51 protein-coding genes and 5 tRNA genes (2 of these 56 running past the window's edge) are annotated in these 57671 nt (G+C 40.9%); 16 read left to right on the plus strand and 40 right to left on the minus strand.

Annotated features, from left to right (window positions below; all coding sequences use genetic code 11):
• From tilS to lpxB, 5 genes are all read right to left on the minus strand, one after another.
• Positions 1-275, minus strand: partial view of a tRNA lysidine(34) synthetase TilS gene (tilS, locus tag PMAN_RS09450; protein ID WP_010557168.1) — the beginning only. Its footprint begins 1030 nt before the window's first position; the window shows 275 of its 1305 coding nt (coding positions 1-275); the start codon lies at positions 273-275; its stop codon lies off the left edge, out of view.
• 93 nt (positions 276-368) lie between these two features.
• The gene (gene accA, locus PMAN_RS09455; protein ID WP_006793614.1) at positions 369-1325 is read right to left on the minus strand and encodes an acetyl-CoA carboxylase carboxyl transferase subunit alpha; all 957 of its coding nucleotides are present in this window, start codon (positions 1323-1325) and stop codon (positions 369-371) included.
• Positions 1326-1341: 16 nt separating this feature from the next.
• Entirely contained in the window at positions 1342-4833 is a 3492-nt protein-coding gene (gene dnaE, locus PMAN_RS09460; RefSeq protein WP_010557169.1) for a DNA polymerase III subunit alpha, read from the minus strand.
• On the minus strand, positions 4833-5438 hold the full coding sequence (gene rnhB / locus PMAN_RS09465; RefSeq protein ID WP_010557170.1) for a ribonuclease HII: 606 nt from the start codon (positions 5436-5438) through the stop codon (positions 4833-4835). Before rnhB ends, dnaE begins: the two co-directional genes overlap by 1 nt.
• Positions 5428-6585: a lipid-A-disaccharide synthase gene (gene lpxB, locus PMAN_RS09470; RefSeq protein ID WP_033035349.1), complete on the minus strand. Its 1158-nt coding sequence runs from the start codon at positions 6583-6585 to the stop codon at positions 5428-5430. The genes rnhB and lpxB overlap by 11 nt, the downstream gene beginning before the upstream one ends.
• Before the next feature lie 299 nt (positions 6586-6884).
• On the opposite strand from lpxB, the gene PMAN_RS09475 reads away from it, so the two are divergent.
• The 5 genes from PMAN_RS09475 to cydC are packed head-to-tail and all read left to right on the plus strand — an operon-like array spanning position 6885 to position 13290.
• Positions 6885-8459 (plus strand): cytochrome ubiquinol oxidase subunit I, encoded by a 1575-nt coding sequence (locus PMAN_RS09475; RefSeq protein ID WP_006793618.1) that lies wholly within the window; start codon positions 6885-6887, stop codon positions 8457-8459.
• Positions 8460-8461: 2 nt separating this feature from the next.
• Complete coding sequence (gene cydB / locus PMAN_RS09480; protein ID WP_010557172.1) at positions 8462-9601, plus strand: cytochrome d ubiquinol oxidase subunit II; 1140 nt, start codon at positions 8462-8464, stop codon at positions 9599-9601.
• Between the two features lie 12 nt (positions 9602-9613).
• Positions 9614-9778 carry a cytochrome bd-I oxidase subunit CydX gene (gene cydX / locus PMAN_RS09485; RefSeq protein WP_006793620.1) on the plus strand — a complete coding sequence of 55 codons (165 nt, stop codon included), beginning with the start codon at positions 9614-9616 and terminating at the stop codon, positions 9776-9778.
• Positions 9768-11555, plus strand: a complete 1788-nt coding sequence (cydD, locus tag PMAN_RS09490) for a thiol reductant ABC exporter subunit CydD (RefSeq protein WP_010557173.1) — start codon at positions 9768-9770, stop codon at positions 11553-11555. The genes cydX and cydD overlap by 11 nt, the downstream gene beginning before the upstream one ends.
• A complete protein-coding gene (cydC, locus tag PMAN_RS09495) occupies positions 11548-13290 on the plus strand; it encodes a thiol reductant ABC exporter subunit CydC (protein WP_010557174.1) in 1743 nt (580 codons plus the stop codon). Before cydD ends, cydC begins: the two co-directional genes overlap by 8 nt.
• Here the strand turns inward: cydC and PMAN_RS09500 are convergent.
• The 14 genes from PMAN_RS09500 to rpsB all read right to left on the minus strand — a co-directional run bounded on the left by PMAN_RS09500 (position 13273) and on the right by rpsB (position 26652).
• On the minus strand, positions 13273-13665 hold the full coding sequence (locus tag PMAN_RS09500) for a septal ring lytic transglycosylase RlpA family protein (protein WP_006793623.1): 393 nt from the start codon (positions 13663-13665) through the stop codon (positions 13273-13275). The genes cydC and PMAN_RS09500 overlap by 18 nt on opposite strands.
• 138 nt (positions 13666-13803) lie before the next feature.
• Positions 13804-14574 carry an acyl-ACP--UDP-N-acetylglucosamine O-acyltransferase gene (lpxA, locus tag PMAN_RS09505; protein ID WP_008126674.1) on the minus strand — a complete coding sequence of 257 codons (771 nt, stop codon included), beginning with the start codon at positions 14572-14574 and terminating at the stop codon, positions 13804-13806.
• A 2-nt stretch (positions 14575-14576) separates the two neighbouring features.
• Positions 14577-15029 (minus strand): 3-hydroxyacyl-ACP dehydratase FabZ, encoded by a 453-nt coding sequence (fabZ, locus tag PMAN_RS09510; protein ID WP_006793625.1) that lies wholly within the window; start codon positions 15027-15029, stop codon positions 14577-14579.
• 27 nt (positions 15030-15056) lie between these two features.
• Positions 15057-16079, minus strand: a complete 1023-nt coding sequence (gene lpxD / locus PMAN_RS09515; RefSeq protein ID WP_010557175.1) for a UDP-3-O-(3-hydroxymyristoyl)glucosamine N-acyltransferase — start codon at positions 16077-16079, stop codon at positions 15057-15059.
• A 7-nt stretch (positions 16080-16086) separates the two neighbouring features.
• On the minus strand, positions 16087-16605 hold the full coding sequence (locus PMAN_RS09520) for an OmpH/Skp family outer membrane protein (protein WP_006793627.1): 519 nt from the start codon (positions 16603-16605) through the stop codon (positions 16087-16089).
• An 11-nt stretch (positions 16606-16616) separates the two neighbouring features.
• On the minus strand, positions 16617-19088 hold the full coding sequence (gene bamA / locus PMAN_RS09525) for an outer membrane protein assembly factor BamA (protein WP_010557176.1): 2472 nt from the start codon (positions 19086-19088) through the stop codon (positions 16617-16619).
• 96 nt (positions 19089-19184) lie between these two features.
• Positions 19185-20537: a sigma E protease regulator RseP gene (gene rseP / locus PMAN_RS09530; protein ID WP_010557177.1), complete on the minus strand. Its 1353-nt coding sequence runs from the start codon at positions 20535-20537 to the stop codon at positions 19185-19187.
• A 1-nt stretch (position 20538) separates the two neighbouring features.
• Positions 20539-21744, minus strand: coding sequence for a 1-deoxy-D-xylulose-5-phosphate reductoisomerase (ispC, locus tag PMAN_RS09535; protein WP_033035365.1), 1206 nt, complete (start codon positions 21742-21744; stop codon positions 20539-20541).
• Positions 21741-22607 carry a phosphatidate cytidylyltransferase gene (locus tag PMAN_RS09540; RefSeq protein ID WP_006793631.1) on the minus strand — a complete coding sequence of 289 codons (867 nt, stop codon included), beginning with the start codon at positions 22605-22607 and terminating at the stop codon, positions 21741-21743. Before PMAN_RS09540 ends, ispC begins: the two co-directional genes overlap by 4 nt.
• Before the next feature lie 20 nt (positions 22608-22627).
• Entirely contained in the window at positions 22628-23407 is a 780-nt protein-coding gene (locus PMAN_RS09545; protein ID WP_008126663.1) for an isoprenyl transferase, read from the minus strand.
• Between the two features lie 81 nt (positions 23408-23488).
• A complete protein-coding gene (gene frr, locus PMAN_RS09550) occupies positions 23489-24010 on the minus strand; it encodes a ribosome recycling factor (protein ID WP_282447153.1) in 522 nt (173 codons plus the stop codon).
• A 49-nt stretch (positions 24011-24059) separates the two neighbouring features.
• A complete protein-coding gene (gene pyrH / locus PMAN_RS09555; RefSeq protein WP_006793634.1) occupies positions 24060-24809 on the minus strand; it encodes a UMP kinase in 750 nt (249 codons plus the stop codon).
• A gap of 158 nt (positions 24810-24967) precedes the next feature.
• Positions 24968-25819, minus strand: coding sequence for a translation elongation factor Ts (tsf, locus tag PMAN_RS09560; RefSeq protein WP_006793635.1), 852 nt, complete (start codon positions 25817-25819; stop codon positions 24968-24970).
• 104 nt (positions 25820-25923) lie between these two features.
• Positions 25924-26652: a 30S ribosomal protein S2 gene (gene rpsB, locus PMAN_RS09565; RefSeq protein WP_006793636.1), complete on the minus strand. Its 729-nt coding sequence runs from the start codon at positions 26650-26652 to the stop codon at positions 25924-25926.
• Positions 26653-26924: 272 nt separating this feature from the next.
• Between rpsB and map the strand changes: the two genes are divergently transcribed.
• From map to dapD, 3 genes are all read left to right on the plus strand, one after another.
• Positions 26925-27710 carry a type I methionyl aminopeptidase gene (gene map / locus PMAN_RS09570; RefSeq protein WP_006793637.1) on the plus strand — a complete coding sequence of 262 codons (786 nt, stop codon included), beginning with the start codon at positions 26925-26927 and terminating at the stop codon, positions 27708-27710.
• 62 nt (positions 27711-27772) lie between these two features.
• Positions 27773-30391 carry a [protein-PII] uridylyltransferase gene (gene glnD / locus PMAN_RS09575; RefSeq protein WP_010557179.1) on the plus strand — a complete coding sequence of 873 codons (2619 nt, stop codon included), beginning with the start codon at positions 27773-27775 and terminating at the stop codon, positions 30389-30391.
• A gap of 10 nt (positions 30392-30401) precedes the next feature.
• Entirely contained in the window at positions 30402-31229 is an 828-nt protein-coding gene (gene dapD, locus PMAN_RS09580; RefSeq protein WP_010557180.1) for a 2,3,4,5-tetrahydropyridine-2,6-dicarboxylate N-succinyltransferase, read from the plus strand.
• A 124-nt stretch (positions 31230-31353) separates the two neighbouring features.
• On the opposite strand, the gene PMAN_RS09585 is transcribed toward dapD, so the two are convergent.
• From PMAN_RS09585 to pspA, 9 genes are all read right to left on the minus strand, one after another.
• The gene (locus PMAN_RS09585) at positions 31354-32385 is read right to left on the minus strand and encodes a DUF2804 domain-containing protein (protein ID WP_010557181.1); all 1032 of its coding nucleotides are present in this window, start codon (positions 32383-32385) and stop codon (positions 31354-31356) included.
• A gap of 207 nt (positions 32386-32592) precedes the next feature.
• Positions 32593-32937 carry a 4a-hydroxytetrahydrobiopterin dehydratase gene (locus tag PMAN_RS09590; protein WP_006793641.1) on the minus strand — a complete coding sequence of 115 codons (345 nt, stop codon included), beginning with the start codon at positions 32935-32937 and terminating at the stop codon, positions 32593-32595.
• A 37-nt stretch (positions 32938-32974) separates the two neighbouring features.
• Complete coding sequence (gene phhA / locus PMAN_RS09595; RefSeq protein ID WP_010557182.1) at positions 32975-33772, minus strand: phenylalanine 4-monooxygenase; 798 nt, start codon at positions 33770-33772, stop codon at positions 32975-32977.
• A 237-nt stretch (positions 33773-34009) separates the two neighbouring features.
• Complete coding sequence (gene megL, locus PMAN_RS09600; RefSeq protein ID WP_010557183.1) at positions 34010-35191, minus strand: methionine gamma-lyase; 1182 nt, start codon at positions 35189-35191, stop codon at positions 34010-34012.
• 140 nt (positions 35192-35331) lie between these two features.
• Positions 35332-36360, minus strand: coding sequence for a TIGR01620 family protein (locus PMAN_RS09605; RefSeq protein ID WP_010557184.1), 1029 nt, complete (start codon positions 36358-36360; stop codon positions 35332-35334).
• Positions 36357-37781: a YcjX family GTP-binding protein gene (locus PMAN_RS09610; protein WP_010557185.1), complete on the minus strand. Its 1425-nt coding sequence runs from the start codon at positions 37779-37781 to the stop codon at positions 36357-36359. Before PMAN_RS09610 ends, PMAN_RS09605 begins: the two co-directional genes overlap by 4 nt.
• Positions 37782-37836: 55 nt before the next feature.
• The gene (pspC, locus tag PMAN_RS09615) at positions 37837-38238 is read right to left on the minus strand and encodes an envelope stress response membrane protein PspC (RefSeq protein WP_006793646.1); all 402 of its coding nucleotides are present in this window, start codon (positions 38236-38238) and stop codon (positions 37837-37839) included.
• Positions 38235-38468: an envelope stress response membrane protein PspB gene (gene pspB / locus PMAN_RS09620; RefSeq protein ID WP_006793647.1), complete on the minus strand. Its 234-nt coding sequence runs from the start codon at positions 38466-38468 to the stop codon at positions 38235-38237. Before pspB ends, pspC begins: the two co-directional genes overlap by 4 nt.
• Positions 38469-38534: 66 nt before the next feature.
• Positions 38535-39194: a phage shock protein PspA gene (gene pspA / locus PMAN_RS09625; protein WP_006793648.1), complete on the minus strand. Its 660-nt coding sequence runs from the start codon at positions 39192-39194 to the stop codon at positions 38535-38537.
• A 186-nt stretch (positions 39195-39380) separates the two neighbouring features.
• On the opposite strand from pspA, the gene pspF reads away from it, so the two are divergent.
• The 7 genes from pspF (at position 39381) to PMAN_RS09660 (ending at position 46292) form a co-directional block, all read left to right on the plus strand.
• Complete coding sequence (pspF, locus tag PMAN_RS09630) at positions 39381-40445, plus strand: phage shock protein operon transcriptional activator (RefSeq protein ID WP_008126638.1); 1065 nt, start codon at positions 39381-39383, stop codon at positions 40443-40445.
• Between the two features lie 15 nt (positions 40446-40460).
• Complete coding sequence (locus PMAN_RS09635) at positions 40461-42068, plus strand: ABC transporter substrate-binding protein (protein ID WP_033035369.1); 1608 nt, start codon at positions 40461-40463, stop codon at positions 42066-42068.
• Complete coding sequence (locus PMAN_RS09640; RefSeq protein ID WP_006793651.1) at positions 42068-43102, plus strand: ABC transporter permease; 1035 nt, start codon at positions 42068-42070, stop codon at positions 43100-43102. The genes PMAN_RS09635 and PMAN_RS09640 overlap by 1 nt, the downstream gene beginning before the upstream one ends.
• Complete coding sequence (locus tag PMAN_RS09645; protein WP_006793652.1) at positions 43089-43982, plus strand: ABC transporter permease subunit; 894 nt, start codon at positions 43089-43091, stop codon at positions 43980-43982. Before PMAN_RS09640 ends, PMAN_RS09645 begins: the two co-directional genes overlap by 14 nt.
• Entirely contained in the window at positions 43983-44975 is a 993-nt protein-coding gene (locus PMAN_RS09650; RefSeq protein ID WP_010557187.1) for a peptide ABC transporter ATP-binding protein, read from the plus strand. It abuts the gene before it with no gap.
• Positions 44975-45736: an ATP-binding cassette domain-containing protein gene (locus PMAN_RS09655; RefSeq protein WP_010557188.1), complete on the plus strand. Its 762-nt coding sequence runs from the start codon at positions 44975-44977 to the stop codon at positions 45734-45736. Before PMAN_RS09650 ends, PMAN_RS09655 begins: the two co-directional genes overlap by 1 nt.
• 97 nt (positions 45737-45833) lie before the next feature.
• On the plus strand, positions 45834-46292 hold the full coding sequence (locus tag PMAN_RS09660) for a VOC family protein (RefSeq protein ID WP_033035352.1): 459 nt from the start codon (positions 45834-45836) through the stop codon (positions 46290-46292).
• Positions 46293-46396: 104 nt separating this feature from the next.
• Here PMAN_RS09660 and PMAN_RS09665 read toward each other — a convergent pair whose 3' ends face one another.
• The 11 genes from PMAN_RS09665 to PMAN_RS09715 all read right to left on the minus strand — a co-directional run bounded on the left by PMAN_RS09665 (position 46397) and on the right by PMAN_RS09715 (position 55869).
• Entirely contained in the window at positions 46397-48298 is a 1902-nt protein-coding gene (locus PMAN_RS09665) for a SurA N-terminal domain-containing protein (protein ID WP_010557190.1), read from the minus strand.
• Positions 48299-48469: 171 nt separating this feature from the next.
• Positions 48470-48766, minus strand: a complete 297-nt coding sequence (locus tag PMAN_RS09670) for an HU family DNA-binding protein (RefSeq protein ID WP_286364811.1) — start codon at positions 48764-48766, stop codon at positions 48470-48472.
• Positions 48767-48952: 186 nt separating this feature from the next.
• Complete coding sequence (gene lon / locus PMAN_RS09675; protein WP_008126626.1) at positions 48953-51313, minus strand: endopeptidase La; 2361 nt, start codon at positions 51311-51313, stop codon at positions 48953-48955.
• Between the two features lie 149 nt (positions 51314-51462).
• A complete protein-coding gene (gene clpX / locus PMAN_RS09680; RefSeq protein ID WP_006794855.1) occupies positions 51463-52746 on the minus strand; it encodes an ATP-dependent protease ATP-binding subunit ClpX in 1284 nt (427 codons plus the stop codon).
• Positions 52747-52879: 133 nt separating this feature from the next.
• Positions 52880-53497 carry an ATP-dependent Clp endopeptidase proteolytic subunit ClpP gene (gene clpP, locus PMAN_RS09685; protein ID WP_008126622.1) on the minus strand — a complete coding sequence of 206 codons (618 nt, stop codon included), beginning with the start codon at positions 53495-53497 and terminating at the stop codon, positions 52880-52882.
• A 165-nt stretch (positions 53498-53662) separates the two neighbouring features.
• Positions 53663-54967 carry a trigger factor gene (gene tig, locus PMAN_RS09690; protein ID WP_008126620.1) on the minus strand — a complete coding sequence of 435 codons (1305 nt, stop codon included), beginning with the start codon at positions 54965-54967 and terminating at the stop codon, positions 53663-53665.
• A 354-nt stretch (positions 54968-55321) separates the two neighbouring features.
• Positions 55322-55398, minus strand: a tRNA-Pro gene (locus tag PMAN_RS09695).
• Positions 55399-55468: 70 nt separating this feature from the next.
• A tRNA-Pro gene (locus tag PMAN_RS09700) sits at positions 55469-55545 on the minus strand.
• 13 nt (positions 55546-55558) lie between these two features.
• A tRNA-His gene (locus PMAN_RS09705) sits at positions 55559-55634 on the minus strand.
• Positions 55635-55657: 23 nt separating this feature from the next.
• Positions 55658-55734 (minus strand) — tRNA-Arg (locus PMAN_RS09710).
• A 58-nt stretch (positions 55735-55792) separates the two neighbouring features.
• Positions 55793-55869, minus strand: a tRNA-Pro gene (locus tag PMAN_RS09715).
• Positions 55870-56215: 346 nt separating this feature from the next.
• Here PMAN_RS09715 and folD point away from each other — a divergent pair.
• The gene (gene folD, locus PMAN_RS09720) at positions 56216-57070 is read left to right on the plus strand and encodes a bifunctional methylenetetrahydrofolate dehydrogenase/methenyltetrahydrofolate cyclohydrolase FolD (protein ID WP_008127813.1); all 855 of its coding nucleotides are present in this window, start codon (positions 56216-56218) and stop codon (positions 57068-57070) included.
• Positions 57071-57132: 62 nt separating this feature from the next.
• Here folD and cysS read toward each other — a convergent pair whose 3' ends face one another.
• A protein-coding gene (gene cysS, locus PMAN_RS09725) for a cysteine--tRNA ligase (RefSeq protein ID WP_010557191.1) crosses the window boundary here: on the minus strand, positions 57133-57671 show its 3' end. 841 nt of this gene lie beyond the right edge of the window; only the last 539 of its 1380 coding nucleotides appear in the window; its start codon lies beyond the right edge, outside the window — the gene reads right to left on this strand; its stop codon occupies positions 57133-57135.

Consider the following 57671-nt stretch of genomic DNA (forward strand, 5'->3'; position numbering starts at 1 on the left):
ATTGTTACCTGTGTGGTATTAAACGGTGTATCTAGCTCAACGCATAGGTTTTGGCAAAAAGCCTGCCAGTCATTAGCGTATTCGCTTAAGCCATGATTAACGTATATTGCACTTACATTTAGCTTTGGCATTTCTTGCTTTAGCATGTGCATTACATGTAACAATACAACTGAGTCGACCCCACCCGAAAGCGCAACAGTAAAATTATACTGTTGTTTATTAAAAAAGTACTCAAGGGCGTGTTTAACGTGCTGATAAATCGCTGATGATTGCATTTAATACGCTATAAAATTTGTGTTAGAAGTATTTTAAAACAAAAAAGCCGCATAAGCGGCTTTTTTTAACATTTAATGTAATAGCTACTTTTATTAGCAGTAACCAAACGACATTAAACGTTTGTAACGTTGATCAAGCATGTCTTCAAGCGAAAGCGCTTGTAAGTCTGCTAAATCACGTTTTAAACGAGTTTTTAAGTTACGTGCCATGGCATCGTAATTTCGGTGTGCACCACCTAAAGGCTCATCAACTAAGTTGTTGATTAAATCAAGCTCTTTAACGCGCTCAGCGGTTACGCCCATAGCCTCTGCAGCAAGTGGCGCTTTGTCTGCGCTTTTCCATAAAATAGATGCGCAGCCTTCTGGCGAAATTACCGAGTACGTGCTGTATTGCAACATATTAACTCTGTCGCCAACACCAATCGCTAATGCACCACCTGAGCCGCCCTCACCAATAACCGTACAAATAGTTGGCACTTTAAGCGCCGCCATTACTTTAAGGTTACGTGCAATTGCTTCAGACTGACCACGCTCTTCAGCGCCAACACCAGGGTATGCACCTGGCGTATCGATAAAGGTCATTATTGGCATTTTAAAACGCTCGGCCATTTCCATTAAACGAAGTGCTTTACGGTAGCCTTCTGGTTTTGGCATACCAAAGTTGCGTTTAATTTTTTCAGCTGTGTCGCGGCCTTTTTGTTGGCCAATAACCATAACGGGTTCGCCATCTAAACGTGCAACACCGCCTAAAATAGCCGGGTCGTTAGCAAAAGTACGATCGCCTGCAAACTCGTCAAATTCCGTGAAAATACGCTCGATATAATCTCGAGTATAAGGACGCAACGGATGACGCGCTAACTGCGATACTTGCCAAGCGCCTAAATTTGAGAATATTTCCTCTTTTTGCTTAGCACTTTTTTCTTTTAATTTGCTGACTTCCTCTTCTAGCTCAAGGTCTAACTCGCCAGCGCGGCTTATGCTTTGTAATTCTTCAATTTTTGCTTCTAATTCTGCAATCGGAAGCTCAAAATCAAGATAATTGAGGCTCATGCTCTAAACTACCTAATCAGTTAAATTCTAGTTCTACATCTTGTGCCGCCATGAGTGATAACTTGTGAATCAAGTCGTCGCTCGGCGTGACACACCATTCGATCCCTAGGGTTAATTGCGCCAACGCATCTGGGCGTTGGTAATAAACCTTGATCGGACACGTTCCCATTTTATAAGGTTCGAGTACTTTTTGTAATTTATCGAAGAAACCTGCCTCGATTTGCACCATGTTCAGAGTCATTTTAATCGCTTTAATACGTTTTTCACGCGCTTGAGCAATGGTGTTTATTTCTCTGGCGGTCATTGTAATGCCACCGGAGAAGTTATCAAAGCTGACCTGTCCAGATATTACCAAGATATTATTAACTTGAAGCATTTCTTGGTACATTTCAAACTGTTCTGGAAACAAGCGTACATCAATACGGGCGCTCTTGTCATCTAAAGTTATTAAGCCCCAACGGTTGCCTTTTTTATTAATTAAGGTCCGCGCTGAAATAACTAGACCAGCGGCAGTAGAGAGTACATCACGATTAGTTGGTTGTAAATCCACCAGCTTTCCGCTGGTGTAATACCTAAGCTCCTTGCGATACTGATTTATCGGATGCCCAGTTAAATAAAGGCCTAGGGTATCTTTTTCACCTTCAAGCCATTCATTGTCGGTCAGGCCCGTGGCCTTAATAAAGGCTTGCTCTACTTCCTCTGGCTCAGTAGCCAATAAACCAAATAAATCGCTTTGTCCAAGTTGCTCTGCCTTGTTGTGCTGATCGGCCGCGCGCATAGCGTCTTTTAAACTTGCCAGTAATGTTGCACGCCCTGCTTGGGTTTTCTCTGGCCCAAGCTTATCAAGTGCACCGGCATAAATTAATTTTTCGGTGACACGTTTATTCAGACGTTTTAAGTCAACGCGAGCACAAAAATCAAATAAATCCTTAAACGGGCCGCCCTTTGCGCGCGCTTCTAAAATAGCGTCTACGGGCGCTTCACCTACACCTTTAATTGCGCCAATACCATACACAATTTCGCCTTGCAGGTTTACCGTAAACTTAAATTCACCGGCGTTTACATCGGGCGGTAATAAGGTAAGTTTCATGTTTTCACATTCATCTACCAAAATTACTATTTTGTCGGTGTTATCCATATCGGCCGACATTACCGCAGCCATAAACTCAGCTGGGTGGTGCGTTTTCATCCACAAGGTTTGGTACGAAACCAGTGCATACGCTGCTGAGTGAGATTTATTAAAACCATAACCTGCGAACTTTTCTACCAAGTCGAAGATTTTTATCGCCAGTTCGCCATCAATACCATTATTACGCGCGCCATCTTCAAACGTTGAACGCTGCTTTGCCATTTCTTCAGGTTTTTTCTTACCCATTGCACGGCGTAACATATCTGCACCACCCAGCGTATAGCCTGCGAGTACCTGCGCTATTTGCATTACTTGTTCTTGATACAAAATAATGCCGTAAGTGGGATCGAGTATTGGTTTTAAGCTTTCGTGTTGGTACTGCGCATCTGGGTATGAAATTTCCTCTCTACCCAGTTTTCGGTCGATAAAGTTATCTACCATGCCTGATTGCAATGGACCTGGGCGGAACAGGGCTACTAATGCAATCATATCTTCAAAGCAATCAGGCTTAAGGCGGCGTACTAAATCTTTCATGCCGCGCGATTCTAGCTGAAACACCGCGGTTGTTTCGGCGCGCAGTAATAGTTCTATGCTTTTTTTATCATCCAGTGGAATAGTGTTTATATCAACAGGGTCTTTGCCTTCGCGCTGCATACGCACGTTGGTCATATCCACTGCCCACTGCAAAATGGTCAAGGTACGTAAACCCAAGAAATCGAACTTAACAAGTCCCGCAGTTTCTACGTCGTTTTTATCAAACTGTGTTACCGGAAATTTCCCTTCATCGTCACAGTAAAGTGCAGCAAAGTCGGTAATGGTGGTCGGCGATATTACAACACCACCGGCGTGTTTACCGGCATTACGCGTACACCCTTCTAGGATGCGACACATATCGATTAAATCTTTTACCTCTGAGTCACCATCGTAGGCTTCTTGCAAACGCGGCTCTACTTCAAAGGCTTTGGCAAGGGTCATCCCCGGATCGCCTGGTATCAGTTTCGAAATACGATCAACAAACCCATAAGGGTGTCCTAGTACACGACCTACATCGCGTATTACCGCTTTTGCGGCCATAGTACCAAAAGTAATAATTTGTGATACCGCATCACGCCCATACAATGCCGATACGTGATCAATTACTTCGTCGCGTCTGTCCATACAAAAATCGACGTCGAAGTCGGGCATTGATACACGTTCTGGATTCAAAAATCGCTCAAAAAGCAAGTCGAACTCAAGGGGATCCAAATCGGTAATTTTAAGTGCGTATGCTACTAACGAACCTGCACCTGAACCACGACCAGGTCCAACCGGAATATTGTTATCTTTACTCCACTGAATAAACTCCATTACGATTAAGAAGTAACCCGGAAATCCCATTTGGTTGATTACGCCAAGCTCTACGGCTAAACGTTCATCGTATTCAATACGTTTTACTTTTCTATCTTCTTCGTCAGGGAACAAAAACTGTAGTCGTTCTTCAAGGCCATCCTCTGACACTTTAACCAAAAACTCATCAATATTAAGAGAGCCTGTTGGATAATCTGGTAAAAAGTATTCGCCTAACTTTACAGTCACATTACAGCGCTTAGCTATTTCTACCGTATTTTGCAATGCTTCAGGTATATCACTAAATAGCTCAGCCATTTGCTCAGGCGTTTTTAGGTATTGCTCTTCTGAGAAACGTTTTGGACGGCGTTTGTCATCAAGTGTGTAGCCATCAAATATAGCTACACGAATTTCGTGCGCTTCAAAATTTTCAGGTTTTAGAAATACCACTTCGTTGGTTGCAACAACGGGCAGCTGCTCTTTAGCTGCAAGCTCTACCGCCATGTGCAGGTAGTCTTCTTCAAGCGGGCGGTTAGTTCGTACAAGCTCTAAATAGTAATGATCGCTAAAGTGCTGCTTGTAAAAGCTAATTACGCTTTCTATAACGCCCGGATTATTTTTTAATAATGCTTTACCTAAATCACCGTCTTTTGCGCCCGAAAGAATAATTAATCCTTCTTTGTGATTAACTAACCATTCTCTGTCAATTACTGGACGATGAAATACATGACCACGCTGATACGCCTCAGAAATTAATAGCGTTATATTTTTATAACCCACATTGTCTTTAGCTAAAATTGTAATGCGACATGGCTCATCGGGAAATTCAGGGCTGCGCAGCCAAAAATCAGCGCCAACAATCGGCTTTATACCGGCATTATGGGTCGCGCCATAAAAGCGTACTAATCCACAAAAGTTCATTTGGTCGGTAATGGCAATCGCGGGCATTTCTAGCTCTTGCGCCTTAGCGACTATTGGCTTGGTTTTAGCTAAGCCATCAACCATCGAAAAGTCTGAGTGGACCCTTAAATGTACAAAATCAGGTGCTGCCATTATTTTGCCTCGCCTTTCGCTTGCATAAGTACACGCTGCACGGGTTTAAAACTTTTACGATGTTCATCTATTGCACCGTACTGCTCAAGTGCTGCAAAGTGCGCTTTAGTTGGGTAACCTTTATGCCCTGCAAACCCGTATTGCGGGTGGCGTTTATCAAGTTCAAGCATTTCATCATCACGCGCGACTTTGGCTAAAATAGAGGCTGCTGATATTTCGGCAACCAGGCTATCGCCTTTAACAACCGCTTGAGCAGGCATAGTAAGTTTTGGTAAACGGTTACCATCTATAAATACAAACTCAGGCTGTGTGCTTAACCCTTCCACAGCGCGGCTCATAGCAAGCATGGTCGCGTGTAAAATGTTTAAGTCATCAATTTCTGATGGACTACAACGGCCATAGGCATAGCATAATGCGTTTTCTTTTATCTCTGTGGCTAATGCTTGGCGCTTTTTGTCTGTTAATTTTTTAGAGTCGGCTAGACCAGCTATTGGCTTAGTTGGGTCAAGTATTACTGCTGCGGTAACAACGTCGCCAACAAGCGGGCCTCGCCCTACTTCATCAACACCGGCAATTAAGGTTACATTGGGTCGTTCAATTTGCATGTATTAACTCCGCCACAGCATTGGCTGCTTGCTCGCTGGCATTTAATCTAATGTTTTCATGAATTGCTAAAAAACGTGCTTTTAATTGTCTATTGTCTGTTTCTAGCATTGGGGTAAGTGCTTGAGTTAAGTTTTTAACGTTACAGTCGCTTTGTAAAAACTCAGGCACAAGCTCTTCATCTGCCAATAAATTTGGCAACGAAAAATATTTGATGTTAAAGGTAAACAAGGTTTTAAAAATCCAGTAGCTTAATGGTTTTATTTTATACCCAACAACCATTGGCTTTTTATACAGCATGCCTTCGAGTGTGGCAGTGCCAGACGCAAGTAAAATGGCATCTGCCGCTTGCATTGCTAATTTAGATTGCCCATCTAGCAAGCTAATATTAAGACTAGGCGCTGTGGCATTTAAAATATCAGTAAACTGCGCTTTGCGCTTTTCGTTTACCAGTGGAACCACAATTTTAAGGTCTGGGTTTTGAGCTTGAAGTTGCTGCGCTGTTTTTATATAGGTTTCACTCAGTAAGCCCACTTCAGAGCCTCGGCTACCTGGCAATAATGCCAGTACTTTGTCATCAAGACTTAAACCTAGTTTTGCACGTGCTTGGCTATCGTCGTGCTCAAGCGCTATATCGTCTGCTAATGTGTGCCCTACAAACGTACACGGTACTTGGTGCTTGTCGTAAAATTCTTTTTCAAACGGCAATAGTGCAAGCACTAAGTTAGTAGCTGCGCTAATAGTATGAATACGTTTTTCTCGCCATGCCCAAACTGAAGGGCTTACGTATTGAACTGTTTTAATGCCTGCATCTTTTAATGGTTTTTCGACGCGAAGATTAAAATCAGGAGCGTCTATTCCAATAAATACATCGGGTGGGTTATCTATAAAATGTTGAACCAATTGTTTACGGATTTTTAATAAACGCGGTAAACGTCCGAGTACTTCAACCAAGCCCATTACAGACAGTTCATCCATGTCGTATAGAGTTTTACAACCTTGAGCTTGCATTTTTGGTCCTGCAATCCCCTCAAAGGTGGCATCTGGAAAATGTACTTTTAATGCTTTTATTAGGCCTTCGCCTAAAATATCGCCCGACAGTTCGCCTGCCACTATACCTATTCGTAGTTGTTTTTTTTCTTTCATCATTTGCTTTTTAGTTCATATTTTAATCGGGCGTCATGAGTTTAGTTTACCGCGTTTTGGTATGTGTTTAAACGCTTTAAATAACTCGTTTTTTAACTGTAAATATAATCTCTATTGTTATTTATTTTTAATACTGATGTAGCATATAAATCATATATTAAGTTTTACTAATATATATTGACAAGTATTGTGTAGTTGTGAATAATATTACAAACTTTCAGTAATTACTGAAAGTTCATTTAATTATTAACTCTGCCAATAACTCATTGCCCAGTTAATCCGTCACATTCAAGGAGCATAAAATGATAGATGAAACCTTTGTGGATCTATCGCGACTACAGTTTGCTGTTACCGCACTCTTTCACTTCATATTTGTACCGTTAACAATAGGTATGACTTGGATCTTAGTTATTATGGAATCAGTTTATGTTATGACTGGTCGCGAAATTTATCGTGATATGACTAAGTTTTGGGGTAAGTTATTTGGTATTAACTTTGCCATTGGTGTTGCCACAGGCCTCACTATGGAGTTTGAATTTGGCACTAACTGGTCTTATTACTCACATTATGTGGGTGATGTATTTGGTGCCCCACTGGCTATTGAAGGGTTAATGGCATTCTTTTTAGAATCAACCTTTGTGGGTATGTTCTTCTTAGGATGGGATAGACTTTCTAAACGTCAACATTTAGGCGCTACCTTTTTAATGGCACTGGGTACAAACTTATCAGCATTATGGATATTAATTGCTAATGGTTGGATGCAAAACCCAGTAGGCGCTGAATTTAACTACCAAACTATGCGAATGGAAATGACCAGCTTTGCAGAGCTGGTATTTAACCCTGTTGCACAGGTTAAGTTTATTCACACGGTATCTGCAGGCTATGTCGCCGCGTCTATGTTTGTTTTAGGTATAAGTAGTTGGTACATACTAAAAGGTCGCGATTTAGCATTTGCTAAACGTTCATTTTCAGTGGCTTCAGGGTTTGGTTTAGCCTCAATTTTATGTGTTATTTTACTTGGTGATGAATCAGGCTATGAAGTAGGCGAAATTCAAAAAGTAAAATTAGCAACTATTGAAGCCGAGTGGCACACAGAAGAAGCGCCCGCTGCGTTTACTGCATTTGGTTTTCCTGACTCTGAAGAGCAAGTAACCCATGCAGCTGTAAAAATACCCTATGCACTGGGCATTATTGCTACACGCTCACTTGACGAAAAAGTTACGGGCATATCTGATTTAGAGAAAAAACATGAAATACGTATTCGTAACGGCATGATTGCCTATGGTTATCTCACTAAACTAAGAAACGGTGAAGATACGCCTGAAAACATTGCTAAATTTGACGCAGTGAAAGATGACTTAGGCTACGGTTTGTTGCTTAAACGATATACATCTGATGTTGTTGATGCCACAGAAGAGCAAATTCAAAAAGCAGTGAAAGATTCATTCCCAAAAGTAGGCCCTATGTTTTGGTCGTTTAGAATTATGGTTGCCTGTGGTGTCGCTATGCTTGCTGTGTTTGTATTAGCATTTTACTACAATGCACACCGTATTATTGAGCAAAAACGCTGGTTACTTTGGGCTACAGTATTAAGTATTCCATTGCCATGGATTGCGATTGAATTTGGCTGGATCGTTGCAGAATATGGACGCCAACCTTGGGCTATTTCTGAAATACTACCGACTTTTTTAGCAACGTCATCATTAACGGTCAATGACATTTTAATTAGCTTAACGGGTTTCATCATTTTTTACACTGGCCTTGCCATTGTTGAAGGCTGGTTAATGATTCACTTTATTAAAAAAGGCCCTAGCTCATTACATACTGGTAAATACCATTTTGAGCTGCCAAACAACACACAAGCAAAAGGAGAATAATCATGATTTTTGATTATGAAACATTAAAAATGTTGTGGTGGTTGATCATTGGTGTCCTTTTAATCGGCTTTGCAATTACCGATGGTATGGATATGGGGGTTGCTATGCTCCTTCGCCTAGTTGGTAAAACAGATTTAGAACGACGCACTGTAATTAATACAATTGGCGCACACTGGGATGGTAACCAAGTTTGGTTTATCACCGCAGGCGGAGCATTATTTGCGGCTTGGCCAATGGTGTATGCAGCCGCTTTTTCGGGGTTTTACTTTGCCATGATGCTGGTGCTATTTGCACTCTTTTTTAGACCTCTTGGTTTTGATTACCGCTCTAAAATTGATTCTAAGCGCTGGCGTAATAACTGGGATTGGGGATTATTTGCAGGTAGCGCAATTCCGGCTTTAGTATTTGGTGTAGCATTTGGTAACTTGTTTTTAGGTGTACCATTCAATATTGATAATTTATTACGTGTAAGTTATCAAGGTTCGTTTTTTGGCTTGTTAAACCCGTTTGCACTTCTCGCTGGTTTAATTAGTATAGCTATGCTTATTGCACATGCAGGTATGTGGTTACAACTTCGCACAGCAGATGCGGTTGCAGAACGCTCTGGCCAATACGGACGTTATGCATTGATTGCATTTATTGTTTTATTTGCCGCGGCCGGAGTTTGGGTGGCTAATTTAAGCGGCTACCAAATTGTGTCTATGGGCGATACTCAAGGCCATGCTGATCCGCTCGCTAAAGTAGTTACCACAGCAAAAGGCGCTTGGCTAAATAATTACACTGAGCGCGCATGGACAGTAACCTTCCCTGTTCTAGCGTTTGCTATGGCATTGAGTGCATTAGTATTTTCAAAGCTCAATAAACCAGCGTTAGGGCTTATTTCGACTGCACTTATGTTAGTAGGTGTCATTATGACGGCGGGCGTTTCATTATTCCCATTTATTATGCCATCAATTAACAACCCAAATATTAGCTTAACAATTTGGGATGCCGTTTCGAGCCATAAAACGCTTAACATTATGCTTGTAGCCGTGGCCATTTTTGTACCATTAATTTTAGCCTACACCACGTGGTGTTATGTAAAAATGTGGCGCAGAGTAACCGTAGAAGAAATTGAAACTAACACTCACGGCAGCTACTAAGGAGACTGAACTATGTGGTATTTTGCTTGGATTTTAGGTGTACTTTTAGCCTGTACCTTAGGGGTAATAAATGTAATGTGGTACGAATTTCATCAAAATAAAAACAGCATTGCTGATGATGAACAACCGATGCATGATTTATTGAACGAGGCTAACTCGACCAACAATGACGACTAACCCCCGACCAAATCGCGCGCAGCAACAAACACTGCGCGCTTTTTTAAAAACACAAAGTAAACCCGCCTCATTATGGTTAAAGCTCAGTATTGCACTGGGTACTTTTAACGCTATTTTAATGATTGCTGGGGCATATTTACTCGCTCAGGCTATTCATAACGTAATGTTTGAAGGTAGTAGCTTAAGTGAAGTCACTCACTTGCTGTGGCCATTAGCAGGTATTGTTTTGCTTCGCGCTATTTTTTTAGCGCTAAGTGAAAGGCTAAGTGCTTTTGCTGCCCTTAAAATAAAATCGGCTATGCGCCAAACACTGTTAACTAAATTAAGCTTGCTTGGCCCTAGTTATATTGAGCAACACGGTCAAGGTGCAACTTTAAATACATTGCACAATGGTGTAGAAGAACTTCATGACTATTACGCAAAGTACCTGCCTGGTGTTGCTTACAGTGCTCTTATTCCACTAGCAATCTTGGTTGTTATTTTTCCGACCGATTACAAAGCGGGATTAATATTTTTATTAACAGCTCCGCTTATCCCTTTTTTTATGATTTTAGTTGGATCAAAAGCAGAAGCGTTAAATCAAAAGCGTTGGCAACAACTTGCTGTTCTTGGTAATTACTTTTTTGACAGAGTACAGGGATTAACCCAGCTAAAACTATTTAATGCAACGCAAACCGAATTAAAACAAATAGCTAAAATTTCTGATGACTTTAGGCATACCACGCTAGGCGTGTTAAAAATTGCGTTTTTATCATCTTTTGCCTTAGAGTTTTTAGCTACAATCAGTGTGGCTTTAGTGGCTGTAATTATTGGTTTTAGGCTTTTTTTTGGCACACTTGATTTTTCTACTGGCTTTGTTGTGCTGCTTTTAGCTCCCGAGTTTTATTTACCGCTTCGTCAATTAGGAAGCCATTATCATGCTCGCTTGCAAGGTATCAGCGCCGCTGCTGACATGGTGACTATTTTAAATGCCCCCTTACCCAATCAAGATACTGAACTAGTTAACAATACAACCGAATACACCACGTCTGATACTATTGATTCAATAAACATCAAAAACTTAACCTACATTTACCCTGACAGTAACGAAGGCATACACAATGTCACCTTAAGCCTACCAAAAAAAGGCTTGGTTGCAGTTGTGGGTAACAGTGGCTCAGGGAAAAGTACTTTATTTGATTGCCTGCTGGGTTTTCACCCCCAAGTAATACCTTGTATTTATATTAACGGATTGCCATTAGCAACAAACGATATTACCCAACTACAGAATCAAGTTGCGTGGATACCACAAAATCCAACACTATTTTTCGATAGCATTGGCGCTAATATAAAATTAGCTAAACCAGACGCATCACAGCAAGAGCTAGAGCAAGCAGCGCAACAAGCAGGCGCCCTTGAGTTTATAAATACCCTACCCTCTGGGTTTGATACGTTAATAGGAGAGCAAGGTGAAGGACTCTCTGGAGGGCAAAAGCAACGTATTGCACTTGCTCGGGCATTTTTAAAAAACGCCCCTATATTAATGCTTGATGAGCCAACAGCCCACCTTGATAGCCAAACAGAGCAACACATTCAACACGCCATTAATATGTACGCTAAGAACAATTTAGTACTGGTAATCGCACACAGATTAAATACTGTAAAACACGCCGACAATATTATTGTAATGGACCAGGGTAAGGTCACTGAGCAAGGTAGCTTTGAAAAACTAAGCACTCAACATAGCGTGTTTTATAATTTGCTAAATGCCGCTAAGCAAGTAGGTTCCGATGAATAACTTTATTAGATTGATAAAGCTCTGCCGCCCTCATTATAAAGCCATGCTACTGGGTACGCTGTTAGCAACAATTACGGTGCTTGCGAACGTTGGCTTACTGGCTATTTCAGGCTGGTTTTTAGCATCTATGGCAGCTGCAGGCATTGCTGGCGTGCAAATAAACTATTTTACACCCGCTGGCACAATACGTTTTTTAGCCATTGTAAGAACGGCTTCTCGTTATGCTGAGCGCTTAGTTACTCATAATGCGACTTTTTTATTGTTGAGTGAAATTCGCGTAAATATGTTTGCAACACTCAGTAAGCTCAACAATGTTGATTTAGCCATGAGCCGCAGCGCTGATTTACTGAATCGACTACAGAACGATGTTGACGCACTCGATAAATTTTATTTGAACGTGTTAATGCCTATGATGGTTGCTTTGTTAAGCGTGCCAATCATTTTGCTTTTCATGTCTGCTTATAATGCAAATGTAGCACTCATTTGCTTTATGGGAATTTTATTAATTGGCGTTGTCATACCTGCGCTTTTAAGTGCTTCACTTACAAAAAATAGTCACAAAGAAACACACCTTAGTGCACTGTTACGGGCCGAATTATCAGATACCTTAACAGGCCTCAGAGAGCTTAGTATTTATCAAGCCCGTACTGAGCAGTTAAATAAATGCGATAGATTAAACGAGCAGTACAACCAACAATTATTTGTTCGTCATAAGGCGTTAGCAAATGCAGATGGACTGACTCTATTAATAGTACAAATGGCCATGTTAGCTAGCATAGTGACGATAGCCCCATTGGTTTATACTAATTCCATGGTTAACGTAGAACTTGCCATGTTAACGCTTTTTGTATTAGCAAGCTTTGAAAGCGTATTACTACTGCCCAATGCATTTATAGAGCTGCCTAATGTACTAAAAGCCGCAGAGCGGTTATTTACCCTCCAAGATAAAGCATCTGATCAGAGCAATAATTGTAGCGCTTTAATTGATACTCAGTTTGATAAAAATAATATTGCGCTAACGCTTAATAACATTAGCTATAAATACGATGAGCATAACGCATTAAATAATGTCAGTTTTATGCTTAAATCGCGGCAAAAAGTAGCCATTGTAGGTCGAAGCGGGAGCGGTAAAACCACCTTAGTTAATTTGCTAACCGGTTTATGGCCACTTCAGCAAGGTAGTATTACATTGGGTGACCATAATAACGCGCAAGACCTTCACTCACTTAGCAGTGACAGCCGAGCAAACGTTATAAATATATTAGCGCAGCAACATCATATTTTTGATGGTACATTAAGTGAAAACTTGCGTTATGCAAAGCCAAGCGCTACAAAAGAAGAAATGCTTGAAGCCATTAACCTTGCACAGCTAGAGCCTTGGTTTAATGAGCTACAAGAGGGTTTAAAAACACGTTTAGGGACAGGCGGCAGAAGCGTATCCCAAGGACAATCAAGGCGTATAGCGATTGCGCAGGCTTTATTACAAAACCCAGCTATTTTAGTACTTGATGAACCCACTGAAGGGCTAGATAACCAATCTAAGCAAACCGTAATGAACGCCATTATGCACGTAATGAGTGACGCAAGCGTACTTACAATTACCCACGACCCTGCTCTTCTAGCGCAAATGGATAACATTATTTGGCTAGAAAATGGCAAACTTGTAGCGCAAGGTAGCCACAAAGAGCTTAGCGAAAAACATCAGGAATATGTGTCGCTAACCACCCGTTTTTAATACGCTGATTGAGACATCAATAACGCCGACTTTAGGGTCGGCTATTTTTTTAAACATACCTAACGATAAATCAATAACACGCCCTCTAACGTACGGGCCCCTATCATTTATTCTTACGATTACCGATTTATTGTTAGCTAAGTTAGTTACCTTGACCTTAGTACCAAAATCAAACTCTAAATGTGCAGCAGTGGCTGCGTTTTGGTTAAAGGTTTCGCCATTTGCCGTTGTGCGGCCATGGTATTTATTAGCGTAATAAGAAGCTTTCCCTAACTGAGTACGCTCACCATTAGCTGTGGTAACGACAGGTTGGCTACTACACGCAGCCAAGATAGACAAAAAACTGAGGGGTAAAATTAACTTCGTAAGAGACATAGCTGTGCTTTAAATATAGTAAATTTGCGCAAAGGTTAACCTTGCCTCGCTGAGTGCATACTGAATTAAAATATTTTAAAGGCAATAAAAAACCACCGTCGATTTCTCTAAGGTGGTTTATTTAAAAACAAAAAGTGCTTATCTTACGATCCCGCGCTCAGAGCTTTTAACAAAATCTATCATAGTTTGTACTGCAGGGTATTTAGCCGCATCTTCACTTAGTGATTCAATTGCTTCATCAACACCTAAACTCTTACGATAAAACGCTTTATACGCTCGGCGAACGGCCATTATTTCATCGCTTTCAAAGCCTCGGCGTTTCATGCCTTCTTTATTGATTGCAGCAGGACCTGCTGGCATACCAATCGTGGTCACAAATGGTGGAACATCTTTGTTAACGCCAGAGTACATGCCAATAAACGCATGTGCCCCTATTTTACAAAACTGATGAACCCCTGAATTACCACCTAAAATAACCCAATCAGCAACATGAACATGGCCTGCAACACTGGCATTATTGGCAAAAATTACGTTATCGCCTATCACTGCGTCATGTGCCACGTGGGTATAAGCCATAAATAAGTTATTGCTACCAATTTTTGTTACGCCTTGGTCTTGAATGGTACCACGGTGAATGGTTGCACACTCACGGATAACATTGTTGTCACCAATAATTAATGTAGTGGGTTCGTTGTTGTATTTTTTGTCTTGGCAAGCCTCACCGACAGACGCAAATTGAAAAATATGATTTCCAGAACCAATGGTAGACGGTCCTTTAACAACAACGTGAGATTCAATAATACAGTTATCACCGATAACAACATCATTGCCTATATAACTATATGGACCAACTGAGACATTGTTGCCTAGTTTAGCGCCAGGTTCGATTATTGCTGTAGAATGGATCACTATTAAAACTCTCTTCTCGCACACATAATTTCGGCACTACATACTACTTTGCCGTCAACTTTAGCTTCAGCAGCAAACTTCCATATATTGCGGCGCTCTTTTAAAAACTCTACATGCAAATGCAATGTATCACCAGGCACAACCGGTTGCTTAAAACGAGCGTTGTCTACTGCTGCAAATAAGTAAAGCTCGTCTTCGCTGCGATTTTCAACTGTTTTAAAACCAAGCAGACCTGTAGCTTGTGCCATAGCTTCTAATATTAGCACACCAGGGAAAATAGGCTGGTTTGGAAAATGGCCAGTAAAAATAGGCTCGTTTATAGATACATTTTTAATGGCATGCAATGTCTTACCCGGAGTAAAATCAATAACACGATCAATTAAAAGCATCGGGTAACGGTGTGGTAATAAAGCTAAGATTTCTTGAATATCAAGGCTATTTAATTCGTTTGCCAAAATAGCATCCTTTTATGTGTTCAACGTTTATGACTTAGCCAGTGCTTCAAGCGCTTTCAAACGAGACTTCATGTCTGATAGATTACGCAAGTGAGCAATTGATTTACGCCATTCTTTGTTAGTTGTATGGGGCATACCTGATGAATAAATACCGGGCTCGGTGATTGATTTTGTCACCATGCTCATACCCGTAATTATAACACCATCACATACTGACATGTGACCATTAATTGCAGTCATACCACCAATTTGGCAGTTTTTACCTATGGTAACACTACCTGCAAGAACAGAGCAGCCAGCAATTGCTGTGCCCGAGTTAACTTCAACGTTGTGTGCTATTTGACATTGATTATCAATAATCACATTGCTATGAATAATCGTATTATCAAGTGCCCCCCGGTCAATTGTAGTACTGGCGCCTATTTCTACTTTATCGCCTATGATCACAGAGCCTAGCTGAGGAATTTTAAGCCACTGCCCACGCTCATTTGCATAACCGAACCCATCGCTACCAACAACACTATTTGCCTGGAACAAACAATCCGATCCAATTTCAACGTCATGGTAAATAGTCACACTAGGCCAAAGCTTTGTCCCAGCACCTATTTTAACACGTTCTCCGATAAAACTGTTCGGACCAATTTGCGCGTTATCACCAACAACTGCACCAGCCTCTATAACTGCATTAGCGCCTATAGCAGCACTTTTGCTTATATTTGCACTAGGGTGAATTGTTGCACTTGGGTGAATCCCCGAAGAGGCTGAACGCGGTGTTGTATCCATAAATTGCGCAAGCTTTGCGTAACTGACATAAGGATTTGAAACAATCACTTTATTGCCATTAAAATGCGCGGCATCTGCTTGGTTAACGATAACAGCACTGGCTTGAGTAGCTTCAAGTTGAACACGATATTTTGAGTTCGCTAAAAATGCAATATGCCCAGTACGGGCATTTGCAAGTGTCGCTATTTTTGTTATTTCTAAAGCGCCATCACCCTGAAGTTCGGCGCCTAGAAGTTCCGCAATTTGCGAAAGCGTATAATTTTGCATAGAGTGATTATTTCTTGCTAACAGCTGTTACTACTTTAGATGAAAGGTCTGTTACTTCTTTAGGGTTGAAGTAAATTGTAGTGTCTTTTACTTTAACTTCATCAAAGTCACCGTCTTTAGCAATCTCTTCAATTGTTTTAATAATTAAGCCCTGAACTTTTGCAAGCTCTTGGTTTTGGCGAGCTTTGATTTCTTGCTCTAAAGGACGACCTACTTCAGCAAGGTTTTTTTGCATACCTTGAATTTTATCACGTAGTGCATCTTTTTGAGCTTGGCTCATCGTTGTGCTCTCACGCTTAAACTTCTCAGCTTCAAAGCGAATATCACCTTGTAACTTTTCAAGTTCTTGGCGACGCTCAGCAAATTCGCTTTGTAGTGACTGCTCAATTTTAGCCATTTGAGGAATTTGCTTGTAGATTTCTTGCATATCTACAACACCTACTTTGTGCGCAAGAGCGCTAGCAGAAGTACCCATCATTAACGTTGCTAAAACAGCCACTGCCGTTGATTTAAATAATTTAGTCATAAAAAACTCCTTTAGAAAGTGTTACTAATATTAAAACTGATGGTCTTCGTATCGTCATCTTCTTCTTTTTGCAATGGATACGCAAAACTAATCAGCATTGGACCCATTGGAGAGATCCACTGTAATGATAAACCGGTCGATACTCTAAAACGCATAGGATCTGAATAATCATCCAGCTTATTGCGTTGATCTACGAGTAAGTTTTGATAACGGTCTACGCTAAACTCTGTGTCCCATACGTTTGCAGCATCAACAAAAAAGCTGGTACGCACTGAACTTGTGTTTTCTTCATCTAAAAACGGCGTAGGAACGATTAACTCCATACCCGCCACCGCTTTGGCGTTACCACCAATTCGACCTTGTGGTATTAACTGGTCAAACTCCGACGCACTATTGATAGGACCTGAGGTAGAACCATCTGGGTTTAGTGTTCCAGGAATCGTCGTTGCAATACGTGACACAGCTTGTGGCAATATTGTATTACGGTCAAAGCCACGTAGTTCCATTTCCGTAATACGGAAGAACTCTTGGAATGGAAGCGTTTGATCGTATCCATTTGTTGACCCATAACCATTACCATAACCGAGCGCCGCACGAGCCGAGAAAACCCAGCGATGGTCGTTAGATATTGGCCAATAAAAGCGTGAATCGTAATTAAGCTTGAAGTAAGTTAAATCTGAGTTCGGTGTAGTCCCCGTTAAATTTAACGTTTGGCGTGAACCCGCTGTCGGGAATAAACCACGGTTAACCGTTATACGTGACCAACCAACACTTAATTCATATTTGGTAAAGTCAAAGCCTGCATCAGGGTTTTCAGGGTCAAAAAATGTCTCACGTAATACACGCGTTTGCTCGTACTCGGCAATATCTGACAGCTCTTCTTTTATCCAACGAACACCAAAATTAACCCGGTTGATTGCATCAATCGGAAAACCAATATTTGTACCTAAACCATAACTTTTTGATTTGTAATCTACAAGACTAAACTTACTTGCGTCGTAGTTTCGGTAAAAAATACTGCTGCCTTGTGAAACACCATCTGGTGTAAAATAAGGGTCGGTATACGATAAACTGACACTTTCAGAGCCAGTAGAAGTATTTAAATTTAAACCAATTTGGTTGCCTGTTCCTAAGAAGTTAGATTCAGTCACACCAATATTAAACTGTAGACCTAGGTATGAACCATAAGCAAGGCCAGCATTAAAGCTACCGGCAGATTGTTCTTTTACTGTGAAATCTACGTCAACTTGGTCGTCTACACCTGGCACAGGGACTACGTTAAAATCAACAGTTTCCATATAAGGTAAACGTTGAATTTGTAGCTTTGAACGCTCAAGGTTCTGGTTTGATAACCATGCACCTTCTAGCTGCGTCATTTCGCGGCGCAATACTTCGTCAGCGGTGTTTTGGTTACCACCAACAATTATACGACGAACATAAACACGCTTACCTGGGTTAACAGATAAAGTTAACTGAACTTCTTGCTTTTCGTCATCAATTTCAGGAATTGTGCGCACTTCAGCATTTGCATAACCAAAACGTGCTAAATAACTTTTAATAAACTCTTCTGAAGAGGTTACAACAGAACCATTGTAAAGCTCACCAGCTCTGAGTGGGATAACACTTTTAATTAAATCTTCACGACCGAGTAAGTCACCAATAAAATCAAAGCCTTTAACCTTGTATTTAACGCCTTCGGTAAGGTTGGCCGTAACATATACAGATTCACGCTCTGGGCTTACCGATACCTGCGTCGAATCAATATTAAAACGTAAGTAACCACGGTCTAAATAAAAGCTGCGGATTTTTTCTAAATCACCTTCAATGGTTTGTTTTTGGTAGCGATCGCTACCCATAAATTGCCACCAAGGTAAATCTTGCTGAGACTCAGCAAGTTTTAATAATTCTTCGTTAGAAAAAAGCTCGTTACCCACTAAGTTAATTTGGCGGATAGACGCGGCATCACCTTCATCAAACTCCAATTTAAGTTTTACGCGGTTACGTGGCAATTTAGTAACGCTGATATCAACCGTTGCATTGTATTTACCAATACTATGGAAAAACTCTACTAAGCCTTTTTCAATATTATCAATTACGGTTTTATCTAATGGTTCGCCTTGGCGAATATCTTGTTGATCAAGCGACTCGTTAAGTTGCTCATCTTTGATATCTTTATTGCCTTCAAACTCAATGAAGCTAATTGTTGGGCGCTCTGTTACTTTAAAAATAACGTTGTTGCCATCACGTAATGCTTTGATGTTGTCGAAGTGACCAGAACGATAAAGTGACTTTATTGTTTTTGAAATTGTGTAGTCATCTACATTATCGCCTACGTTAATAGGAATATGAGTCAATGCAGCACCAAGTGCTACGCGTTGTAAGCCTTCAACTTTCAAGTCTTCAACAATAAAGGAAGTTTGGCCTAGGGCGGCAAAGCTTGCACCCAATAAACTTGAAACTGCCAAATGTTTTTTTATAGCCATTTTATTATCTTTATCCTTTACAACTGTATTACCGCTTAACACCTAAAATACGGGTGCGTTACAATCGTGTTCTAATTAGTAAATGTTGCGCTGTAATTACAAACGCGATACATCATTGAACAAAGCGAAACATGTTAGAAAAATGAGTAGCAACGCTCCCACTTTAAAACCAAATTCTTGCGTCTTTTCAGAGACCGGCTTTTTACGAAAAAGTTCAATTATGTAATACATTAAGTGTCCACCATCAAGCACTGGCAGAGGTAATAAATTAAATACGCCCAAGTTAACGCTTATCAGGGCTAAAAAGCTTAAAAAAGCAACTAAACCATAGCTTACGCTAGTCCCCGCTCCCACTGCAATACCAACAGGACCACTTAAGTTTTTAACCGAAACCTGACCCGTAATTAAATTACCAATCATGTCAAAGCTCAGCGTAATCAACCGCCAAGTTTCTTTTGTACCACGAACAATACTATCAAGTGGTCCAAAACTTCGCGATTGTACATACCCCTCTGGCCATTGCTGAACAACAGGTGCTACACCTAAAAAACCTTGTTCTATACCATTGTTGCCAACACGCCCTTGTGGGGTCACTGTTATGCTTTTTATACTATCTTGTCTTTTTACACTAAATTGTAAAGATTTGTTAGCCGATTGCGTAATTACATTAACTAATTGCGGCCAATTGCTTATAGTTTCACCGTTTACAGCCAAAATAGTATCGTTAACTTGCAAATTTGCTTGTTCCGCTGCTGAATTTTTAGTCACCGCTGCAACCGTTAATGTTGCTTGTGGCCTAAAGGGGACAATACCCAAAGAGGTTAGTGGAGGAACATCTTGTTGGTCGAGCTTCCAACCATCAATATTGAGCGTTTTGACTCGTGTTTGTAAGTTTTCATCGCGAACTGTAATCTCTACGCGCTCTTCACCTAATCGCGACATAAAAGCAAACGTCGCGTCTTGCCACGTGGTTATATTATCATCACCAATTTTAATAATGTGTTGGCTTGGCATAAGCCCGGCTTGCTCTGCTCGGCTTCCTTCAGTAATGCTGCCTACGACTGGTTTTACCGATTGCACACCCACCATGTACATCACCGCTAACGCAAAAATAGCAAACAAAAAATTTGCCATAGGCCCAGCTGCAACAATAGCAATACGTGCTTGTACTGACTTTGAGTTAAACGATAAATGTCGCTGATTTGCTGGAACATCGTCCACACGCTCATCAAGCATTTTGACATATCCACCTAGTGGAATAGCTGCTATGACATATTCTGTATTGTATTTATCGTGCCATTTAATTAAGGGCTTACCAAAACCAATAGAAAAGCGTAGCACCTTAACACCCGCCTTTCGTGCTACCCAAAAATGGCCATACTCATGCACAGTAACTAAAATACCTAATGCCAAAATAAATGAGCCAAGATTCCAAATAAAATCAAACATACTAATGAGCCACTTTATTTATAAACTGAGTTGCACTGAGACGTGCAAGCTCATCGCATTGTAATATTTCATCTAAACTCTGTACGTTGGTGAATTGAGCCGACTCTAAGGTTTGTGCATTAATTTTATAAATATCTGTAAAACCAATTTTACCTTTTAAAAATGCAGCAACAGCTATCTCATTTGCAGCATTAACGGTCGTTGTTGCCCCCTGCCCCGCCGAACATGCATCAATAGCAAGTTGCAAATTAGGGTAACGGGTAAAGTCAGGTTTAGTGAACGAAAAATCACAAATATCAGAAAAATTAAGCGGTTTAACACCTGCGTCAATTCGTTTTGGGAACGCTAATGCATGAGCAATAGGCGTACGCATATCAGGATTACCCATTTGCGCTAAAATTGAGCCATCATGATACTGAACCATCGAGTGAATAATACTTTGAGGATGAATAACAACGTCAATATCATCGCTATTACAGTTAAATAGCCACTTGGCTTCAATAAACTCAAGGCCTTTGTTCATCATAGTTGCGGAGTCTACTGAGATTTTTTGACCCATAGACCAATTAGGATGAGCTACCGCTTCACTAACGGTGACATCTTTTAAGGTACGTATATCACGCGTTAGAAATGGACCGCCTGAACCGGTAAGTAAGATTTTACTGACACCATTATCTTGCAGATTTTTATCGCTTTGAGCATTTTGTAGTGAGTGAGGTAGACACTGAAAAATAGCGTTATGTTCGCTGTCGATTGGCAGTAAAGTTGCTTTGTGCTTTTTAACTTTATCAATGAACAATTGGCCCGACATAACCAGCGATTCTTTATTCGCAAGCAACACTTTTTTACCTGCTTCAACCGCACTGAGTGTAGGTAACAAGCCTGCGGATCCAACAATGGCAGACATAACTATATCTACATCAGGGTGCGCACATAAATCACTCATTGCCTGTTGTGAATGCATAATCAGAGTTTGGCACGCTGTACCCTTTAAATGCAATGACAGTTCTTCTGCTGCACTTTGTGTTGCCATGACAGCATAAAGGGGTGAATGGTTAATACAAAGCTCAGCCATTTTTTTTGCATTTTGACCCGCTGTTAAAGCAAATACATCAAACAAATCACTGTTTTTTGCTACAACATCAAGTGTACTTAAACCAATTGACCCCGTAGCACCTAAAATAACTAGCTGCTGCTTATGACTCATAAACTTAAAGTCCATGCATAACACATTACAAACATAGGCGCGGCTGCTGTTAAGCTGTCAATGCGATCTAAAATACCGCCATGCCCAGGTAAGCATTTGCCACTGTCTTTAAGGCCTGCTTCACGTTTAAACATACTTTCAAGTAAATCGCCAATTGCCGAAAATAGCGCTATAAATGCCGTCATAATGGCGTAAATCGGCCATACGGCTAAATCCACGTCGGTAAAATGACAAAACGCCATAACAAATAATACTGATGCAACAATACCACCGGCAAGGCCTTCAATTGTTTTATTTGGACTTACTTTTGGCATAAGTTTGTGTTTACCAAAACTTTTACCTGTAAAATACGCACCAATATCAGCGCTCCATACAATACCTAATACAACCAAAATCAGCATAGAGCCAAAGTGAGTAGATTCAAGGTATTGCGCACTACGAAGAGTATTGAGCGCAAGCCATAGCGGCACTAAAGTCAGAAGCCCTGCAATGCCACGCATTACTAGCCCTTCATTCCACGCTTTTGCCATTGCTGGATAACGCCATACTAAGTAACTAGCAACAATCCACCATGCAAACGCCAAAGTAAATAAATAATTAGCATCGCCCACTAGCTGACCATTTTGCCAAAGCGACTCTATCGGCCAGTGTAAATTAAGCACAGCAAGTAAAGCTGCAACAAGCACAACAAAGGCGCCTCTTTTTATTTTGTCACATAGCCCCATAAAAGCTGACCACTCCCAAGCGCCCATTAAAACGATGGCGGCGGCAAAGTAACTAAATAACGTCAATGGTGTATAAAAAACCAAGGCGAGCGCTGCGGGTGCTAACACTAGCGAGGTTAAAATGCGTTGTTTTAACAAAATTGTGACCCTTAATCTATTTAGGTTTGAGCGAGTAATTGTTTTATTTGTTCGCCCGTACAACCAAATCGTCGCTCTCTAGCAACGTAACACGCAATGGCCTCAGCAAATGCTGCTTCATTAAAATCAGGCCAAAGTGTTTCGGTAAAGTAAAGTTCTGCGTAAGCTGCTTGCCATAGTAAAAAGTTACTAATGCGAACATCGCCCCCCGTTCGAATAAGTAAATCGGGTTCAGGTTGATCGGCCATGCTCATATGCTGCGCAATACGCTCTTCAGTAATATCTTGTGCGTCTATGTCACCGCTTGCAACTTGCATTGCGAGTTGTTTAGCCGCGTTTGCCATATCCCAACGGCCACCATAATTGGCAGCCACATTTAAACACAACCCTGTGTTATTTTCTGTCAGTTGCTGCGCACTATGTACTTTGTTTTGCAACCCTTCAGAAAACCGAGATAGGTCTCCAATGATGGTTAGTTTTACATTGTTTTTGTGAAGCTTTTTAACCTCTTTTGTTAATACAAACAAAAAAAGCTCCATTAACGTATTTACTTCGTCTTCAGGGCGGCGCCAGTTTTCACTGCTAAATGCAAATAAGGTTAACGATTGTACGCCTAATTTAGTACAAAACTGAACAGATTGACGAACAGCGTCCACGCCTTTTTTGTGCCCATACACACGAGGCCTATTTCTAGCTTGCGCCCAACGCCCGTTCCCGTCCATGATGATAGCAACATGCTTAGGTAAACATTGTTGTGAAATTGTATCAGCGTTTAAAGCCATAAATATCGAGTATTCCATAAAAAAACGCCGCCTAGTATAACCCAGACGGCGTTTCAAAACTAATATATTTGTATACACTAGCTCAGCTTATTTAGCTGTTTAGATTTCCATCAACTCAGCTTCTTTCGCTGTTAATTGAGTGTCCATTTCTTTGATAAATTTATCTGTTAACTTTTGGATTGCATCTTCGCCTTGGCGCGCTTCGTCCTCAGAGATATCTTTATCTTTTAATAGTGCTTTAATATCACCATTAGCATCACGGCGAATATTACGAACAGCAACACGGCCGCCTTCAACTTCGCCACGTACAATTTTAATTAAATCTTTACGGCGCTCTTCTGTAAGTGGAGGAAGTGGCACACGAATAACTGTACCAGCCGACATAGGGTTTAAACCTAAGTCAGACGCCATAATCGCTTTTTCAACGGCTTGCGCTAATGACTTGTCAAAAACACCAATGGCAAGCGTACGTGAATCTTCAATTGTTACATTTGCAACTTGATTTAACGGTGTAGGAGCACCGTAGTAAGACACCATAATGCCATCTAAAATTGCAGGGTGAGCACGGCCAGTACGAATTTTAGAAAGTTGGCTACCTAGTGCTGTTACACTCTTTTGCATGCGCGCTTGCGCATCTTTTTGAATATCGTTAATCACGGTTCAATCCTAATTATTTGATTACTTCATCTGAGGCTTGTGAAGAGATAAGTGTTCCTTCTTCTTCACCCATAATTACGCGTTTTAACGCGCCTGATTTATTCATGTTAAATACGCTTAATGGCATATTGTGATCGCGGGCTAAAGTAAATGCCGCTAAATCCATAACTTTTAATTCTTTATCAATAATTTCATTGTAGCTTAAGTGACGGTAAAGTGTCGCTTCTGGGTTTTTCACAGGATCGTCACTGAACACGCCATCAACCTTTGTTGCTTTAATAACTGTATCAGCTTCAATCTCAATACCACGTAGACACGCAGCAGAATCTGTAGTGAAAAACGGGTTACCCGTACCCGCTGCAAAAATAACAACGCGGCCAGTTTTTAATAAGCTTATTGCTTCAGCCCAGTTGTATGCATCACATACACCATTAAGTGGAATAGCAGACATTAATCGACAGTTTACAAAAGCACGATGCAGCGCATCACGCATTGCAAGGCCATTCATTACCGTTGCAAGCATACCCATGTGATCGCCTACTACACGGTTCATACCCGCTTCAGCTAATGACCCACCGCGTAAAAAATTACCGCCGCCAATAACTAAACCCACTTCTACGTCGAGCTCTACTAACTCTTTAATTTCTTGTGCCATACGGTCTAAAACTTTAGGGTCGATGCCGAAGCCTTCGTCTCCCATTAAAGCTTCACCACTTAATTTGAGAAGAACACGTCTAAAAATAGGTTTGCGATTGATAGTCATAGTTTTGGGGCCAACTTTTATTGAATTATGGATAAAAAATAACCGCGCTTATGTTAAACATAAAAGCGCGGTTATTTTAAAGAATTTCTAAGCGTGAAGCAAAAGCAAATAGTACTTTAATTGCATCTAATTTCCTTGTCCTTCACAGTTAGTCAATCTTACTCACCTTTAGCAGCAGCAATTTGAGCAGCAACTTCAGCAGCAAAATCTTCTTCTTTTTTCTCGATACCTTCACCAACTTCTACACGTACGAAGCCAGTAACTGTTGCGTTTTTCTCTTTAAGAACATCGCCAACAGATTTTTTAGGTTCCATGATGAATGCTTGACCAGTAAGAGAAACCTCACCAGTAAACTTCTTCATGCGACCAACAACCATTTTTTCAGCGATTTCAGCAGGCTTGCCTTCGTTCATCGCGATATCGATTTGAACTTGCTTCTCTTTTTCTACAACATCTGCAGGAACATCAGCAGGTGTTAAGTACTCAGGGCTTGAAGCAGCAACGTGCATTGCAACGTGCTTAAGTGTTTCTTCGTCAGCAACACCAGCAACAACAACACCAATACGCTCACCGTGACGGTACTCAACTAGGTTTTCACCAGCGATGTACTGTAGACGACGTACGTTGATGTTTTCACCAATTTTAGTTACTAGCTCAACACGGTCTTCTTCAAACTTAGCTTGTAAGTCTTCGATAGAAATTGTTTCAGCGATTGCAGCGTCAGCAACTTTGTTAGCAAATGCTAAGAAGCTTACATCTTTTGCAACGAAGTCTGTTTGACAGTTAACTTCAACAAGTACCGCAACACCTGCATTTTGCTTGATGATGATAGTACCTTCAGCAGCAATGTTACCTGCTTTTTTAGCAGCCTTTGCAGCACCGCTCTTACGCATGTTTTCAATCGCTAACTCGATGTCACCATCAGTCTCAGTTAACGCTTTTTTACAATCCATCATGCCAGCGCCTGTACGCTCGCGTAATTCTTTAACTAGGGCAGTAGTTACAGCCATTAGTAAATCCTCAAATCTGAAATCTGGTTTAGATAAGCGGGTTACCCGCTCTACAAGAATAGCAAGTCTTCATCCAATTAAGATGAAGACTTGATGACAGCTAATTACTCAGCTTCAACGAAATCGTCATTCTCAGCTTGAGCAACGATGTTATTCTCGCGACCTTCAGTGATAGCAGCTGCAACAGCGCTAGTGTAAAGGGTTACAGCACGGATAGCATCATCGTTACCAGGAACGATGAAATCAACGCCGTCTGGATTAGAGTTAGTATCTACGATTGCAACAACTGGAATACCTAGGTTGTTAGCTTCACGGATAGCAATGTGCTCGTGGTCAGCATCGATAACAAAGATCGCGTCTGGAAGACCGCCCATGTTTTTGATACCACCAAGGCTCTTTTCAAGCTTTTCCATTTCGCGGTTAAGCATTAACGTTTCTTTCTTAGTTAATTTCTCGAAAGTACCGTCTTGGCTTTGGATTTCAAGGTCTTTAAGACGCTTGATTGATTGACGTACTGTTTTCCAGTTAGTCAACATGCCACCTAACCAGCGGTGGTTAACGTAAAACTGATCGCTTGCGATAGCAGCTTCTTTAACTGCGTCGCTTGCTGCGCGCTTAGTACCAACGAAAAGAACTTTACCTTTGTTTGCAGCAGCGCCACTTAAAAACTTAAGTGCGTTGTTGAACATTGGTACAGTTTGCTCAAGGTTGATGATATGTACACGGTTACGAGTGCCGAAGATGAAAGGCTTCATCTTAGGGTTCCAGTAACGTGCTTGGTGACCAAAGTGAACACCAGCTTGAAGCATGTCGCGCATTGAAACGTTTGCCATTTTATAGATCCTCTATAGTTGTTTAGGGTTAGGCCTCCACATATCCCATAGCACCAACACCGAAGTATTTAAACTTCTAATGCACCCAAGTGTATGTGACGATACGTGTGTGTGTTAAAATCAAATTGTGTTTGCCTTAAATACAAAAAATCATTTAAGAATTTATTTGTAAAAAGACGGCGCGCTTTATACCATATTAAAATTAAATACTCAACATCGCGTGCAAAAATTATGCAGCGATAAAATGTTAGAAACGCAACTTTGGAGCCTCAATGAGCGCTATTATCAAGACCCCTGAAGAAATAGAGAAAATGCGTGTAGCTGGGCGTTTAGCAGCAGACGTACTTGAAATGATCGGCCCACATGTCGTGCCGGGGATCACCACTGATGAGCTAAATACTATTTGTCATGATTATATTGTTAACGAGCAAAAAGCAGTCCCTGCTCCTTTAAACTATCATGGTTTTCCAAAATCAATTTGCACCTCTGTTAACCATGTAATTTGTCATGGTATTCCCAACGACAAACCGTTAAAAGAAGGTGACAGCGTAAATATCGACATCACTGTTATCAAAGATGGCTACCACGGCGATACATCTAAAATGTTTCACGTAGGTAAACCAAACATTCAAGGTAAGCGTTTGGCTGAAGTAACACAAGAAAGCTTATATCTTGCCATTAAAATGGTAAAGCCGGGTGTACGTTTAGGTGATATTGGCGAAGCAATTCAAAAATACGCCGAGAGCTTCAACTACTCAATAGTACGTGAATATTGCGGCCATGGTATTGGTAGCGAATTTCACGAAGAACCACAGGTTATGCATTACGGTAAAGCCGGTACCGGTGAAACATTAAAAGCGGGTATGTGTTTAACTATTGAGCCAATGGTTAATGCGGGCAAGCGCCAATGTAAACTGCTTAAAGATGAGTGGACGGTTGTAACACGCGACCGCAGTTTGTCTGCACAGTGGGAACACACGTTATTAGTGACTGAAAATGGTGTTGAAATTTTAACGCTACGATCAGATGATACTATCGACAGGATTATCGAACACTAATAAACCTACGCAGTTGATAGTACGTTTATCAATGTGGAAGGTTCAATGAGGAGCCAGCCCACGTGGCATTACCCAACAAAGTAAAAAAGTTGCTTAGCGATGCTGAGCAACTAAGTGACTATCGCGATTGTTCCAGCTATTTTTACAAATGGTTGCATAACGAATTTTCAAAACAACCAGTTGGTAATTTAATTAATGCCCGGGCTGAGTTTATCGACCGCCTGTTGATCAAATTATTTCATGTTTATGATCTATCTCATGAGCCTGATTTAGCGCTGATTGCCGTAGGCGGTTACGGACGTGGTGAGCTTCACCCTTATTCAGATATCGACTTCTTACTGCTTGTAACAGAGCAACCAAGTGAAGCGGTATGTGAAAAAATAGGTCAATTTGTCACTATGCTGTGGGATCTTAACTTAGAGATTGGCCACAGCGTTCGTACTATTGATCAAGCAATAGAGCAAAAACGCGAAGACGTCACCTTTGCCACCAGCTTACTCGAAAGCCGACTAATTTTTGGTAATCATATTGAGTTTGAAAAGCTTAAAAACTTTATACTCGAAACGCCAGTATGGGGCTCTAACGACTTTTTTGAAGCCAAAGTACAAGAGCAAAATCTGCGTCACCGTAAATGTCACGGAACAGCGTACAACTTAGAGCCAAACATAAAAGAAAACCCAGGTGGTCTTCGCGATTTACAAACTATTATTTGGGTAGCCAAAAAGCATTTTAGAGCCGAAACCCTCCAAGAGCTCATAAACCATGGCTACTTAACCCATGAAGAGTTTCAAGAGCTTTCAGAGTGTTTAGAAAACCTATGGAACATTCGCTTTGCCCTGCACTTAGCCGCAGGACGATCAGAAAACCGTTTACTATTTGATCACCAACCCCTTGCTGCAGAAATACTTGGCTTTGGTAGCGATGGTAAAGCGTCGGTTGAACGTATGATGAAGCGCTTATTTCGTATAATGAGCCGTGTACGCGAACTTAATCAGATGCTGCTTTCGTATTTTGAGCAAAGCATTTCGCCACTAAGCAGCGAAGCCGTTGTTGAGGTACTCGACAGAAATTTTGAGCGTGTTGGCCATCAAATTCGTGTTAAAGACCCATCTGTATTTTTTAGGCGCGATCAACTTTTTGTTCTGTTTGAGCACATTGCTGAAAATCCAGAAATTACCCATATTTACCCAAGCACTATACGCACTATTCGCCAAGTACGCCGTCGTTTGTTGGGTGACCTGCAAGATTACGCGGCCTGCCGTGAAGCTTTCTTACGCTTGGTAAAACACCCTAACGGTATGGGCCGCGCATTCACATTAATGCATAAGCACGGCATGCTGGCAGCATACTTACCGCAATGGCGTAATATTTTTGGGCAAATGCAGTTTGATTTATTTCATGCCTACACGGTAGACGAGCACACCCACAAGTTAATCAATAATATTTACCAATACTTTGATAAAACGGGCGTGAGTGAATTTCCAATTTGTAGTGAAATAGTCACCCGAATGGATAAACCCGAGCTTTTATATTTAGCCGGTATTTTTCATGATATTGCGAAAGGCCGTGGTGGCGATCACTCAGAGCTAGGGTCGGTCGATGCTATTGCATTTGCTAAGTTACATGGGTTTTCATCATCCGATGGCAAGCTTATCGCATGGCTTGTTGGTAATCACTTACTTATGTCGGTAACTGCACAAAGAAAAGACATAAACGACCCTACAGTAATCAAAGACTTTGCAACACGTGTAAAAACAGAGCGCCAACTCGATTACCTTTATTGTTTAACTGTGGCAGATATTCGTGCCACTAACGACAACCTATGGAACGATTGGAAAAACACCTTATTGCGCGAACTTTATTTGCACACACAACGTGCATTGCGTTTGGGCCTTGAAAACCCAATGGACCAACGCGACCAAATTCGTGATAAAAAGCACCAAGCAAAACAACGCCTGCTTAATTTAGGGTACCTTGAAGAAAAAATTGACTTAATTTGGAGCCGCTTTAAAGCAAACTACTTTACTGCATTTAGCGAGCAGCAAATATCGTGGCAAACCGAGCATTTAGTAAATAGCACCGATTTAAGTCAACCGAGTGTAATAGTGTCGAATGCGCCTATGCACGGCGGCACGCAAGTGTTTGTTTACAGTCCTTACTCGGGTGCCCTATTCGCCCGTTTAGTAAACATAATTGGTACTAAAAAGGCACAGATCCAACACGCACAAGTACTGACCACCAAAGACGGTTATGTACTGTTTAGCTTTGTTATTCTTGAAGTCAGCGGCGACCCTATCGCAAGTAGCCGCGCGCAATCGATTAAACGCGGCCTTGAGCAAGCACTTAATGACCCGCGTAAAAAAATTCGCTTTAAAAAGAGTCGCTCACAACGTTTTAAAGACTTTAATATCAAACCCAAAATTGTGCTGCGCCCACATGCTAGAAAAGATCGCAGCTTAATTGAAATACAAGCGGTTGATATACCCGGTCTACTAACCAAAATAGCCGAAGTTTTCCAAGCACATTTACTCCATATTCATGCAGCCCGCATAACAACGGTAGGTGAACGTGCAGAGGATTTCTTTGTCGTATCAAATAACGAATACCAAGCCCTGACTGATGAAGAACAAGCAAAAATTCATCAGGCATTACGTAAAAAATTCAACGCCGAAACAGAATAAGAGGACACACATGTCAGATTTAAAAACAATGATCGAAAACGCATGGGATAACCGCGACAGCATTAGCCCAAGCACTGTATCTAGCGATGTAAAACAAGCTATTATTGACGCGCTAGAACTACTTGATAGCGGTGCCGCGCGTGTTGCTGAAAAAATATCAGGCGAATGGGTTGTACACCAATGGCTTAAAAAAGCAGTTTTACTATCTTTTCGTATTCGCGACAACCAACCAATGAACGACGGCGTTAATCAGTTTTACGACAAAGTACCGCTTAAATTTAGCGACTACACGCCAGAGCAATTTCAACAAGGCGGCATGCGCGTAGTGCCTAACGCAGTAGCACGTAAAGGCAGCTTTGTAGGTAAAAACGTCGTACTTATGCCCTCGTACGTAAACATTGGCGCATACGTTGACGAGGGCACCATGGTTGATACATGGGCCACTGTTGGCTCATGTGCACAAATTGGTAAGAACGTACACTTATCTGGCGGCGTTGGCATAGGCGGCGTTTTAGAGCCACTACAAGCTAACCCAACCATCATTGAAGACAATTGTTTTATTGGCGCACGTTCTGAAATTGTTGAAGGTGTAGTAGTAGAAGAAGGCGCTGTTATTTCAATGGGCGTTTATATCAGCCAAAGCACTCGTATTTACGACCGTGAAACCGGCGAAATTCACTACGGCCGCGTACCTGCAGGCGCAGTAGTTGTACCAGGTGCACTACCATCAAAAGATGGCACTCACAGCCTATACGCTGCAATCATTGTGAAAAAAGTTGATCAGCAAACACGCGAAAAAGTAGGCATCAACGCCCTACTACGTTCGATTGATGATTAAATAGAAAACAATGGCATTAGTATAAATTATTGATGAAAAAATAAGGCTCTGAACCTTTGTAGATTTAGAGCCTTACATTCTTTTAAAGTGTTCGTTTATATACGTTAATTCCCTAAAGCTACATCTACCATTTTGAATAGTGATCTTCTGCTAAGCCCCACTGCCCGTTAAGTGTTATCACTTCATTAGGAAGCGTTATTTGACCGAAATAACGACCGATTTTTTGTGTGAAATTCGTGGCCACAATGAGTAAATTAGTTTTATCAAAACGTTGGCTTACAGGTTCAAAAGTAAGATTAATCAGGCCGTCGTTTGAGTGGAGTTCCCACTTGTCACAATCAATTTCGTTACCATAACGATTAAACTTAAAATCAACCATATCAATTTTGTATAGCTTTCCGTCAAGCCAAATAGCATTTTCAGTAAATCCTGTTTCAATTACACCTGCTGAAAGGTTTAATCCCAAGTAGCGTCCATCAGGTAATTTGCAGGCAAGGCTTGCCCAATTCCAAAATGTTTCACGACGCATATAGCCTGCACTCCAGTCTACACAGGCCAATGCGTTCATATGACTAAAATCGTAGCGGGTATTTTTTAATAGAAGCGTGCCAGAGCAATTTAGCGCGGCCGATTTTTGGGTGAAATGGAAACCAGTATAACCAGCTCGAACACATACACTCAAAGGAAGGTAATTATCTGACTCGTTAATTATTGCATCAAGGATCAGCGTGGTACTTATTTTAACTGTTACCTTTCGTTCACCGGGTCTATCTGTGGTATTAACGTAAACGCTGTTATCACCCTTTTTAAAATAACTATTGCCAGAATTTGGCAGCGGCTCAATTAATGTGTTTTTAGAAAATAAATTTACAAAGCTGTGCTCGTCTAACTGCTCTGTTTTTAAATTGTAAACATAAACAAAACAGTTGCTGGCAATTTTTAAATCAACGATTGCAAGCCCAATAACTAATTCATCGCAAGTAATGCTTATAAACTGAAACTGGTTAAACTTAAATCTTTTTGCAAGTTTACCGCATGGCTTATCCATTGCGTTTCTTAAATCAAAATCTAAGTAATTAATATGCTCAATCCCCTGTGGGAATAAACCAAAGTTAGCCTGACCATTAGGGTTAATCAGCTGCAGTTTTTTTTGCATGTAACTTATCCTTTCATTTACAGCCTATATTATTCTCGGGCATAAAATAATCAACCTAAGAAGATAATTACATGGTAAATATTCGTTTTGTTATCCATATGCTTTTTGTCGTAACAATTTTGATAACAAAAGGCGGTAGTTTACCAACACAAATAAAAAAGCACTTATAAAAATAAGTGCTTTTAGGTTTGCTCAATTAATTTTTAATTACAGCGCGTTGAATACGTCGTCTGTTTTAGCTGCACAAATAAAATCGTTTTTGTGCAAGCCTTTAATTGAATGGCTCCACCACGTTACAGTTACTTTGCCCCACTCGGTTAATAAACCAGGATGGTGGCCTTCGTCTTCTGCCATGTCGCCTACTTTGTTAGTAAACGCGATAGCTTGTTTAAAGTTTTTAAATTTATAAACACGCTCTAGCTGCATAATGCCGTCGCGTACTTCTGGTACCCAGTCTGGTATTTTTGTAATAAGCTGTGCAAGCTCTTCGTCAGACACTTTTGGTGCATCTACGTGGCAAGCTTCGCATTTTTGTTCACTTAATGAAGACATTTTAAATCCTTACTTTAGCGTTTCTTTTAAATTAAAGTTAACTGGCTAATTTTTCTTTTGGTGGAAATTTTGGGTCATGCAAACCAAGCTCTTTAGCTTGCTCAACCAAAGTCATAATATCCATTTGCGATATATCAAACAGATCATGAATCGAATTAATGGTGTAGTACTGCGGTTGCATAATATCAATGCGATAAGGCGTACGCAGTACATCAATTACGCTCATAGGCGTTATTTCTGGTGTATCTGAATACACATACTGCGTTTCACCCGGGCTTGATAAAATTCCGCCACCGTAAATACGCAGGCCGTTTTCGGTTTGCATTAAACCAAACTCAACGGTAAACCAGTACATGCGTGCAAGGTAAACACGATCTTTTTTCTGCGCTGCGTACCCTAATTGCCCGTATTTGTGTGTGAACTTGGCAAAATCAGGGTTTGTTAGCATAGCGCAGTGGCCAAATATTTCATGAAAAATATCTGGCTCTTGAAGATAATCAAACTCTTCACGACTTCGAATAAACGTGGCAACCGGAAACTGTTTATTTGCTAACAACCTAAAAAACTCATCAAAATCGATAAGTGCAGGCACAGGCGCTACTTGCCAGCCAGTAGTAGCAAGAAGTACCTCGTTAAGCTCGCTTAGTTGCGGTATACGATCGTGTGGAAGATTTATTTTTTTAAGTCCTTCCATATACTCATCGCAGGCCTTGCCCTCTATGCACGCAAGTTGGCGCGCTACAAGCTCAGACCAAATTTTATTTTCTTCATCACTCCAATGTATAACACCATTTTCGTCTGGTGTTTTGGATGTGTATTTACTTGCTTTAGCCATAAGTACCTTCTGGGTTGTGAGCCCTAAATCGGTGTCAGTGTGATACTCAAGCTTATTGAATATCGAGTGACCCCATACTATGTAAAAGTGAAGAAAAGTTTAATAGACAAGCTAACATCTGTACTTGGCGCGATCACCTCATTCGTAAAGTTAAAATTACATGTGTGACACATTAAAATTACAGTCACGAATATAAAGGCCCCATACAAAGCTTTATGTGTAAACAAATAAATACAGCTAAAAGATTTGAGTAAACGCCTGGTCTAAATCACTAATAATGTCGTTAACATCTTCAAGCCCAACAGAGAGCCTGATCAACCCGTCACTGATACCAGCGGCGGCTCTCTCTTCTGGTGAATAAGGAGAATGGGTCATAGACGCAGGATGCTGAATCAGTGTTTCAGCATCGCCTAGGCTTACAGCAAGTGTACAAAGCTTCATGCTATCAATAAATTGCGCACCTTGTTGTAAAGTGCCTTTTATTTCAAACGCAATCACGCCACCTGCAGCTTTCATTTGATTACCAATAAATTTATTTCCTGGGTGTGATTTAAGGCCGGGGTAATAAACAATATTAACTTTATGATGCGCCTCTAGGTATTCAGCCACTGTTTGTGCACTCTGACAGTGACGCTCCATGCGTATGGCTAAGGTTTTTAATCCGCGATTTATAAGCCATGCGTCGTGTGGGCTTATGGTTGCACCAATGTCTTTTAGTACGGTCATTTTTATCAAGGTAATATGCTCAAGCGATCCACACACAAGTCCTGCCACCACATCGCCATGGCCATTTATGTATTTGGTTGCACTGTGCATAATGATATCAATGCCATATTGTTTTGGTGATTGCAGCAATGGCGTTAAAAAGGTGTTGTCTACCACGCTAATTAAGCTGTGCTGTTTAGCAATAGCGCCAATAAGTGCTAAATCAATCACAGCCATTGTTGGGTTTATTGGTGTTTCTACAAATATCATTTTGGAATTAGGTTTAATGGCAGCCCGTAGCTCGTCCTCGCAGGTCATATCAACAAACGTAACTTCAATTCCCCAACGCGGTAACATGTGTGCAAAAAACGCGAACGTACAACCATATAATGCACTTGATGCTACAAGGTGGTCGCCATGTGATAAAAAGCTCAATACCGATGCCGATACAGCGCCCATGCCTGTGGCCGTTGCCGCAGCGGCTTCGCAGTCCTCTAGCTGTGCTATCTTTTGTTCAAGTTCGGTGGTGGTTGGATTGCCTAGGCGGGTATAAATATAACCGGGTTCTTCGCCTGCAAAACGTGCGGCGCCTTGTGCTGCATTTTCAAAATGAAAGGTTGAGGTTTGATACAAAGGCGACGTAAGTGCGCCATGCGGATCGTTTGCTTTTTGCGGGCCATGGATACATTGTGTATGAAGATGATGCTTGGTCATTATCTTTGTGCTCATTTTTATTATGTGTTGTTAGTGACATAGATAAAAACGTACCACAGTTTAAATCACAAGCATGCCGGATGCTCAGATGGCTATTTGTGCAAAGTTTACCCGTTTACCTGTACACAAATATTTCCATGTTATTGTGTGGGCTCTGTTTTCCCTCGTTTTAAAATTTTACCTGCAATGCTCTGAACGGTCCCTTTCAACAGGCTGCGCTTGTGTTCTAGTTTAGGTAATGGGCGACTTAACTCCATTGCTTTATAGCCAATTCGCGCTGTAAAAATCCCAGCACTCACACCTTGTGCGGCTCGTCCAGATAGCTTACCAAGCAACTCTGCGCTGAGCGCAGTAGCTGCTAAATCAGAGATAAGCTCTGCACTGCCTACAAACATAACTTGTTTTATAAGCATACGGTAAAGCTTAATGCGGCTTGCGTAACCAAAACCAATGCCATAAATTTTACCTATTTGCTCAATTAACTTAGTACCACGCCAAAGCACAGCCATCATATCCACCAGGGCAATGGGGCTCAGTGCAACTAATAAAGCTGACTCTGTTGCAAAACGGTTTATAAGCTTTTTAGCTTGCGTGTCTTGCGTTATAAGCAAGCTATTTGCGTAAAGGGTCATTATTTCTTTATCACTGTGATGCTGTGCAACTTGCTTTTTAAAGCTGTCAAAATTATTAAGCTTTTGGTGCTTGTTTAGTTTTTCAAGCCACGGTAATGCGCCGCCTACTTGCTCACTATTTAAGAGTCTGTCGGCTTCTTGGCGGTGTAACTGATTGCGCTTAAGGCTGCGCAACATTCTATATTCGCGCCATAACATGCGCCCAATAAGAAGCACACCACTTACCACGGCGGTTAAATACAAACCGCCTAAAACAATCGACTGTTGAAATGCAAACACTAATGAATAAGCAAATTCAAGTAACACCAGTACTAAAAAGCTTATGGCAAACACACCTTTAAGCGTTTGCCATTTTGACTTTTTATATACTGGCTCTAGGTCTATTTCATCTTCTATAAACTCTTCATCAGGCTCTTCAATGTATTCACTTTGACCCTGGGTAATTATTTTTGCAGGAGCAAGCGTAGGCTCAACTTGCTCATCTGCTTGGGTATCAATTCGCCTACCTGCTTGAAAAGTTTGCTGTGTGTCGCTCATGATAATTTGTCTCCTAATAGATACTGTATCACATGATCAAGGCGAATATGTTTAAGTTGCTTGTCGGGGGTTGGCATAGGCGCAAACGACAAAAACTCAAATCCCTGCGCTGGCCACTCATTTTTATTTAGCATGCGGTTAGGTGGTTGTGGGGGTAAGTAGGTTAGCCAATCTTGCTCGTTAAGTGGCTTGCCATAAATACACTCTAGCGTTTGGCCTTTATCGGTAACTTGACGCGGCTGCGTTGCAGTAATTGACGACATAGCCATTGTTTCTATTTGTACGCCATCAAATTTTAAATAGTTAGTTTGCTCATGCACTAGCGAATCAAGTAGAAGTGCTAAGTCTTTGTGGTGCTTGGCACTTATGTGATCTGACTTATTAGCCGCGAAGAGTATTTTATCTATGTTGGGTTTAAATAAACGCTTAAAAAAGCCCGATTCGCCGTAATTAAAGTGAGCGAGTAATTGGTTGATTACGCTACTTTGCTCTTGTAGTGTTTCGTGGCCTTCGTTTAAAGCACTTAATACATCAACTAACACAATTTGGCGGTCAAAATGTTTAAAGTGCTCGTTATAAAAAGGCTTAACTACTTCTTTTACATAGGCATTAAAGCGCTTAATGAGATGCTCTAAATTAGACCCCGCAATAATATCATCGCTATTAACCTGCTTAAAATTAACAGGGAAAAACAATAATAGCGGCGCGCCTTTTAAATCACCAGGCATAAGCATGCGCCCAGGTTGTAACATGGCAAGCTTAGTGTCTTTTTTGAGACCTACCAACATATGTTGATAAAGTTCAGCAATTTGCGCAAGCATGCTCTCATCTACAGGTGCGTTTAAATCAAGCTGATCAAGCGCATTTAAAAATTCACTAGAGGTGTTCACACGCGGGTGCTGTAATAACAGCGGGTACTGCTGCTCGCACCACTGGTTATAACTTTGCTCAAGCATAGGTAAATCAAGTAGCCATTCACCAGGGTAGTCAATAATATCTAAATACAACGTAGATTGTGGCGAAAAATGCCCACGTAACCCTGAGGCACTTTGGTATTTAATAGCCAAACGCAAGGTGTTAATACGCTCGGTTGATGCAGGCCATGTAGGCATCCCATCAGTTGGGAGCAAGGCATTGAGTGCTCGCGGATAGTCAAAAGTTGGGACCTTTAACGCCTCTTGCGGTACAACTTTAGTGGCTATGTGGCGCTGCTCTCGCATTACATCAAAAAAAGGGAGGTTTTTATCGTTAGCTTGTGTAGTTAACTGCTTGACTAACGCTGTAATAAAGGCAGTTTTACCGCTACCGCTTAACCCAGTTACAGCCAATTTTACATGCTGATCTAAACTACGGTGAAGGGCTTTTTGGGCATTGCCTTTAATACTTTTAAAGGTCTTTTTAGCAAATGAAGTACGACTCATAATGGGCTAGCACTTCATTGATGCTTAATCACCGAACAAAGTGCTATTAAATCCTTTAAAGTTTGTTGATTTCACGGCTTACCGTAAACTCGCTTGAGGTAACATGGCGTTCCATATCCTGAAGGCGTGTATCTACTCGCGCTAAACGCTCTTTTAAATCTTGTAAAGCGCGGCGCGGTGGCTCACCCTTTTGCCATACTTTAAATTTTACCTCTAACGGATCGTCAGCTTTTGTTGAGCTGCTCGCATGTGCAGTCGTTGGCTCTTTTTTGTCTAATATAAACCACGCTGCAATGTACGCTACCACAAACAATGGGCCACCTGCTAGCAGTACCGCACTAACAAATATAATGCGAACTAACCATAACTCCATATTAAAGTAGTCACTTAATCCCGCACATACTCCGGCTATTTTACCGCGTTGTGGGTCTCTTAATAATTCGCGTTTGGCATTCATACTTTGCGTCTCCATTGTGGTGACTCTTGGTCTAGCAATGCTTCAAGTGTTTCGACTCTATCAGCCATACGTTCAGCTTTGTGTGCTAGTTCTAATAACTGGCGATGTTCGTGCTCACTTAACCCTTGGCTTACTTGTTTTTTGCTACGGTAGTGTAAAATTAACCACAGTGGCGCAACAAAAATCATAAACAAGATAAATGGTGCAACTAGTATCTCTGGATCAAACATAACCCTCTCCTGACAATCCGTTCAAATATGTTAAGCAGTGGGGCACATTACATGCCCCTGCGTAAATTACTTATCAGCAAGCTTCTTTTTAAGTTCAGCTAGCTCATCATCAATTTTTTCATTTTTTTGTAAATCAGCAATTTCATCTGCTAACGTTTGCTTACCTAAATCGTAAGACTCTATTTGAGATTCTAGTCCATCAATTTTAGTTTCGTAACGTTCAAAGCGATTAAGTGCATCTTCTACCTTCGAGCTATCAAGTGCTTTTTTCACTTCTAGGCGCGACTCAGCTGAACGCTGACGAAGAATTATTGCCTTTTGACGTGATTTAGCATCAGCTAACTTTTCTTGTAACGTGGTCACTTCTTGCTGAAGCTTCTCAATATGAGACTCTACATGCTCAAGTTCACCTTCAACAGCCGTCACTGCATCTGCCGACTTTTGCTTTTCGAGCAATGCTGAACGAGCTAAATCTTCGCGGTCTTTACTAAGTGCTAACTCAGCTTTTTCTTGCCAGTCACTTACTTGAACTTTAAGTGTATCTAGGCGGCGAACAATTTCTTTTTTCTCTGCCAGAGTTTTAGCTGACGTAGAACGAACCTCTACTAGTGTATCTTCCATTTCTTGGATAATCAGACGCACCATTTTTTCTGGGTCTTCTGCTTTATCTAAAATGGCATTGATATTAGAATTAACAATATCTGCAAAACGTGAAAAAATTCCCATAACATTTACCTCTGTAATTAAAACTTAGTTAGTCTGCTTTAACTAGTATCAATATGCTTGCCAACTTTTTAAAAACTAAAATACACTTTATTTTCATTAAGTTAAACTAAATATACAAATTACTTTAGTTATTCATAATTATGAAATACACTAACAGTTAGTAAAAATGACTAAGACTTAGGGAATATGAGCCAATATCGCCAACAAGACAATTTACTGGGCCAATCAGACAGCTTTTTATCTGTGTTGGATCAAGTATCGCAACTAGCTAATCTAGATAAGCCGGTGCTTATTATTGGCGAACGAGGCACAGGTAAAGAGCTTATAGCTGCCCGCCTGCATTTTTTATCTAAACGTTGGGATCAAAACTACGTAAAACTAAATTGTGCTGCATTGAACGAGAACCTGCTCGAAAGTGAATTGTTTGGTCATGAAAGCGGCGCATTTACGGGGGCCAGTAAACGTCACGAAGGCCGTTTTGAACGTGCTAACAGCGGTACACTATTTTTGGATGAATTGGCAAATACATCCGCCATGGTGCAAGAAAAACTCCTACGCGTTATAGAGTATGGTGAGTTTGAACGTGTTGGCGGCAAGCAAACTGTAAAAGTAGATACTCGCCTAGTATGCGCTACCAATGAAGACTTACCACACCTTGCTGAACAAGGTGAGTTTAGAAGTGATTTACTTGATAGATTAGCATTTGATGTAATAACGCTTCCCCCACTGCGTGAACGTCAAGACGATATTATGCTGCTTGCAGAGCAATTTGCGATGAACATGGCACGCGATTTAGAGTGGGAGCTATTCAGCGGGTTTACTCGAAGCGCTACAGAAACGCTTTTATCGTATAACTGGCCTGGTAATATTCGTGAGCTTAAAAATGTGGTTGAACGTAGCTTATATCGCCACGGAAGTGAACATATTCCCGTTCACCAGATTATTTTAGACCCATTCGAAAGTCCATTTAGACCTAAAGCGCGTATTAAAGCACCAATAACCACTCAACATGTTAGTGCTGAGCCTGTTTCTGTTGCAGCGCCTGTAAACGTTTCTGAGCAAAAAGTTGAAGCCAATATTCAATTTCCTTGTAGCTTAAAAGAACGCTCAAATGAATTTGAAATAAATATGATTAACAAAGCGCTTGAGCATAGCCAATTTAATCAAAAGAAAACTGCAGAAGTCCTTGGTTTAACGTATCATCAATTACGTGGGTATCTAAAAAAATACAATTTGTTGGATCAACAATAGTTAGAGGTTATGCGTGTGCATAAATTTTTACTTGCTTTACTAGCAGGCACTTTAGTTGGCTGCTTAGATAGTGAAGAACGCGTTATTGAAGAAAAAAACCAAGGCTTGGTCTATTGCGCCGAGGCAAACCCTGTGTCGTTTAACCCACAAGTGACAACCACAGGCTCAACTATTGATATTATTGCCAATCAGCTTTATGACCGCTTAATAAGTATTGATCCGGTTACTGCTGAGTTTCAAAGCGAACTCGCAACAGATTGGAAAGTAAGTAAAGATGGTAAATCGGTCACCTTTACTCTTCGAAAAGACGTACCATTTCATACCACCGCGTACTTTACACCTAGCCGCACTTTTAATGCCGATGACGTAATTTTTACCTTTAGTCGCTTATTTGATGTGTACAACCCTTATCATTTTGTGGGTGATGCCAGTTACCCTTATTTTCAAAGTGTAGGCGTTGATCAGCTCATTCGTAAGATTGTTCGCGTGTCAGACCACCAAGTTAGATTTGAGTTGTTTAATGCTGAAAGTAGTTTTTTAGCTAACATGGCCACTGACTTTGCGGTTGTTTTATCGGCCGAGTATGCAATGAAACGTAAAGCTGCAGAGCAAGAAGAATTTTTTGATCAATACCCTGTGGGCACTGGTCCTTATATTTATCGTGAATATCGCCGCGATAATTTAGTCCGCTTTTACCGTAACCCCGATTATTGGAAGCACAACGTTGCCCTTGAACAACTTGTTTACGACATTACACCTAATGGCACAGCACGCATTGCAAAGCTGTTAACTAAAGAGTGCGATTTAGCTGCGCACCCAAGTAGTGCTCAGTTGAGTATTTTAGCTCAGCGTGAAGATATTAATATTGAAAAAGAAACCAACCTCAATGTTGGATACTGGGCTTTTAACACAGAACGCCCACCTTTTGACGACATTCGCGTACGCAAAGCCCTTGCACATGCCATTGATACAGATAAAATAATGCAAGCGGTATATTACGGTAATGGAACACGCGCCGAATCGATGTTACCTCCAACTTCCTGGGCTTTTAACGCTCAAACAAGTATGCCATCATTTGACCCTGACCTTGCTAAAAAACTACTCGCTGAAGCCGGCTTTCCTAATGGGTTTGATATGAATATTTGGGCCATGCCAGTGAGTCGTATTTATAACCCCAATGCACGTAAAATGGCTGAATTAATGCAAAGTGACTTACGCAAAGTGGGTGTTAACGTCAGTATTGTAGAATACGAGTGGAATACGTTTATTCAGCGAATTGGTGAACACAGACACGATAGTGTGCTCCTCGGCTGGGCAGCAGATACGCCAGACCCCGATAACTTCTTTAGCCCGTTATTAAGCTGCTCAGCAACATTTAGCGGTAAAAATCCGGCAAATTGGTGCAACCCTAAATTTGATCTATTACTGGCGCAAGCACTCGATACGACAGACCTAAATATGCGAAAAAAATACTATGCCGATGTGCAGTCGCTTATTATGGATGAATTACCCTTGTTGCCCATTGCTCATGGGTTGCGGTTTCAAGCAAGCAGTGCCGATGTAGACGGCATAGAACTTGGCCCATTTGGGGCTATTTCGTTAGCCAATGCGAGGAAAAAGTAATGATCCTTGATTATATTTTACGCCGCCTTGGTTTATTACTTTTTATGTTGCTCATGCTCAGCATTTTTACATTTTCGTTGGCGTACTTATTCCCTGGTGATCCATTAAGTAATTTAAGTGGCGTTCCGAGTAATAATTTTTCTCAAAATACGCAATTAGAAGATAAATACTTTTATAACAGTAATTATTTTATGCAATACCTCGCCTTTTTAGGGCGAGTTTTTCAGGGTGATTGGGGATTATCGTTTGCCTCTGGCGACAATGTTTTTTCACATATTCTTGATTTATTACCAGCGACGTTAGAGCTTAGTGTCTATGCACTTATTGTATCTATATTTGTTGGCGTGCCTGCAGGTATTTTAGGCTCAGCATATTACAATCGCTGGCCAGATAAGCTTATTAATTCAACCACTATTGTGGGCTATTCTATGCCTGTATTCTGGTTAGCTTTATTACTAATTATGATTTTTTCGCTCAAATTGGGGTGGTTTCCTATGTCGGGTAGAATGGGGCTTCTTTATGAAATTCCAGCAGCCAGCGGGTTTATGCTCATTGATATTATGCTTGCCGGCTTTCCTTATAAAGGAATGGCATTTGTAGATGCATTACACCACTTAACACTGCCCACAATTGTGCTTGCCACATACCCAACCACCGTGCTTGTAAGATTTACCCGCGAATCAATGTTGAAAATAATGGATCAAAATTTTATTAAAACAGCACGCGCGAAGGGGTTAAACCGACGCCAATTAATCATGCATCATGCACTGCGCAATGCGCTTTTACCGGTAATTAAAAAAATTGGTTTGCAATTCAGTACACTAATAACACTTGCTATGATCACCGAAGTTATTTTTTCGTGGCCTGGTATTGGCCGCTGGTTGATAGACAGTATTTACCAGCGCGACTTTCCTGCAATTCAGGGAGGCCTAATGGCTGTATCTTTATTTGTTATTTTAGCCACTATAACAACCGAACTTCTTTATAGTTTATTCGACCCACTCTCACGGAACCAAGCCCATGGCAAAGTTTAAGGTATTTTCTGAAGAGTCGAATAAATCGCCACTGGCGCGATTTTGGCGAAAATTTAAAAACAACCACCCTGCCCTTGTTGGTTTATGGGTGTTTTTGGCATTTGCCTTACTCGCTGCCAGCGCACCATTTTTAGCGCCTTATGGGGTAAACCAGCAGCACAGTGATGCGCTACTTATTCCACCCTCGTGGCGAGAAATGGGCGATGTGCGTTTTATTTTAGGCACTGATGATTTAGGGCGTGATGTGTTGTCGCGTTTAATGAACGGCGCAACCTATACATTTGGTTTATCGGTCGTCGCTGCATTATTGACCACCATAATTGGTGTATTAGTCGGTACATTTGCTGGCATTAGCCGAGGGATGCGTTCAAGCTTTTTGAACCACTTACTTGATATCACTCTTTCAATACCGTCTTTATTATTGGCTATTATCATTATTGCAGTATTAGGCCCGGGCTTGATGAATACAGTATGGGCTATTATTTTAGCCTTACTACCGCAGTTTATTCACTCTATTAGAAACCTAATAGTAGAAGAGCTAAGCAAAGATTACATTACGGCGTTTAAGCTCGACGGCGCTTCAAATTGGCATATTATATCGCGCGGTATTTTTCCTAATATTTACGAACACATAGTGGTTATTTTTACTATGGCACTGTCTACGGCCATACTAGATATTTCTGCGTTGGGTTTTTTAAAGTTAGGCGCACAACCCCCAACCACTGAATGGGGTGCCATATTGGCAGAAAACCTTGGCCTAATTTATTTAGCACCTTGGACGGTTGCCTTACCAGGCGTATTATTATTTTTAGCGGTATTATCGACCAATTTAGTAGGCGATGGACTTAGACAAGTGCTAAAAGAGCGCAAGGCCGATTAAATGCAATTATTAGATGTTAGAAATTTAACCATTGAACTGCGCACTTCAGAAACAGTTATAAGAGCAGTTGATAGGGTCAGCTTTAGTTTAAAAGAAGGTGAAGTGCATGCGCTTGTAGGTGAGTCAGGCTCAGGTAAAAGCCTAATCGCAAAAGCAATAGTAGGTGTATTAAACGAACGCTGGAATATAACCGCTGATAGAATTCACTGGCGTGGTGTTGACCTAATGCGCCTCACTCCGGAGCAACGCAGACAAACGGTTAGCAAAGATATTGCAATGATCTATCAAGACCCTAGCCGTTGCCTTGACCCTACAGCGAAAATTTTTAATCAAATTGCTGAAACCTTACCTGAAGTCGCTCGCAAGGGGTTCTTTTTAAAACGAAATCGCGAACGAAAAGACCGCGTTAAAGCACTTATCCATAAAGTTGGTATTAAAAACCATGAAGCGGTACTAGACAGCTACCCTCATGAGCTCTCAGAAGGTGTGTGCCAAAAGGTAATGATTGCAATGGCAATTGCCCGAACACCTAAGCTATTAATTGCTGATGAGCCGACTACAGCACTTGAGAGTACTACCCGTGCGCAAGTGTTTAGATTATTAAAAAGCCTTAATCAACTCAAGAATATGTCTATTTTAATGATTTCACACGAGCTTGAAGAGATTGCTGATTGGTCTCATGGGATTCATGTTTTATATTGCGGGCAAATGGTTGAAGCAGGTCCAACTCATAAAATATTTAAGCAACCTCGCCACCCATACACACAAGCACTTTTGAAAAGCTTGCCAGATTACGAGCAAGGCTTGGCTCATAAAGAACCGTTTTATGCGCTTAAAGGTACTATTCCTACTTTACAACATTTACCAATTGGTTGCCGACTTGGGCCACGTTGCCCACAAGCACAAAAAGAATGTGTAGTTACACCTGTCCTCACTAAACACAGTGGGCACAGCTACGCTTGTCACTTTCCGCTTATAAAGGAGGTGAAGTAATGCAGCCTACTCTCAAAGTACAAGCGCTATCTAAAACATTTGATGTGCGAGCGGGTTTATTTAAACGCAAAAAATTTGAAGTACTAAAAAACATTTCTTTTTGTATTGGTAAAGGTGAAACCATTGCCGTAATTGGTGAAACAGGCTCGGGGAAAAGTACGTTAGCTAAGTTACTTGCCGGTGCCGATAACGCAAACGCTGGGCAAATATTACTTGAAGGCAATATAATAGAAGATAACGGTATTCGTGATAACCAATGTCGTCACATTAGAATGATTTTTCAAGACTCAGGGGCGTCGTTAAACCCAGGTTTAACTATTGGCGACATGCTTGATGATTGCTTGCAATACAATACGGACTTTGATGAAGAAGAACGCTCAGAAAAAATAAATACAACACTCTCTAAAGTTGGATTGCTAGTCGATCACCAACATTACTATCCACATATGTTCAGTGTCGGCCAATTACAACGTGTGGCTTTTGCCAGAGCGCTTATTTTAGATCCTAAGGTGATGGTACTCGATGAAGCCGTATCGTCTTTAGACCCTTCTATACGTGCCCAAATAGTAAATTTATTACTCAAGTTACAACGTGAAACGGGTTTAACTTATGTCATGATCACACATCACCTTAGTTTAGTACGCCATATTAGTGATCAAGTCATTGTGCTAGATAAAGGCGAGGTGGTTGAGTATGGTTTAACAGAAAATGTATTTAATAACCCTCAGTCAAAAATAACGCAGCGTCTATTAAGCTGTTAATGCAGTTTTTTGTTATGTAGGTGCATTTTAGAAGGTCTTGTTATTAACTTTTACTTTTTAACAAGGCCACTCCATGCTCTAACACACACTACTTAGTATTACTCCCCTACTGATTTTATCAGCGTCTGCTAGTGCCGAGCCCCCTAACAAAGTTAAAAACTGGGTTGGCGGAATCGATCATTTAGGTTTAACTGTTTCAGATTTAAATTCATCTAAAGTGTTTTTTACTGATGTGCTTGGTTTTAAAGTGCTGGGAAATGATCCGACTTATCCTGCGTACTTTTTATCTAATAAAAAAACAACCATTACATTGTGGCGAATTAAAAATAATGAAAAACATGTAGAGTTTAATCGAGCAGAAAATGTGGGCCTACACCATTTAGCACTCAGTGTTGAGAGTATTGAAAAGTTAAGCAGGCTGCATAAGCACTTAAAAATGCAAAATAATATTACTATAGAATTTGCACCAGAGAATTTAGGTAAAGGCCCTGCGCAGCACATGATGATAAGAGAGCCTAGCGGTAACCGTATTGAATTTATTGCAAGGCCTATCTAGCGCCCTAAAATGATTGGTATTATTACGCAGTGGTATAAACACACTCGAATTTAAAACAATAAAAAAGGCGCTCAGAGGCGCCTTTTTTAATAACCAAAATTAACTTATTCAGCAGCTTGTTCAACTACTGGTAAATTAAGTTCAGCTTTAGCTTTAAGCGACTCTATGAAAACCATATAGTTTTTGTTTGCTTGAGCCATTGTAATGCTTTGTTTAGCTTGTGGGTCAATATCAGCCGTTACTGTAGCATCTGTCACTGAGTTAAGTGCAACAATCGCTGCATCACCGTTATTTAAGTCAACAACATCTACCACTGCAGTGTCTGCTGGGTGAGCCATTTTAAATGCCTGAGTAACAATCGCAGGCGACACAGCAAAACTTTGACGATTTAGTTGTGACTCTTGACGAAGCGTTAAACCTTGCTCAGTTGCAATATCATTCAAACTTTTACCTGCTTGAATTTCAGCAAACAAACTACGCGCTTTATCTTTGGCAAGCTCAGAGGTCTTGTCATTTGCCAAGCGTGTTTTAATCTGTTCACTTACATCACTTAAAGGTTTGGTTGACGCTGGCTGATGCTCGTTAATACGCACGATAACAATGTGCTCATCGCCCAACTCAATAACTTCAGAGTTAACTTTGTCTTCAAGTAAGTCAACAGATGTTAGTGCAGTAATAACAGCCGGTGTATTTAACGGCTCAGGTAAAGCGTTCAATGCTAAAAGAGGGGTTGACTGAACTTCTAGTTCAGCAACTTCTGCTACATCATCTAAACGATCTGAAATTTCAAACGCGATTGCCCCCATTTCGGTTTGCTTATCGTAAAACGCATCAATTTTTTCAGCACGCTCTAATTCAGCACGTAAGTCGGCTTTTACATCATCAAATGGTTTAACTTGTTGTGGCTGAATATCAGTCAGTTTAATGATGTGATAACCGAACTCTGACGCAACCACTTCTGAAAAATCACCTTTCGCTTCAAGTGAAAATGCTGCATCTTCAAATGCAGGATCCATTACATCACGTTCAATCCAATCAAGGTCACCGCCCATCTCTGCGCTAACGATATCATCAGATGAAGACTCTGCGAGTTCAGCAAAGTCTGCACCTTGTTGAAGCTCAGCATAAAGCGCATCAACTTTAGCTTTAGCTGCATCATCGTCTTCACTATTATCTATTAATATGTGTGACACACGGCGTTTTTCAGGCTCAACATATTGCGCCTTATTTTGCTCATAAGACGCTTTCACATCTTCTTCAGTCACTGAACCAACAACAATATTTTCAGCTTTCAATTCGACATAGTTCACCGAGATAAGTTCTGGTGATAAAAACTGCGATGCATTTAGGTCATAGTAATCTGAAACTTCTTGCTCTGATACTTCAACATTATCTGCAAGTGACTCTTTATTAATTACTAAGTAATCAATGCTACGAGTTTGTTGTTGAAGAGCAATAGCACTTTTAAGCTCGCTTTCAAGCGCAAAGTCTGTGCCTGCAACTGCTGATACTAACTGACTGCGTGTCATGTCTTCGCGAAGGTATTCACGAAAAGTATCTGGTTGGAAGTTCATTTGACGAATTACTTGTAAATAACGATCGTTATTAAATTTATCGCCAAGTTGGAAGTAAGGCAATTCTAAAATTGTTTTACGAACTGTATCATCGCTTACGCGAAGGCCTAATTCTGCCGCTAACTGTGATTGCAATTCTTGTTGTACTAAACGGTCAATTACACCTTGACGAATTTGTGCCATATAATTTGGATCTGCAGCAATTTGTGTAAAGTACTCACCAAATTGTTGCTCTAAACGATTACGTTCGTTTTGGTACGCGCGGTTAAATTCCGTTTGGCTAATTTTAACTCCGTTTACTTCAGCAACAGGTTGTTCCGTGGTTTGACCTAGGTAACTACCGATCCCTGCTAAAGCAAAAGATAAAATCACCGCGCCTAAAATTATTTTGGCTACAGGTCCTTGCGAACCTTCTCTGATTTTCTCAAGCATTTGTTTATCTCTTTTTGATCAAGGCTCAATACCTTGTCACATGTAAAAAAAGCGTATCTTACCAGATACGCTTTTTCACTTGAAGTAACTAGCGGTAAAGTTACTCAATTCAACTGTTAGGCTGATTAAGTAACTTTACTTTCGCCATAACTAATCTGTTTAAACTATTGATTAGTTTACTGCGTCTTTAAGCGCTTTACCGGCTTTGAAAGCTGGAATGTTTGCAGCAGCGATTTGAATAGTTTCACCAGTTTGTGGGTTACGGCCAGCTCGTGCAGCACGTTCACGTACTGAGAAAGTACCAAAACCAACAAGTGCAACTGAGTCGCCATCTTTAAGCGCGCCAGATACAGATTCGATGAATGAATCAAGTGCACGACCTGCAGCCGCTTTAGAAATGTCAGCATCAGCTGCGATTTGATCGATTAATTGAGATTTATTCACAATATCATCCTCTTTCATTGTTATTATCAAGAGCGATGGTTTTTTAAACTAACATCACTTTTTTGAAAATTTTAGAGCAAACTTGTAATGCTCACATGATTATATTTTTCTTGAGCCTAGGCCACATAAGGCCTAGGCTTGAAAACCAGTGCTTAACTTATCATACCGTTTAGATTTGAAAAGCCCTAAAAAGCACTTTTTTTACGTTTTTTACTGCTTTTTCTCTGTTTCGACTGAAAAACTCTCAACAGGATGTACCAAAGCAAGTTTTAACACCTCATCAATCCATGTAACTGGGTGAATATCAAGACCTGCCAGTACGTTATCTGGGATCTCTTTTAAGTCACGTTCGTTAATTTTTGGAATAATAACGGTTTTTATTCCACCACGGTGCGCAGCTAGTAACTTCTCTTTTAAGCCACCAATAGGCAGAACTTCACCACGAAGCGTTATTTCGCCAGTCATAGCAACATCAGCTTTAACTGGATTACCTGTTAAACTCGACACCAGACCAGTCACCATGGCTGCACCAGCACTTGGGCCATCTTTTGGTGTTGCACCTTCAGGAACGTGAACATGAATGTCACGCTTTTCATAAAAATCACTGTTGATGCGAAAAGTATCAGCACGATTACGCACAACGGTCATTGCTGCTTGAATCGACTCTTGCATTACATCGCCAAGTGAACCGGTGTAAGTCAATTTACCTTTTCCTGGCACGGCTGCACATTCGATTGTCAGTAAATCACCACCAACCTCAGTCCATGCAAGACCTGTAACTTGGCCGATGCGGTCACCATCTTCTGCTTTACCATAGTCAAAACGTTGAACGCCTAAGTACTCTTCTAAATTATCTTGATTAATAGTCACCGTTTTAGTGTCTTTTTCAATCAGAATATTTTTAACAGCTTTGCGGCACAACTTAGAAATTTCTCGTTCTAGATTACGGACACCCGCTTCACGCGTGTAATAGCGAATAATGCCGATAATTGCACTATCGTCTATTTCAATCTCGTTGTCTTTTAAGCCATTACGCTTTACTTGCTTAGTGATCAGGTGCTCTTTTGCAATATTAAGCTTTTCGTCTTCTGTATATCCTGACAAACGAATAACTTCCATACGGTCTAAAAGAGGACCAGGGATGTTAAAACTATTCGAAGTAGCGACAAACATAACATCCGATAAATCAAAATCTACTTCAAGATAATGATCGGCAAAATGGCTGTTTTGCTCAGGATCCAGTACTTCTAACAATGCTGAAGCTGGGTCGCCGCGCATATCTGAAGACATTTTGTCGATTTCATCTAATAAAAATAGTGGGTTTTTGACCCCTACTTTTGTCATGTTTTGAATTAGCTTACCAGGCATAGAACCAATATACGTTCGACGATGGCCTCGGATTTCGGCTTCATCACGAACACCGCCTAACGCCATACGAATATACTTACGGCCAGTAGAACGGGCAATAGACTGACCAAGTGATGTTTTACCGACACCTGGAGGTCCTACAAGGCACAAAATTGGACCTTTAAGCTTGTTAGTACGCTGTTGTACCGCTAGGTACTCTAAAATACGTTCTTTTACTTTATCAAGGCCATGATGCTCACTGTCTAATATTTTTTGTGCACCAGCTAAATCTTTTTTAACTTTTGAACGTTTTTTCCATGGCACGTTAATTAATGTATCGATGTAAGAACGTACAACCGTTGCCTCAGCGGACATTGGCGACATCATCTTCAGTTTATTAAGTTCTGTCGTGGCTTTTTCTTGTGCTTCTGATGACATACCCGATTCTTCAATACGCTTTTTGAGCGCTTCAAACTCATCAGGAACATCATCAAGTTCACCAAGCTCTTTTTGAATGGCTTTCATTTGCTCGTTGAGGTAATACTCGCGCTGAGATTTTTCCATCTGCTTTTTAACGCGGGTACGGATCTTCTTCTCAACCTGCAATAAGTCGATTTCACCTTCCATCAGGGCCATTAGGTATTCTAAACGCTCTGTCACGCTTGAAATTTCTAGCACTTTTTGTTTTTCAGGCACTTTTAAAGGCATATGCGCAGCCATTGTGTCTGCAAGTCGCGCTGGTTCATCAATACCTGATACCGAAGTGAGCACTTCTGGTGGAATTTTTTTATTGAGCTTTACATAGCCTTCAAATTGGCTAATTGCGCTTCGAATAAATACATCTTGCTCTTGTTCATCAATTAAATCTGATTCAATAAATTGAGCATCGGCAACAAAAAACTCGTCGTTATCAACGAAGTCTTTGATTTCAGCGCGCTGTGTGCCTTCTACCAATACTTTTACTGTCCCGTCAGGGAGTTTTAATAATTGAAGTACAGTTGCAATAGTACCAATGCGATAAATATCATCTTGCTCTGGTTCGTCTACAGTTGCATCTTTTTGTGCAACCAAGAAAATTTGTTTGTCTTTATCCATTGCCGCTTCAAGGCATTTTATTGATTTTTCACGGCCTACAAAAAGCGGGATCACCATGTGTGGGTACACCACAACATCGCGCAGTGCTAGCACTGGGATTTCGACTTGGTCGGTTCTCTCAAGCGTCATTATATTTCTCTTCGCACTTCATTTATTTAAAAGATTACTCAAGTATATGGGGATAACCACATTAAAGTTCAACAATTTTCCCCGACTCGTTTAAATTAATTATAAAAAAAGGAGCCCTAGGCTCCTTTTTAATGCAAATAGCTTAAAAACTATTCAGATGCTGCTTTATCTTGATTATTATTTTCATATATCAAGATTGGATCAGACTCACCTTTAATTACCGTTTCGTCAATAACTACTTTGCTGACATCATCCATAGATGGAAGTTCGTACATGGTATCTAGTAAAATACCTTCTACGATAGAGCGAAGGCCACGTGCACCGGTTTTACGAACCATTGCTTTGTGAGCTATAGCAGATAAAGCATCATCACGGAACTCAAGCTCTACATCTTCCATACCAAACAACACTGAGAACTGTTTAGTAATCGCGTTTTTAGGCTCACTTAGAATCTGTACGAGTGCAGCCTCATCTAACTCTGTGAGTGTAGCAACTACAGGTAAACGGCCAATAAATTCAGGTATTAAACCGTATTTCACTAAGTCTTCGGGCTCTACGTCTTTAAACGTTTCGCTTAAAGAACGCGTTTCTGCAGACTCTTTAACACTAACGCCAAAACCAATGCCAGTATTTTTATGGCTACGTTGCTCAATTACTTTATCAAGCCCTGAAAACGCACCACCACAAATAAACAAGATTTTAGACGTATCTACTTGTAAAAATTCTTGCTGTGGGTGTTTGCGTCCACCTTGAGGAGGCACAGAAGCAATCGTACCCTCAATTAGCTTAAGTAATGCTTGTTGCACACCTTCACCCGACACATCGCGCGTGATTGATGGGTTATCTGATTTGCGAGAAATTTTGTCTATTTCATCAATGTATACAATGCCACGCTGTGCTTTTTCCACATCGTAGTCGCATTTTTGCAATAGTTTTTGGATGATATTTTCTACATCCTCGCCCACGTAACCGGCTTCGGTAAGTGTCGTTGCATCAGCCATTGTAAACGGTACGTCAAGTAAACGAGCCAGCGTCTCTGCTAGTAATGTTTTACCACTACCAGTCGGACCTATTAGCAAAATATTACTTTTGCTAAGCTCAATATCTTGCTTGGTTGATTGATTACGAAGACGTTTGTAATGGTTGTAAACAGCAACAGACAATACTTTTTTCGCATGGTCTTGGCCGATAACGTAGTCGTCTAGGTGTTTTCGAATTTCTTTTGGAACAGGTAGTTTATCAGACGAGTCATGCTTAGGAGCAATATCTTTGATCTCTTCCCTGATAATATCGTTACACAACTCTACACATTCATCACAAACGTATACTGAAGGGCCTGCAATTAATTTGCGTACTTCGTGCTGGCTCTTGCCACAAAAAGAGCAGTATAACAATTTATTACTTTTGTCGCCGTCTGTAGGAGTGTCAGACATTCAGCTACCTCATCTTATTACGTTGGCCACCAAAATTTATGGTGGCTATTTCAATACGCTTAACTATAACAAAATTTATTGTTTTTCGCATAGTAACTAAAAGTGATTAACAGGTCCCCTGCTCACCAAGCGCTTACTTTTTATCGCGATTTGCAAATACTGAGTCAACTAAGCCGTACTCTACAGCTTCTGAAGCGCTCATGAAGTTGTCACGATCAGTATCTTTTGAAATCACATCTAACGGCTGACCCGTGTGTTCTGCCATTAAGCGATTTAGCTTATCTTTAATAGATAGTATTTCTTTGGCGTGTATTTCAAAGTCAGACGCCTGACCTTGGAAACCACCTAAAGGTTGGTGGATCATTACACGTGAGTTAGGTAAGCAAAAACGTTTACCTTTAGCACCAGCGGTAAGCAAAAATGCCCCCATGCTCGCTGCTTGTCCTACACAAATAGTACTCACATCAGGTTTGATAAAGTTCATTGTGTCGTAAATTGCCATACCAGCAGTTACTGAGCCACCCGGTGAATTTATGTATAAGAAAATATCTTTATCAGGGTTCTCTGATTCTAAAAATAGCATTTGCGCTAAAATTAGATTTGCCATGTTGTCTTCAACTTGGCCTGTTAAAAAAATAATACGCTCTTTTAAAAGTCGCGAATAAATATCATACGAGCGCTCACCTTTTGGTGTTTGCTCAACAACCATAGGGACCAATGCATTTAGGGGATCTGTAATACCAGTATTCATACTTATTTAATTCCTTATGCGCTTATACTTATCCTTATTATAAGGAAGCATAGTTATCGTTTTTCGCAAATTAAGAGCCAAAAACTAAAAATGGCCCGGGCACGCTGTTTAAACAGTGTAACACGAGCCATTTAATCGTTAGCGAGAGCTTAAGTCAATGACTTATTAAGCACCTTGCTGCGGATTCATGATGTCATCAAATGCTTTTTCAACGTCTGAAACATTTGCTTTAGCTAAAATAGCTTCAACAGCTTGCTCTTCCATTGCAACATTACGCATTTGTTGCATAAGTTGATCATTTGCTTTGTAGTATTCTACTACTTCAGTTGGATCTTCGTATGCAGAAGCCACTGTTGCAATTAATGCTTCAACTTTAGCATCATCAACTTTAATGTCGTTAGCTTTGATTACTTCGCCTAATAAAAGACCAGTTTTAACGCGTGTTACAGCTTGCTCATGGAACAATTCAGCTGGAAGCTCAGGCATGTTTTTAGCGTCACCGCCAAAACGTTGAGCTGCTTGCTGACGTAATGCGTCAACTTCTTGATCAACAAGTGCTTTTGGCACTTCAATTTCGTTGTTTTCTAAAAGACCTTTGATTGCTTGGTCTTTAACGTTAGCTTTAACCGCTTGGTCAAGTTCACGCGTCATGTTCTTTTTAACTTCTTCTTTAAGCGCGTCTACGCCGCCTTCGGTAACACCGAATTTAGTTGCAAACTCTTCGCTTAATTCAGGAAGCTCTTGCGCTTCTACTTTTTTCACTGTGATAGTGAATTGAGCTGCTTTACCTTTAAGGTTTTCAGCATGGTAATCTTCAGGGAATGTTACATCTGCAACAACTTCTTCGCCTGCTTTCTTACCAACGATGTTATCTTCAAAACCTGGGATCATACGACCTTGACCAAGCTCTAATGGGAAGTCATCAGCTTTACCGCCTTCAAAAACTTCACCGTCGATAGTACCTACGAAATCAACTGTTACACGGTCACTTTCGCCAGCAGCTGTATCAACTTCAGCCCATTCTGCGTGTTGCTTACGAAGAGTTTCTAGCATGTTAGCTAAGTCTTCGTCAGTTACTGTTACCGCTGGTTTTTCAACAGCAATTTTGTCTAAACCTTGAACTTCAACTTCAGGGTAAACTTCAAATGTAGCTGAGAATTCTAAATCTTTACCTGCTTCAAGTGATTTAGGAGCGAATGAAGGCGCGCCAGCAGGGTTAATTTTTTCAGCAACGATTGCTTCAATGTAGTTACGTTGCATTACTTCGCCAGCAACTTCTTGACGAACTGCAGCGCCAAAACGCTTGTTAATTACAGATACAGGTACCTTACCAGCACGGAAACCATCTATACGCTGTGTTTTTGACAGTTGTTGTAGGCGTTTTTTTACTTCGGTCTCAACGTTCTCTGCAGGAACGGTGATAGTTATACGGCGCTCAAGGCCTTGGGTCGTCTCAACAGAAACTTGCATGATTTACCTCAATATTCAATTTTGGCGACTGTTCGCCTTCCTTACAAACAAAGTGATCTGCATGAGTCTTGATAAAGTTTAAGCGATTTTTCACACTTAAAAGCATCCGTCGCTACCATGAGATACCATTGCTGCTTTGCCCTTAGGGCACTATGTTAAACAATAGACGCGGCATTATAACCTAATATTTATGATAGTCGAGTATGGGGGGCAATTATTTGGGATAGATTGGGTACTACAGCACCTAACCGAGTAAAAAACAGGCTAACCGTTGTTTTCAGAGGTTTAAGTGAGATTTATTTATAGCAATATAAAAATAGAATAAAAAAAACAGAGGAGTTATAAATAAGAAAATGGTCGGCGATGCAGGATTTGAACCTGCGACCCCTTGGACCCAAACCAAGTGCGCTACCAAACTGCGCTAATCGCCGACATTGAAGGCTAAGCTTCTTTTTTCATACTGAACAATTAAACAGAGCGTTTAAAACCACTTTGAGAAAGTGGTCGGCGATGCAGGATTTGAACCTGCGACCCCTTGGACCCAAACCAAGTGCGCTACCAAACTGCGCTAATCGCCGATATTCTTGTAAATGGGGTGACTGATGGGGCTCGAACCCACGACAACCGGAATCACAATCCGGGGCTCTACCAACTGAGCTACAATCACCGCTATATTCACATGTTTTCAAATGGCGCACCCAGAAGGATTCGAACCTTCGACCGACGCCTTAGAAGGGCGTTGCTCTATCCAGCTGAGCTATGGGCGCATCGAAAACTTCATAGTTTACCAATAAGCTATTCGATTATAATCAAATTATAAAAAAATGGTCGGCGATGCAGGATTTGAACCTGCGACCCCTTGGACCCAAACCAAGTGCGCTACCAAACTGCGCTAATCGCCGTTACTTACTATTCTCTACGAGTGACCTCGTTGACAACGGGGTGCATAATAGTGATTTGACGGGGTTAGGTCAAACGTTTTTTTAAGAAAACAAATCAAGTGGTCATTTTTAGCCCACAATGGCTAAATATTATAATAGAAGACTGAAATTTAAACTATTTAATTACTCTAGTACTATATAGATGAAAAGCAACTTGGCGCTGCAATGCTTTTCTGCGAAAATGGCTTGGTAATATTAAATGAAAAATAAAGTTGTTATTTTCTTTATAAGCATATGCCCCTTTTTATTATGCGTTCATTTGTAAAGTATCGGTATCTAGTTAATTAACCCCAATTAAAGGTCAACCATGACGGCAAACATCATTGATGGTAAAGCAATCGCAAAACAAGTACGTAGTACAGTTGCACAACGCGTAAGCGAACGCGTTTCTAAAGGATTACGCGCCCCCGGACTTGCAGTGGTCCTCGTAGGACTTGATCCAGCAAGCCAAGTTTATGTTGGTTCAAAGCGTAAAGCCTGTGAAGAAGTTGGTTTTATTTCAAAATCATTTGATTTACCTGCAGACACAAAAGAAGATGCTCTTTTAAGTTTAATTGATGAGCTAAATAATGATGCTGAAGTAGATGGCATTTTGGTGCAGTTACCTTTACCTGATGGACTCGATGCAGAGAAAATTTTAGAACGCATTACACCACACAAAGACGTTGATGGCTTTCACCCATACAATATAGGTCGTTTAGCACAGCGTATGCCTGCGCTTCGTCCTTGTACCCCAAAAGGGATTATTACTTTACTCGATTCTACCGGTGTTCGTTATAAAGGCATGCATGCGGTTGTGGTTGGCGCATCAAATATTGTGGGCCGCCCTATGTCGTTAGAGCTATTACTGGCCGGTTGTACGACTACTGTGTGCCATAAGTTTACACAAGATTTAGAAACCCATGTGCGACGCGCAGACCTGCTGGTTGTAGCTGTGGGCAAACCTGAATTTATCCCTGGAGATTGGGTAAAAGAAGGTGCCATTGTTATAGATGTAGGTATAAACCGTTTAGATACAGGTAAACTAGTAGGCGACGTTGAATACAGCATTGCAGAGCAAAAAGCTCACTTTATTACTCCTGTTCCTGGCGGGGTTGGCCCAATGACCGTGGCCAGCTTAATTGAAAATACATTAGAAGCATGCGAAAAATATCATAGCTGAATATAATTCAAATAAAAAAGGGTTGCCATTCGGCAACCCTTTTTTATTACAAGCGAGTAATTTTAAGCCTTACGCCACGTTGTTTTACCGGCTGAATCTTCAAGTATTACACCTAATGCATTAAGCGCATCACGTGCTTCATCAGCAGCAGCCCAGTCTTTACTCGCACGTGCTTCATTACGTTTTACTATTAAGGCTTCAATCGTTGCAACTTCATTATCATCTTGCCCGCCTTGTAAAAAAGCCTCAGGCGCTTGTTGTGCAACGCCTAATACTTCGCCAATAGTACGTAATATAAACGCAAGTTGACCCGCCTGTATTGCATCGCTTTCTTTTACGCGGTTTAGCTCTTTTGCCAGCTCAAATAAAACAGGTAAAGCCTCTGGAGTATTAAAATCATCATCCATTGCTTTTCTAAATTTAATCACGAACTCGTTACTCTCAAGCTCACACTCGATAGGTTTAACGTCACGTAAAGCAGTATAAATACGCTCAAGCGATGAACGCGCTTGGTCTAAGTTTTCTTGCGAGTAATTAAGTTGGCTGCGGTAATGACCTGATATTAAAAAGTAACGAACCGACTCAGGGTCGTACTCTTTTA

Origin of the sequence: Pseudoalteromonas marina, from assembly GCF_000238335.3 — a bacterium.
Lineage (GTDB): Bacteria > Pseudomonadota > Gammaproteobacteria > Enterobacterales > Alteromonadaceae > Pseudoalteromonas > Pseudoalteromonas marina.

Excerpts from the sequence above, each read along its gene's own strand:
- PMAN_RS09650 (WP_010557187.1), top strand. The coding sequence starts at position 43,983 with ATGCAATTATTAGATGTTAGAAATTTAACCATTGAACTGCGCACTTCA.
- pyrH (WP_006793634.1), bottom strand. The coding sequence starts at position 24,809 with ATGACTATCAATCGCAAACCTATTTTTAGACGTGTTCTTCTCAAATTA.
- accA (WP_006793614.1), bottom strand. The coding sequence starts at position 1,325 with ATGAGCCTCAATTATCTTGATTTTGAGCTTCCGATTGCAGAATTAGAA.
- ispC (WP_033035365.1), bottom strand. The coding sequence starts at position 21,744 with ATGAGTCATAAGCAGCAGCTAGTTATTTTAGGTGCTACGGGGTCAATT.
- PMAN_RS09475 (WP_006793618.1), top strand. The coding sequence starts at position 6,885 with ATGATAGATGAAACCTTTGTGGATCTATCGCGACTACAGTTTGCTGTT.
- PMAN_RS09590 (WP_006793641.1), bottom strand. The coding sequence starts at position 32,937 with ATGTCTTCATTAAGTGAACAAAAATGCGAAGCTTGCCACGTAGATGCA.
- rnhB (WP_010557170.1), bottom strand. The coding sequence starts at position 5,438 with ATGCAAATTGAACGACCCAATGTAACCTTAATTGCCGGTGTTGATGAA.
- pspC (WP_006793646.1), bottom strand. The coding sequence starts at position 38,238 with ATGAATGCCAAACGCGAATTATTAAGAGACCCACAACGCGGTAAAATA.
- PMAN_RS09655 (WP_010557188.1), top strand. The coding sequence starts at position 44,975 with ATGCAGCCTACTCTCAAAGTACAAGCGCTATCTAAAACATTTGATGTG.
- phhA (WP_010557182.1), bottom strand. The coding sequence starts at position 33,772 with ATGGCTAAAGCAAGTAAATACACATCCAAAACACCAGACGAAAATGGT.
- clpP (WP_008126622.1), bottom strand. The coding sequence starts at position 53,497 with ATGAATACTGGTATTACAGATCCCCTAAATGCATTGGTCCCTATGGTT.
- clpX (WP_006794855.1), bottom strand. The coding sequence starts at position 52,746 with ATGTCTGACACTCCTACAGACGGCGACAAAAGTAATAAATTGTTATAC.
- lpxD (WP_010557175.1), bottom strand. The coding sequence starts at position 16,079 with ATGCAAAATTATACGCTTTCGCAAATTGCGGAACTTCTAGGCGCCGAA.
- pspF (WP_008126638.1), top strand. The coding sequence starts at position 39,381 with ATGAGCCAATATCGCCAACAAGACAATTTACTGGGCCAATCAGACAGC.
- cydC (WP_010557174.1), top strand. The coding sequence starts at position 11,548 with ATGAATAACTTTATTAGATTGATAAAGCTCTGCCGCCCTCATTATAAA.
- rseP (WP_010557177.1), bottom strand. The coding sequence starts at position 20,537 with ATGTTTGATTTTATTTGGAATCTTGGCTCATTTATTTTGGCATTAGGT.
- PMAN_RS09665 (WP_010557190.1), bottom strand. The coding sequence starts at position 48,298 with ATGCTTGAGAAAATCAGAGAAGGTTCGCAAGGACCTGTAGCCAAAATA.
- pspA (WP_006793648.1), bottom strand. The coding sequence starts at position 39,194 with ATGGGAATTTTTTCACGTTTTGCAGATATTGTTAATTCTAATATCAAT.
- bamA (WP_010557176.1), bottom strand. The coding sequence starts at position 19,088 with ATGGCTATAAAAAAACATTTGGCAGTTTCAAGTTTATTGGGTGCAAGC.
- tig (WP_008126620.1), bottom strand. The coding sequence starts at position 54,967 with ATGCAAGTTTCTGTTGAGACGACCCAAGGCCTTGAGCGCCGTATAACT.
- map (WP_006793637.1), top strand. The coding sequence starts at position 26,925 with ATGAGCGCTATTATCAAGACCCCTGAAGAAATAGAGAAAATGCGTGTA.
- folD (WP_008127813.1), top strand. The coding sequence starts at position 56,216 with ATGACGGCAAACATCATTGATGGTAAAGCAATCGCAAAACAAGTACGT.
- PMAN_RS09545 (WP_008126663.1), bottom strand. The coding sequence starts at position 23,407 with ATGGAATACTCGATATTTATGGCTTTAAACGCTGATACAATTTCACAA.
- megL (WP_010557183.1), bottom strand. The coding sequence starts at position 35,191 with ATGACCAAGCATCATCTTCATACACAATGTATCCATGGCCCGCAAAAA.
- PMAN_RS09605 (WP_010557184.1), bottom strand. The coding sequence starts at position 36,360 with ATGAGCGACACACAGCAAACTTTTCAAGCAGGTAGGCGAATTGATACC.
- cydB (WP_010557172.1), top strand. The coding sequence starts at position 8,462 with ATGATTTTTGATTATGAAACATTAAAAATGTTGTGGTGGTTGATCATT.
- PMAN_RS09610 (WP_010557185.1), bottom strand. The coding sequence starts at position 37,781 with ATGAGTCGTACTTCATTTGCTAAAAAGACCTTTAAAAGTATTAAAGGC.
- PMAN_RS09640 (WP_006793651.1), top strand. The coding sequence starts at position 42,068 with ATGATCCTTGATTATATTTTACGCCGCCTTGGTTTATTACTTTTTATG.
- PMAN_RS09520 (WP_006793627.1), bottom strand. The coding sequence starts at position 16,605 with ATGACTAAATTATTTAAATCAACGGCAGTGGCTGTTTTAGCAACGTTA.
- dnaE (WP_010557169.1), bottom strand. The coding sequence starts at position 4,833 with ATGGCAGCACCTGATTTTGTACATTTAAGGGTCCACTCAGACTTTTCG.
- frr (WP_282447153.1), bottom strand. The coding sequence starts at position 24,010 with ATGCAAAAGAGTGTAACAGCACTAGGTAGCCAACTTTCTAAAATTCGT.
- cydX (WP_006793620.1), top strand. The coding sequence starts at position 9,614 with ATGTGGTATTTTGCTTGGATTTTAGGTGTACTTTTAGCCTGTACCTTA.
- tsf (WP_006793635.1), bottom strand. The coding sequence starts at position 25,819 with ATGGCTGTAACTACTGCCCTAGTTAAAGAATTACGCGAGCGTACAGGC.
- PMAN_RS09585 (WP_010557181.1), bottom strand. The coding sequence starts at position 32,385 with ATGCAAAAAAAACTGCAGCTGATTAACCCTAATGGTCAGGCTAACTTT.
- lpxB (WP_033035349.1), bottom strand. The coding sequence starts at position 6,585 with ATGATGAAAGAAAAAAAACAACTACGAATAGGTATAGTGGCAGGCGAA.
- cydD (WP_010557173.1), top strand. The coding sequence starts at position 9,768 with ATGACGACTAACCCCCGACCAAATCGCGCGCAGCAACAAACACTGCGC.
- PMAN_RS09500 (WP_006793623.1), bottom strand. The coding sequence starts at position 13,665 with ATGTCTCTTACGAAGTTAATTTTACCCCTCAGTTTTTTGTCTATCTTG.
- rpsB (WP_006793636.1), bottom strand. The coding sequence starts at position 26,652 with ATGGCAAACGTTTCAATGCGCGACATGCTTCAAGCTGGTGTTCACTTT.
- pspB (WP_006793647.1), bottom strand. The coding sequence starts at position 38,468 with ATGTTTGATCCAGAGATACTAGTTGCACCATTTATCTTGTTTATGATT.
- PMAN_RS09645 (WP_006793652.1), top strand. The coding sequence starts at position 43,089 with ATGGCAAAGTTTAAGGTATTTTCTGAAGAGTCGAATAAATCGCCACTG.
- lon (WP_008126626.1), bottom strand. The coding sequence starts at position 51,313 with ATGACGCTTGAGAGAACCGACCAAGTCGAAATCCCAGTGCTAGCACTG.
- dapD (WP_010557180.1), top strand. The coding sequence starts at position 30,402 with ATGTCAGATTTAAAAACAATGATCGAAAACGCATGGGATAACCGCGAC.